The 54971-nt window shown below is 63.7% G+C and carries 57 protein-coding genes and 1 tRNA gene (2 of these 58 only partly in view); 29 read left to right on the top strand and 29 right to left on the bottom strand.

Features of this window, described 5'->3' with window-relative positions:
* The 3 genes in view from FJ979_RS24480 to FJ979_RS24470 are tightly spaced (at most 27 nt apart) and all read right to left on the bottom strand, a layout consistent with a single transcriptional unit that may run on beyond the window.
* A protein-coding gene (locus FJ979_RS24480) for a carbon-nitrogen hydrolase family protein (protein WP_140558162.1) crosses the window boundary here: on the bottom strand, nt 1–345 show its start. It extends 516 nt beyond the left edge of the window; 345 of the gene's 861 nt are visible here — the first part of the coding sequence; its start codon is at nt 343–345; the stop codon falls past the left edge of the window.
* Nucleotides 346–355: 10 nt separating this feature from the next.
* Nucleotides 356–625 carry a glutaredoxin 3 gene (gene grxC, locus FJ979_RS24475; RefSeq protein ID WP_140500918.1) on the bottom strand — a complete coding sequence of 90 codons (270 nt, stop codon included), beginning with the start codon at nt 623–625 and terminating at the stop codon, nt 356–358.
* A 27-nt stretch (nt 626–652) separates the two neighbouring features.
* Nucleotides 653–1453, bottom strand: coding sequence for a ComF family protein (locus FJ979_RS24470; RefSeq protein WP_140500963.1), 801 nt, complete (start codon nt 1451–1453; stop codon nt 653–655).
* Nucleotides 1454–1519: 66 nt separating this feature from the next.
* On the opposite strand from FJ979_RS24470, the gene FJ979_RS24465 reads away from it, so the two are divergent.
* Nucleotides 1520–2392 carry a methyltransferase domain-containing protein gene (locus FJ979_RS24465; RefSeq protein ID WP_140584063.1) on the top strand — a complete coding sequence of 291 codons (873 nt, stop codon included), beginning with the start codon at nt 1520–1522 and terminating at the stop codon, nt 2390–2392.
* Between the two features lie 27 nt (nt 2393–2419).
* On the opposite strand, the gene FJ979_RS24460 is transcribed toward FJ979_RS24465, so the two are convergent.
* From FJ979_RS24460 to argJ, 5 genes are all read right to left on the bottom strand, one after another.
* The gene (locus tag FJ979_RS24460; protein ID WP_140500916.1) at nt 2420–2599 is read right to left on the bottom strand and encodes a Flp family type IVb pilin; all 180 of its coding nucleotides are present in this window, start codon (nt 2597–2599) and stop codon (nt 2420–2422) included.
* A 109-nt stretch (nt 2600–2708) separates the two neighbouring features.
* The gene (locus FJ979_RS24455) at nt 2709–3023 is read right to left on the bottom strand and encodes a hypothetical protein (RefSeq protein ID WP_140584062.1); all 315 of its coding nucleotides are present in this window, start codon (nt 3021–3023) and stop codon (nt 2709–2711) included.
* Between the two features lie 145 nt (nt 3024–3168).
* A complete protein-coding gene (locus FJ979_RS24450; protein WP_140525450.1) occupies nt 3169–3591 on the bottom strand; it encodes a (deoxy)nucleoside triphosphate pyrophosphohydrolase in 423 nt (140 codons plus the stop codon).
* Between the two features lie 8 nt (nt 3592–3599).
* Complete coding sequence (locus tag FJ979_RS24445; protein ID WP_140500961.1) at nt 3600–4352, bottom strand: GNAT family N-acetyltransferase; 753 nt, start codon at nt 4350–4352, stop codon at nt 3600–3602.
* A 29-nt stretch (nt 4353–4381) separates the two neighbouring features.
* A complete protein-coding gene (argJ, locus tag FJ979_RS24440) occupies nt 4382–5623 on the bottom strand; it encodes a bifunctional glutamate N-acetyltransferase/amino-acid acetyltransferase ArgJ (protein ID WP_140584060.1) in 1242 nt (413 codons plus the stop codon).
* A 341-nt stretch (nt 5624–5964) separates the two neighbouring features.
* Here argJ and FJ979_RS24435 point away from each other — a divergent pair, with 341 nt between their 5' ends.
* Nucleotides 5965–6564 carry a TetR/AcrR family transcriptional regulator gene (locus FJ979_RS24435; RefSeq protein ID WP_140584059.1) on the top strand — a complete coding sequence of 200 codons (600 nt, stop codon included), beginning with the start codon at nt 5965–5967 and terminating at the stop codon, nt 6562–6564.
* A 63-nt stretch (nt 6565–6627) separates the two neighbouring features.
* Here FJ979_RS24435 and FJ979_RS24430 read toward each other — a convergent pair whose 3' ends face one another.
* Nucleotides 6628–7554: a peptidylprolyl isomerase gene (locus FJ979_RS24430; RefSeq protein ID WP_140558156.1), complete on the bottom strand. Its 927-nt coding sequence runs from the start codon at nt 7552–7554 to the stop codon at nt 6628–6630.
* Between the two features lie 260 nt (nt 7555–7814).
* Here FJ979_RS24430 and secA point away from each other — a divergent pair, with 260 nt between their 5' ends.
* Nucleotides 7815–10547: a preprotein translocase subunit SecA gene (gene secA / locus FJ979_RS24425; protein ID WP_140584058.1), complete on the top strand. Its 2733-nt coding sequence runs from the start codon at nt 7815–7817 to the stop codon at nt 10545–10547.
* 58 nt (nt 10548–10605) lie between these two features.
* Here secA and FJ979_RS24420 read toward each other — a convergent pair whose 3' ends face one another.
* Nucleotides 10606–13191: an AAA family ATPase gene (locus FJ979_RS24420; protein ID WP_140584141.1), complete on the bottom strand. Its 2586-nt coding sequence runs from the start codon at nt 13189–13191 to the stop codon at nt 10606–10608.
* 215 nt (nt 13192–13406) lie between these two features.
* Here FJ979_RS24420 and FJ979_RS24415 point away from each other — a divergent pair, with 215 nt between their 5' ends.
* The 5 genes from FJ979_RS24415 to FJ979_RS24390 all read left to right on the top strand — a co-directional run bounded on the left by FJ979_RS24415 (nt 13407) and on the right by FJ979_RS24390 (nt 17717).
* A complete protein-coding gene (locus tag FJ979_RS24415; RefSeq protein ID WP_140500909.1) occupies nt 13407–13679 on the top strand; it encodes a DUF4242 domain-containing protein in 273 nt (90 codons plus the stop codon).
* 418 nt (nt 13680–14097) lie between these two features.
* Nucleotides 14098–14595 carry a hypothetical protein gene (locus FJ979_RS24405; RefSeq protein ID WP_140584055.1) on the top strand — a complete coding sequence of 166 codons (498 nt, stop codon included), beginning with the start codon at nt 14098–14100 and terminating at the stop codon, nt 14593–14595.
* 58 nt (nt 14596–14653) lie between these two features.
* On the top strand, nt 14654–14860 hold the full coding sequence (locus FJ979_RS24400) for a DUF1127 domain-containing protein (protein WP_140525446.1): 207 nt from the start codon (nt 14654–14656) through the stop codon (nt 14858–14860).
* Nucleotides 14861–15036: 176 nt separating this feature from the next.
* A complete protein-coding gene (locus FJ979_RS24395) occupies nt 15037–16437 on the top strand; it encodes a lipopolysaccharide biosynthesis protein (protein WP_140513849.1) in 1401 nt (466 codons plus the stop codon).
* On the top strand, nt 16437–17717 hold the full coding sequence (locus FJ979_RS24390) for a GNAT family N-acetyltransferase (protein ID WP_140525444.1): 1281 nt from the start codon (nt 16437–16439) through the stop codon (nt 17715–17717). The genes FJ979_RS24395 and FJ979_RS24390 overlap by 1 nt, the downstream gene beginning before the upstream one ends.
* A gap of 577 nt (nt 17718–18294) precedes the next feature.
* Here FJ979_RS24390 and FJ979_RS24385 read toward each other — a convergent pair.
* The gene (locus FJ979_RS24385; RefSeq protein ID WP_140500900.1) at nt 18295–18528 is read right to left on the bottom strand and encodes a polymerase; all 234 of its coding nucleotides are present in this window, start codon (nt 18526–18528) and stop codon (nt 18295–18297) included.
* Between the two features lie 335 nt (nt 18529–18863).
* Here FJ979_RS24385 and FJ979_RS24380 point away from each other — a divergent pair, with 335 nt between their 5' ends.
* Nucleotides 18864–19067, top strand: coding sequence for a hypothetical protein (locus tag FJ979_RS24380; protein WP_140500899.1), 204 nt, complete (start codon nt 18864–18866; stop codon nt 19065–19067).
* Between the two features lie 185 nt (nt 19068–19252).
* Here the strand turns inward: FJ979_RS24380 and FJ979_RS24375 are convergent, their stop codons facing one another.
* Both FJ979_RS24375 and FJ979_RS24370 read right to left on the bottom strand, forming a co-directional pair.
* On the bottom strand, nt 19253–19462 hold the full coding sequence (locus FJ979_RS24375; RefSeq protein ID WP_140500898.1) for a hypothetical protein: 210 nt from the start codon (nt 19460–19462) through the stop codon (nt 19253–19255).
* A gap of 283 nt (nt 19463–19745) precedes the next feature.
* Nucleotides 19746–19830 (bottom strand) — tRNA-Leu (locus tag FJ979_RS24370).
* Nucleotides 19831–20157: 327 nt separating this feature from the next.
* On the opposite strand from FJ979_RS24370, the gene FJ979_RS24365 reads away from it, so the two are divergent.
* Both FJ979_RS24365 and FJ979_RS24360 read left to right on the top strand, forming a co-directional pair.
* Complete coding sequence (locus tag FJ979_RS24365) at nt 20158–20745, top strand: YqaA family protein (protein ID WP_140500881.1); 588 nt, start codon at nt 20158–20160, stop codon at nt 20743–20745.
* An 84-nt stretch (nt 20746–20829) separates the two neighbouring features.
* A complete protein-coding gene (locus FJ979_RS24360) occupies nt 20830–21348 on the top strand; it encodes a disulfide bond formation protein B (protein ID WP_140513858.1) in 519 nt (172 codons plus the stop codon).
* A 159-nt stretch (nt 21349–21507) separates the two neighbouring features.
* On the opposite strand, the gene FJ979_RS24355 is transcribed toward FJ979_RS24360, so the two are convergent.
* Both FJ979_RS24355 and FJ979_RS24350 read right to left on the bottom strand, forming a co-directional pair.
* Complete coding sequence (locus FJ979_RS24355) at nt 21508–22065, bottom strand: HNH endonuclease (RefSeq protein ID WP_023677956.1); 558 nt, start codon at nt 22063–22065, stop codon at nt 21508–21510.
* A gap of 130 nt (nt 22066–22195) precedes the next feature.
* The gene (locus FJ979_RS24350) at nt 22196–22837 is read right to left on the bottom strand and encodes a DNA-3-methyladenine glycosylase (RefSeq protein WP_140500879.1); all 642 of its coding nucleotides are present in this window, start codon (nt 22835–22837) and stop codon (nt 22196–22198) included.
* 74 nt (nt 22838–22911) lie between these two features.
* On the opposite strand from FJ979_RS24350, the gene gluQRS reads away from it, so the two are divergent.
* Entirely contained in the window at nt 22912–23781 is an 870-nt protein-coding gene (gluQRS, locus tag FJ979_RS24345) for a tRNA glutamyl-Q(34) synthetase GluQRS (RefSeq protein WP_140584053.1), read from the top strand.
* Nucleotides 23782–23931: 150 nt separating this feature from the next.
* Nucleotides 23932–24828, top strand: coding sequence for a DMT family transporter (locus FJ979_RS24340; protein ID WP_140584052.1), 897 nt, complete (start codon nt 23932–23934; stop codon nt 24826–24828).
* Nucleotides 24829–24917: 89 nt separating this feature from the next.
* Here the strand turns inward: FJ979_RS24340 and FJ979_RS24335 are convergent, their stop codons facing one another.
* The gene (locus FJ979_RS24335; RefSeq protein ID WP_140500876.1) at nt 24918–25769 is read right to left on the bottom strand and encodes a YihY/virulence factor BrkB family protein; all 852 of its coding nucleotides are present in this window, start codon (nt 25767–25769) and stop codon (nt 24918–24920) included.
* 58 nt (nt 25770–25827) lie between these two features.
* Between FJ979_RS24335 and FJ979_RS24330 the strand changes: the two genes are divergently transcribed.
* The 7 genes from FJ979_RS24330 to FJ979_RS24300 all read left to right on the top strand — a co-directional run bounded on the left by FJ979_RS24330 (nt 25828) and on the right by FJ979_RS24300 (nt 31238).
* The gene (locus FJ979_RS24330) at nt 25828–26694 is read left to right on the top strand and encodes an SDR family oxidoreductase (protein WP_140584051.1); all 867 of its coding nucleotides are present in this window, start codon (nt 25828–25830) and stop codon (nt 26692–26694) included.
* A 25-nt stretch (nt 26695–26719) separates the two neighbouring features.
* Nucleotides 26720–26911 carry a twin transmembrane helix small protein gene (locus tag FJ979_RS24325; protein ID WP_140500874.1) on the top strand — a complete coding sequence of 64 codons (192 nt, stop codon included), beginning with the start codon at nt 26720–26722 and terminating at the stop codon, nt 26909–26911.
* 25 nt (nt 26912–26936) lie between these two features.
* Entirely contained in the window at nt 26937–27518 is a 582-nt protein-coding gene (locus tag FJ979_RS24320; protein ID WP_140500873.1) for a cob(I)yrinic acid a,c-diamide adenosyltransferase, read from the top strand.
* A gap of 31 nt (nt 27519–27549) precedes the next feature.
* Nucleotides 27550–28350, top strand: coding sequence for a rhomboid family intramembrane serine protease (locus FJ979_RS24315; protein ID WP_140584050.1), 801 nt, complete (start codon nt 27550–27552; stop codon nt 28348–28350).
* A 190-nt stretch (nt 28351–28540) separates the two neighbouring features.
* A complete protein-coding gene (locus tag FJ979_RS24310) occupies nt 28541–29290 on the top strand; it encodes an electron transfer flavoprotein subunit beta/FixA family protein (RefSeq protein WP_140525441.1) in 750 nt (249 codons plus the stop codon).
* Between the two features lie 20 nt (nt 29291–29310).
* Entirely contained in the window at nt 29311–30240 is a 930-nt protein-coding gene (locus FJ979_RS24305) for an electron transfer flavoprotein subunit alpha/FixB family protein (RefSeq protein WP_140584049.1), read from the top strand.
* A gap of 119 nt (nt 30241–30359) precedes the next feature.
* Nucleotides 30360–31238 carry a 3-hydroxybutyryl-CoA dehydrogenase gene (locus FJ979_RS24300; RefSeq protein ID WP_140500869.1) on the top strand — a complete coding sequence of 293 codons (879 nt, stop codon included), beginning with the start codon at nt 30360–30362 and terminating at the stop codon, nt 31236–31238.
* A 34-nt stretch (nt 31239–31272) separates the two neighbouring features.
* Here FJ979_RS24300 and FJ979_RS24295 read toward each other — a convergent pair whose 3' ends face one another.
* The 4 genes from FJ979_RS24295 to FJ979_RS33385 form a co-directional block, all read right to left on the bottom strand.
* On the bottom strand, nt 31273–33168 hold the full coding sequence (locus tag FJ979_RS24295; protein WP_224684666.1) for a PAS domain S-box protein: 1896 nt from the start codon (nt 33166–33168) through the stop codon (nt 31273–31275).
* Between the two features lie 238 nt (nt 33169–33406).
* Nucleotides 33407–34045: an NrsF family protein gene (locus tag FJ979_RS24290; RefSeq protein ID WP_140500813.1), complete on the bottom strand. Its 639-nt coding sequence runs from the start codon at nt 34043–34045 to the stop codon at nt 33407–33409.
* Between the two features lies 1 nt (nt 34046).
* Complete coding sequence (locus tag FJ979_RS24285; RefSeq protein WP_140500812.1) at nt 34047–34598, bottom strand: sigma-70 family RNA polymerase sigma factor; 552 nt, start codon at nt 34596–34598, stop codon at nt 34047–34049.
* A 164-nt stretch (nt 34599–34762) separates the two neighbouring features.
* Nucleotides 34763–34897, bottom strand: a complete 135-nt coding sequence (locus FJ979_RS33385) for a hypothetical protein (protein WP_263490082.1) — start codon at nt 34895–34897, stop codon at nt 34763–34765.
* Here FJ979_RS33385 and FJ979_RS24280 point away from each other — a divergent pair.
* The 3 genes from FJ979_RS24280 (at nt 34896) to FJ979_RS24270 (ending at nt 38731) form a co-directional block, all read left to right on the top strand.
* On the top strand, nt 34896–35903 hold the full coding sequence (locus FJ979_RS24280; protein ID WP_140584047.1) for an iron ABC transporter substrate-binding protein: 1008 nt from the start codon (nt 34896–34898) through the stop codon (nt 35901–35903). The two genes, FJ979_RS33385 and FJ979_RS24280, sit on opposite strands and share 2 nt — an antisense overlap.
* A gap of 168 nt (nt 35904–36071) precedes the next feature.
* Nucleotides 36072–37652, top strand: a complete 1581-nt coding sequence (locus FJ979_RS24275; protein WP_181165391.1) for an iron ABC transporter permease — start codon at nt 36072–36074, stop codon at nt 37650–37652.
* Nucleotides 37649–38731: an ABC transporter ATP-binding protein gene (locus tag FJ979_RS24270; protein ID WP_140584045.1), complete on the top strand. Its 1083-nt coding sequence runs from the start codon at nt 37649–37651 to the stop codon at nt 38729–38731. Before FJ979_RS24275 ends, FJ979_RS24270 begins: the two co-directional genes overlap by 4 nt.
* Nucleotides 38732–38776: 45 nt before the next feature.
* On the opposite strand, the gene FJ979_RS24265 is transcribed toward FJ979_RS24270, so the two are convergent.
* The 7 genes from FJ979_RS24265 to FJ979_RS24230 all read right to left on the bottom strand — a co-directional run bounded on the left by FJ979_RS24265 (nt 38777) and on the right by FJ979_RS24230 (nt 46437).
* A complete protein-coding gene (locus FJ979_RS24265; RefSeq protein ID WP_140500808.1) occupies nt 38777–39826 on the bottom strand; it encodes a sn-glycerol-3-phosphate import ATP-binding protein UgpC in 1050 nt (349 codons plus the stop codon).
* A gap of 7 nt (nt 39827–39833) precedes the next feature.
* On the bottom strand, nt 39834–40682 hold the full coding sequence (ugpE, locus tag FJ979_RS24260) for a sn-glycerol-3-phosphate ABC transporter permease UgpE (RefSeq protein ID WP_140500807.1): 849 nt from the start codon (nt 40680–40682) through the stop codon (nt 39834–39836).
* A gap of 8 nt (nt 40683–40690) precedes the next feature.
* The gene (gene ugpA / locus FJ979_RS24255; protein WP_140513871.1) at nt 40691–41575 is read right to left on the bottom strand and encodes a sn-glycerol-3-phosphate ABC transporter permease UgpA; all 885 of its coding nucleotides are present in this window, start codon (nt 41573–41575) and stop codon (nt 40691–40693) included.
* Between the two features lie 239 nt (nt 41576–41814).
* A complete protein-coding gene (gene ugpB, locus FJ979_RS24245) occupies nt 41815–43119 on the bottom strand; it encodes a sn-glycerol-3-phosphate ABC transporter substrate-binding protein UgpB (protein ID WP_140500805.1) in 1305 nt (434 codons plus the stop codon).
* A 396-nt stretch (nt 43120–43515) separates the two neighbouring features.
* Complete coding sequence (locus tag FJ979_RS24240; protein ID WP_140525435.1) at nt 43516–44640, bottom strand: ATP-binding protein; 1125 nt, start codon at nt 44638–44640, stop codon at nt 43516–43518.
* Nucleotides 44637–46130, bottom strand: a complete 1494-nt coding sequence (gene kaiC, locus FJ979_RS24235) for a circadian clock protein KaiC (protein WP_140500803.1) — start codon at nt 46128–46130, stop codon at nt 44637–44639. The genes FJ979_RS24240 and kaiC overlap by 4 nt, the downstream gene beginning before the upstream one ends.
* Complete coding sequence (locus tag FJ979_RS24230; RefSeq protein ID WP_140500802.1) at nt 46114–46437, bottom strand: circadian clock KaiB family protein; 324 nt, start codon at nt 46435–46437, stop codon at nt 46114–46116. The genes kaiC and FJ979_RS24230 overlap by 17 nt, the downstream gene beginning before the upstream one ends.
* Nucleotides 46438–46698: 261 nt before the next feature.
* Here FJ979_RS24230 and FJ979_RS24225 point away from each other — a divergent pair, with 261 nt between their 5' ends.
* The gene (locus FJ979_RS24225) at nt 46699–47457 is read left to right on the top strand and encodes a Crp/Fnr family transcriptional regulator (protein WP_140513873.1); all 759 of its coding nucleotides are present in this window, start codon (nt 46699–46701) and stop codon (nt 47455–47457) included.
* 191 nt (nt 47458–47648) lie between these two features.
* Here the strand turns inward: FJ979_RS24225 and FJ979_RS24220 are convergent, their stop codons facing one another.
* The gene (locus FJ979_RS24220) at nt 47649–48329 is read right to left on the bottom strand and encodes a TlpA disulfide reductase family protein (protein ID WP_140584044.1); all 681 of its coding nucleotides are present in this window, start codon (nt 48327–48329) and stop codon (nt 47649–47651) included.
* Nucleotides 48330–48365: 36 nt separating this feature from the next.
* Here FJ979_RS24220 and argH point away from each other — a divergent pair, with 36 nt between their 5' ends.
* The 3 genes from argH (at nt 48366) to lysA (ending at nt 51450) form a co-directional block, all read left to right on the top strand.
* Entirely contained in the window at nt 48366–49766 is a 1401-nt protein-coding gene (gene argH, locus FJ979_RS24215) for an argininosuccinate lyase (protein WP_140513875.1), read from the top strand.
* A 140-nt stretch (nt 49767–49906) separates the two neighbouring features.
* On the top strand, nt 49907–50113 hold the full coding sequence (locus FJ979_RS24210; protein WP_140500798.1) for a lipoprotein: 207 nt from the start codon (nt 49907–49909) through the stop codon (nt 50111–50113).
* A 68-nt stretch (nt 50114–50181) separates the two neighbouring features.
* Nucleotides 50182–51450 carry a diaminopimelate decarboxylase gene (gene lysA, locus FJ979_RS24205; protein ID WP_140513876.1) on the top strand — a complete coding sequence of 423 codons (1269 nt, stop codon included), beginning with the start codon at nt 50182–50184 and terminating at the stop codon, nt 51448–51450.
* Nucleotides 51451–51472: 22 nt separating this feature from the next.
* Here lysA and FJ979_RS24200 read toward each other — a convergent pair whose 3' ends face one another.
* Nucleotides 51473–51775: a metalloregulator ArsR/SmtB family transcription factor gene (locus tag FJ979_RS24200; protein ID WP_140513877.1), complete on the bottom strand. Its 303-nt coding sequence runs from the start codon at nt 51773–51775 to the stop codon at nt 51473–51475.
* A 50-nt stretch (nt 51776–51825) separates the two neighbouring features.
* Here FJ979_RS24200 and FJ979_RS24195 point away from each other — a divergent pair, with 50 nt between their 5' ends.
* Complete coding sequence (locus FJ979_RS24195) at nt 51826–52767, top strand: threonine/serine dehydratase (RefSeq protein WP_140584042.1); 942 nt, start codon at nt 51826–51828, stop codon at nt 52765–52767.
* Nucleotides 52768–52885: 118 nt separating this feature from the next.
* Nucleotides 52886–54971, top strand: the 5' portion of a protein-coding gene (locus FJ979_RS24190) for a TIGR02302 family protein (RefSeq protein ID WP_140584041.1). The gene runs 509 nt beyond the window's last position; 2086 of the gene's 2595 nt are visible here — the first part of the coding sequence; it begins with the start codon at nt 52886–52888; its stop codon lies beyond the right edge, outside the window.

The raw sequence follows: 54971 nt of genomic DNA, 5'->3' as shown, positions 1-54971 counted from the left end.
ATGGATCTTGTCATAGGAGGCGAGCGTGGCGCCGTCCGGACCGAACAGCAGCGCCCGGTTGGCGAGCTTGCCGTCGGCGCGCAGGATGGCGGTCGAGCCGATATGCAGGTGGACGCCAAGTTCGCGGGCCAGTCGGCGGGCGGTCCCGACGATGATGTCCTTGTCCTCTGAGGTGAAAGACGCGGCCTTCTTGTCACGCACCAGCGCTCCGGTCATTTCCGGTGTCTGGATGTAGCTCGCCCCCTGGCCGGCTGCCTCGCGCACCAGCCGCTCGAGCTCGATTGCGTTGCGCTCCGGCCTCTCCCCCGAACGCATCTGGATCGCGGCCGCCTTGAAAACACCCATCGTCATATCCTCAATTCGTCGAGCCATTGGCGAGCAACTTGTCCAGTCGGCCTTGCGCCTCCAGCTCGTGGAGGTCGTCGCAGCCGCCGACATGCGTGTCGCCGACGAAAATCTGCGGAAAGGTTGTGCGGCCATGGGCGCGCGAAATCATCTCCTGGCGCAGTTCCGGTGAAAACGACGCGTCATGCTCCGTATAGGCGATGCCCTTGCGCTCGAGCAGCCGCTTGGCGGCCGTGCAGTAGCCGCACATCATGCGTGTATAGATGGTGACGTCGACCATGACGAATTTCCACTGTTTGTTGCCGACTTATATAGTCGTGGACTCGTCGGCCCGAAAGTCCCCCGGCAGCACGCGTGCGAAGGTCAGCACGTCGACGGCGCCGGCCCCTGCTTTTTTCAGCGCCTTGCTGGCGGCGCGAACCGTGGCGCCCGTGGTGTAGACGTCGTCGATCAAAAGCACGCGGCGGCCGGCGATCTCGATTTCCGCTTCAGCAGGCACGCGAAAGGCGGCCCGCACATTCTCCTCGCGGTCCTTGCGCTCCAGCCCGACCTGCTGGCGCGTGAGCTTGACACGCCGCATGGCCGAGGGTGCGAAAGACAGGCCGCTGAGCTCGCAGACCGCCCTCGCCAATTCCGCCGACTGGTTGAACCGCCGCCTGAAGAAGCGGCGCCAGTGCAGCGGCACCGGCACCACCACATCCGCCTCGGCAATGAGGTCAGCGCCCGCGCGCAGCATCCAGCGCGCCATCCACGGCGCCAGGTCGGTGCGATCCTGGTACTTCAGCCCCTGCACCATCTGGCGGGCGACGCCGGAATAGGCGACGGCCGCCCGCGCCCGCTCGAAGGGCGGCGGATCGGCGATCGCCTCGGCGGACAGAAAGCCCTCGCCCATATGGTGGGTGAACGGCGTGCCCATCACCGGGCACCAGGGCCGCTCCAGGAGGCGCAACTTCGGCCAGCAGGCGCCGCACAGAACGCCGGGCTGCGAGACATGCCTGCGGCAGCCGGCGCAGACAGGCGGGAACAGGATGCGCGCCGGCCAGTTCGCCGCCGACCGTGCAAGGTTCCTGATGTCCAGAGGCTTGATCTTGGGCATGGGATCGGCCACGTGGTGGGTGCTGTGCGCCACTATATCAACTCCATCGGGGAATGGACAAACAAAGGATCTGCCCGTTTGCTGCCGATAATGGACACCTCACTGTGGCTGGCGCACAAGCGGCGCGCGCTCGATCATCCGGTCGGCGGCGCGGACTTCCTGATGCGGCGCAGTGCCGACGATCTTGCCGACCGGCTGGGTGCCGTGGAGCGCAGGTTTAGCAAGGCAGCGGTGCTGTTTTGCCAGACGTCGGCCGCAGCCGACATCCTCGCCGCGAGCGGCAAGGTGGCGGACATCGTCCGTGTCGAGGCGGATGCGGCTTTCCTGGGCGATTCCGCCGGCATGGTCGCGCCGCTGGAAACCGTGCCCTTCGAGCCGCAAAGCCTCGACCTGGCGGTGTCGCTTCTTTCGTTGCAGGCCATGAACGACATTCCCGGCATGCTGGTGCAGATCCGCCGTGCGCTGCGTCCGGACGGGCTTTTCCTCGGCGCCTTCGCCGGCGCCGGCACGCTCGGCGAATTGCGTGAAAGCCTGCTGGCGGCCGAGACCGAGCTTCACGGCGGCGCCAGCCCGCGCGTCATTCCGTTCACCGACGTTCGCGACGCGGGAGCGCTGCTGCAGCGCGCCGGCCTCGCTCTGCCGGTCGCCGATGTCGAGACGGTGACGGTGCGCTATGACAGTCTTTTCAACCTGATGGCCGATTTGCGCGCCATGGGCGAAACCAGCGCGCTTGCCGATCGCAGCCGGCGGCCGGGCACACGCCAGCTGTTCGCCCGCGCCGCGCAAATCTACGCCGAGCGGTTTTCGGATCCCGACGGCCGCATCCGCGCAAGCTTTTCGATGGTCTGGATGTCCGGCTGGGCGCCCGATGCATCGCAGCAAAAGCCGCTCGAGCCGGGTTCGGCCAAGATCTCGCTGAAGACTGTGTTGGAGCAGCCCAAGGGGCAATGACAGTGTCCGCGGACGCGGACAGCCAGATCAGGGTGCGAAAGCGTTGGCAAGCCTGCTGCCATTGTCGCTGAACAGCCAGGTGATCGCGTTGAAGACCTGGCTGATGCCGCCGACGATCGTCAGCGACAGTACGGCGACGATCAAGCCGTATTCGACGGCCGTGGCGCCCTTTTCATCGTTCAGGAAACGCAGCAGCACTGTTTTCATCACGTCGATCCCTCTTGCCGGAACCATACCGCCGACCTGTTAAGAAAGGTTAACGGCACAGGCTTAATAGGCGATGAAACCGCCGCCTCTGAAAATGTCTTGGACCCGATCAGCAGTCGCCGCTGGTCCGGCCGTCGGATCGGATGATGCAGACCGAATCGGGCTGCGGCTGAAGCACGCTGCGGCGCACCGTATAGGTATCGCGACGAGTGATCGAACCAGTGGCAGTCATGTCGAGACCGCTGGCAAAATTCCGAGCCGATTGCGAGCGCGTCTGGCTGTCGAGGAAGGGCGTTGCGATCAGGGCCAGCGCCACCGCGGCCGACCCGAACAGCAGCGTGACGCGCAGCACGCCCATGCCCGCATCCGCGGCGCGAAAACTGCGGTCGGGCCGGATCGAATCCCAATCCCTGTCTAGGCTCATGCTGTCGCTCCCCAGAAAATCGCCGGCACGGCCGCGACGAGGCAGCCTTGCATCAATTTTTCATGATGAGATAAATCTTCCATTAATGCTGGCTTATGCGCCCCGCAGCTCCGCTCAGCCACAGGCCGCTAGCGGTTCTGTTCGCCTACAGGAGGTCGATCAGGAACGGGATCAGCGGAGCGTCGGCCGGCGGCATCGGGTAGTCGCGCATCTGCCTGGGCCGCACCCATTTCAGCGCCTGCCCCTCCTTCGGCTGGGCGATGCCGCGAAAGCGGCGGCAGATGAAAAGCGGCATCAAAAGATGGAAATCGTCGTAGCTATGGCTGGCGAAGGTGAGCGGTGCCAGGCACGGGATGTCGGTCTCGATCCCGATCTCCTCATAGAGTTCGCGGATAAGGCATTGCTCCGGCGTCTCGCCGGGCTCGACCTTGCCGCCGGGAAACTCCCAGAGCCCGGCAAGCTGCTTGCCCTCGGGCCGCTGCGCCAGGAGCACGCGCCCGTCGGCGTCGACCAGGGCGCAGGCAGCGACCAGGAGCAGGCGCTTGCCGGCGATCGTCACATCATTCATGCCCGATTTCACCCATGAACAGGCGGCCGGCGGTAGTGGTAGCGATAGACCTCGTCGAAGCCGAGCGAATGATAGAGCGCCAGCGCCGGCACATTGCCGGCCTCGACCTGCAGCCAGGCTTCCCGCGCGCCGCGCAGCCGCGCCCATTTCAGCGCCGACAGGATCAGGTTGCGGCCGTGGCCCTTGTTGCGTGCCGACTTGTCGGTGGCGACCTCGAACAGGCCGGCGAGATCGCCGTCATGGACGCAGATCAGCGTGGCCAGTGGTTCCGCTCCAGCCTCGAGCGCGAACAGCCCGGCCTCGGGCTGGATGGCGCCGATGATCTCCGACAGGCCTGGCCGCAGCGACGCGTCCGAGCCGCTGACCTTGAGCGATGCGCCGATGAAGCGGCTGATGTCCTTCAACGGGATCTGGTCCATGGCGGCATCGAGCTGGGCATCGGCCAGCGGCAGCCGCATCACCAGCGATTCGTCGAACCGGCTCCAACCCTCGCGGTCGAGATGGCTGGCGAGATCCGGACCCGATAGCGGCGACATGCGGAAGGTCAGCGGCCTGCCATAGGCATCGAAACGACGGCTGGCGCGACCGATGCGGTCGGCGATGTGCTGGGTGTCGCCGGGGTCGAGCGGATTGACAGAATTCAGCCGCTTGGCCGGATGCCCGGCCGTCAGCCGCACCACCCAGGTGCCGTCATAATGGACTGCCGCCGCGGGCCAGGCGCGGAACCCGGCCGCCTCATAGCGGCGCACTGTCGCCAGCATGCTGGCCGGATGTTTGGAAACCAAGTCCGTCAGCTCCGGTAGTCGCCATTGATGGCGACGTATTCCTTGGTGAGGTCGCAGGTCCACACCGTCGCCTTGCCGCGGCCGATGCCGATATCGGCGCGGATGCGGATGTCGTCGCGCTTCATATACGCCGAGGTCGCTTCCTCCGAATAGGCCGGATCGCGCTCGCCCTCATGCGCCAGCCTGTTGTCGCCGAACCAGATCGACAGGCGGTCGCGGTCAGCCGGCTCGCCGGCCTTGCCGACGGCCATGACGACGCGGCCCCAATTGGCGTCCTCGCCGGCGACCGCCGTCTTGACCAGCGGCGAATTGGCGATCGAGAGCGCGATGCGCTTGGCCGAGCGCGCCGATTTCGCGCCGGTAACGGTGACTTCGACCTGCTTGCGGGCGCCCTCACCGTCGCGCACCACTTGCAGCGCCAGCGACTTCAGCACTTTGCCGAGCGCACGGCGGAACGCCCCCAGACGGGCATCCTTGGGATCGGTTACCTCCGGCGCGCCGCGTTTGGCGGCCTTTCCGGTGGCGAAGAGCAGCAGCGTGTCGCTGGTGGAGGTGTCGCTGTCGACGGTCACCGCGTTGAAGGTCTTGGCCGTGCCGCGCGACAGCAGATCCTGCAGCACGGGGGCAGCGATCGGCGCATCGGTGGCGACAAAGGACAGCATCGTGGCCATGTCGGGTGCGATCATGCCGGCGCCCTTGGAAATGCCGTTGATGGTGACATCGGTCTCGCCGAGCTTGACGGTCTGCGTCGCCACCTTCGGATAAGTGTCCGTGGTCATGATGGCCTTGGCCGCCTCGGTCCACAGGTCGGGCTTGCCGTTGCTGACCAGACCAGCCAGCAGATGGCTGAACTTGGTTGTGTCAAGCGGCTCGCCGATGACACCGGTCGAGGCCAGGAACACCTCGCCTGGCGTGCAGCCGGCAGCCTTGGCTGCCGCTTCGCCCGTCAGCGCGGTGGAGTCCCGGCCCTTCTTGCCGGTGAAGGCGTTGGCGTTGCCGGAATTGACGACGAGCACCCGGGCCTTGCCCGCGGCAAGGTTCTGCCGGCAGAAATCGACTGGCGCCGAGGGGCATTTCGACTTTGTGAACACGCCGGCGACCGCCGTGCCGGGCTCGAAGACCATAGCCAGAAGATCGGTGCGGTTCTTGTATTTTATCCCCGCTTCGGCGGTGGCGATGCGCACCCCCTCGATCTCAGGCATCTTGGGGTATTTCTTCGGCGCGAGCGGCGAAATCGTCGTGGACATGGAACCTCGGACGGGAAAAAACGGCGGAGAAACGCCGGTTTGCCCGATACGGCGCGCCCGCGCAAGGCGTTTTGGTGGCCGCGTGAGAACCGGAATTGGCCCTGACCGGTTCGCAGCCGGCTCCGTTGCAGTTCGTTGGCGCCGCCCTGCCCAGGTTGCGATCGTTGCGACTCGGTGCGGGCGCGCGGCCGGAGCTGGTCAGCACCGATGGCGGCCTGCGCATCGTGCGGGGGGACATGGCAGGCAAAATGTCTCCTGCCTCAGCCGTCAAGAACGGGCCGTTTCGTTTCATCGCCGGATCACTTATATTGCCGGCCTAAACCGACGGCGAGGGCGACAGGATGGCCGAAGTGGCGGATACGGCGCGTAAATCCATCGGTGCGCGGCGCAATCCCGACAGCGCGGAAGCCATTCTCGATGCCGCCGAGGCGGTGTTGGTCGAGGCCGGCTATGCCGGCTTCTCGATCGAGGCCGTGGCGCGGCGGGCGCGTGCCGGAAAGCCGACCATCTATCGCTGGTGGCCGAGCAAGGCCTCGCTGCTGCTGGAGGTCTACCAGCGCCAGAAACGCGTCGATGTTCCCGATACGGGAAGACTGGAAGAGGATCTCGTCGGCTTCCTCAAGAACCTGTTCGCGCACTGGCGCGAGACGTCGTCGGGCAGCGTGTTCAGGTCGCTGATCGCCGAGGCGCAGTCGGACGAAACGGCGGCCACGGCCCTTGCCGGCTATACCGGCGGGCGCCGGGCCCACACCGGCCAGATCATCGAGCGCGCCAAGGCAAGGGGCGAGGTCGCGGCCGATGTCGATCCGGCTGTGGCCGCCGACCTGGTGGCTTCTTATGCGTGGCGGCAGCTCCTGACCAACCGGCTCGACGAAGACGAGGCGACGATACGCAAGGTGGTCCGCTATCTCCTGCGAGGCATAGAGGGGCCCGACGGCTGAACTGACGCAACAAGGGCGCGGCGCCCTTTGGCCACCGCGCCCCTTTTTCGAAACCGTTCTGGTTTACTTGGCGCTTTCCAGCGTATCGACGGCCTTCTTCAAATTGGCGTCGGGAATTTCGACCTTGGCATCGGCGCGCAGCGACTTGACCAGCGCGAAATACTTGTCGCGGATGACCGCCTGCTTGGCCTGGTCCTTGACGTCGTCGAAGGCCGGCGGCTGCTTGGTGCGCTTGTCCTCGAGCTTGATCACATGCCAGCCGAACTGCGACTGCACCGGCTGCTCGGTGTATTTGCCGACCTCGAGCGCGAAAGCGGCCTTGTCGAATTCCGGCACCATCTGGCCAGGTCCGAACCAGCCGAGATCGCCGCCACTGGTCTTGCCGCTCGGATCCGAGGTGTGCTCGTTGGCGAGCTTCTGGAAATCGGCGCCGCCGTCGAGTTGCTTGATAATCGCCTCGGCCTCTTCCTTCGTCTTCACGAGGATGTGACGGGCATGCACCTCGTTGACCGGCGGCGTGTTGGCGATCTCCTGGTCGTAGCGGGCGCGGATCTCGGCGTCGGTGACCTTGTCAACGACGCCCTTCTCGACCATCTCGCCATGCAGCGCGCGCTGCTGCAGGAAGGCCATGCGGCGCTGGAAATCGGGATCCTTGTCGAGACCGGTCGAGACGGCCTGGGCGGCCATGACGCGGATCTCGATTGCGGCCGAAAGCGCCGCGGCGCGGCGTTGCTCGGCCGGGAGTTGCGCGAACTGCTGCGACAGCTCGCCTTCGGCAAGCACGAGATCTGCTTCGGTGAGGGGTTGGCCGTTGACGGTGGCAACCACTGTATTCGGATCGACCGGTGCCGCCGGTGCGGCCGGTGCCGCTGGTGGTGCCGGCTGGGCTGGTGCGGTTTCCTGCGCCATCAGCGGCGACAGGCAAAGAGCCGACAGGCCGACGGCCAGGCCGAGGCTGGCGAGCGACGCACGGCGGAACAACAAGGACATTAAGATGACTCCGATGAGGATGTGAAGGACGGGAGGCTTCCAGATCAGCCAGATTGTGGCCGAATTTGGCGCGACCGGCAGGGCCAGCGCGGCGTTGACATCAGTTGAGCCCCCTCTTATCTGTCCAACGACTTTGCGTCCAGAACCGTTTTCCGGGCGCTTTTTGCGTTGCCCGTATACAGGCGGCGCATTCACGTGGATTTTGATGGGGCCGGCCGGCGCTCGTCTCAGTTTGAGAATTCTATCGAAAGGACCATTGGATGGTCAGTCTCGGCGGTCTCGCCCGTAAGGTTTTCGGCTCCTCCAACGACCGCAGGGTCAAGTCGACCCGGCCCCGTGTCGAGGCGATCAATGCCATGGAAAACGAGATGCGGGCGCTCTCCGATGCAGAGCTCGCCGGCCGCACGGAAAAGTTCCGCCAGGACATCGCCAACGGCGCCAGCCTCGATGACCTGCTGATCCCGGCCTTCGCCACCGCCCGCGAGGCGGCGCGCCGCGTGCTCGGCATGCGCCCCTTCGACGTCCAGCTGATCGGCGGCATGGTGCTGCACAATGGCGGCATCGCCGAGATGCGCACCGGTGAGGGCAAGACGCTGGTCGCGACCTTGCCCGTTTATCTCAATGCACTGGCCGGCAATGGCGTCCACGTCGTCACCGTCAACGACTATCTCGCCACCCGCGACTCCGAATGGATGGGCCGCGTCTATAAGTTCCTCGGCCTCTCGGTCGGCGTCATCGTCCATGGCCTGTCCGACGAGGAGCGCCGCGTCGCCTACGCCGCCGACGTCACCTATGCCACCAACAACGAACTCGGCTTCGACTATCTGCGCGACAACATGAAGTACGAGCGCGCCCAGATGGTACAGCGTGGTCACAACTACGCGATCGTCGACGAAGTCGATTCCATCCTGGTCGATGAAGCGCGCACGCCGCTGATCATTTCCGGTCCGCTCGAGGACCGTTCGGAAATGTACAACACCATCGACACTTTCATCATCCAGCTGCAGCCGCAGGATTATGAGATCGACGAGAAGCAGAAGACCTCCATCTTCACCGAGGAAGGCACCGAGAAGCTCGAGAACCTGCTGCGCGACGCCGGCCTGCTCAAGGGCGAGTCGCTTTATGACGTCGAGAACGTCGCCATCGTCCATCACGTCAACAATGCGCTGAAGGCGCACCGCCTGTTCCAGCGCGACAAGGACTATATCGTGCGCAACGGCGAGATCGTCATCATCGACGAGTTCACCGGCCGCATGATGCCCGGCCGCCGCTACTCGGAAGGCCTGCACCAGGCGCTTGAAGCCAAGGAGCATGTGGCAATCCAGCCGGAGAACCAGACGCTCGCCTCCGTTACCTTCCAGAACTATTTCCGCCTCTACAAGAAGCTTTCCGGCATGACCGGCACCGCGCTGACCGAGGCCGAGGAATTCGGCAACATCTACGGCCTCGAAGTCACCGAGATCCCGACCAACCTGCCGGTCATCCGCAAGGATGAGGACGACGAGGTCTACCGGACGGTCGAGGAGAAATACAAGGCGATCGTCAAGGAGATCCGCGAAGCCAGCGCCAAGGGCCAGCCGACGCTGGTCGGCACCACCTCGATCGAGAAGTCCGAGCAACTGGCCGAGCGGCTGCGCAAGGAAGGTTTTAAGGATTTCGAGGTGCTGAACGCCCGCCATCACGAGCGCGAGGCGGCGATCGTCGCCCAGGCGGGCAAGCCCGGCGCCATCACCATCGCCACCAACATGGCCGGCCGCGGCACCGACATCAAGCTCGGCGGCAATGCCGAGATGCGCATCGCCGAGGAACTGGGCGACATGCCCGAAGGGCCCGAGCGCGAGGCGCGGGAAAAGGAAATCTATGCCGACGTCGAGCGCCTGAAGGAAAAGGCGCTGGCTGCCGGCGGCCTCTACGTGCTCGCCACCGAACGCCACGAGTCACGCCGCATCGACAACCAGCTTCGTGGCCGCTCCGGCCGCCAGGGCGACCCCGGCCGCTCGAAATTCTTCCTGTCGCTGCAGGACGATCTGATGCGCATCTTCGGCTCCGAGCGCATGGACGGCATGTTGCAGAAGCTCGGCCTCAAGGAAGACGAGGCCATCATCCATCCCTGGATCAACAAGGCGCTGGAAAAGGCGCAGAAGAAGGTCGAGGCGCGCAACTTCGACATCCGCAAGAATCTTCTGAAATATGACGACGTTTCCAACGACCAGCGCAAGGTCGTGTTCGAACAGCGCATCGAGCTGATGGACGGCGAAGGCCTGTCGGAGACCATTGCCGAGATGCGCGAAGGCGTTATCGACGAGATCGTCGCCAAGGCCATTCCCGAGAACGCCTATGCCGAGCAGTGGGATGTCGCCGGGTTGAAGGCCGAGGTCGCCGAGTTCCTCAATCTCGACCTGCCGATTGAGGAATGGGTCAAGGAAGAAGGCATCGCCGAGGACGACATTCGCGAGCGCATCACGCAAGCCGCCGACGCCGCCGCCAAGGAGCGCGCCGAGCGCTTCGGGCCCGAGGTGATGACCTATGTCGAGCGCTCCGTGGTGCTGCAGACGCTCGACCATCTGTGGCGCGAGCACATCGTCAATCTCGACCATCTGCGTTCGGTTGTCGGCTTCCGCGGCTACGCCCAGCGCGATCCTTTGCAGGAATACAAGAGCGAGGCGTTCGAGCTGTTCCAGGCGATGCTGGGCAATCTGCGCCAGGCCGTCACCGCGCAGCTGATGCGCGTCGAACTGGTCCGCCAGGCTGCCGAGGCCCCGCCGCCGGAAGCCCCCGACATGTTCGGCACGCATATTGACGGTACCACCGGCGAGAACGATTTCGAAGGCGGCGAAACCGCCCTTCTGGTGCGCCAGGAAAGCAACGCCATCGTCGCCCCCGAAGACCGCGACCCCAACAACCCCGCCACCTGGGGCAAGGTCGGCCGCAACGAAGCGTGCCCCTGCGGCTCCGGCAAGAAATACAAGCACTGCCACGGCGCTTTCGCGTAAGGAAAACCTGCAGGGCTCACATTCCCGGATTTCTGATCCGGGCGCGATTCCTACGTGCTCAGATCAGCCCGGAATCGCGCGCGGCGGCGGTCGCCTCGCCACGCGAAATGGCGTCCAGCTTGCCCAGCACCGCCGAGACATGATGATCGACGGTCTTCGGTGAGATGGTCAGGTGCTCGGCTATTCTCTTGTTGGAAAAACCGCGTTCGATCAGTTGCAGGACCTGCATCTGGCGCAGCGTCAGGCCAGCTTGATTGGCGCGCGTGCTCTGCCGCGGTCCCCTTGCAATGTTATTGACGCCATTCTGCCGCATGACGGCGCGGACGTGCTGGGCGACCGGCCGGGCACCGAGCCCCTCGAATATATCCAGGGCCAGGCGCAGGGCCGGCTCGTCGCCGTGCAGCAGGGCGAGCGCCTGCTCGAACGGAGCACCCAGCCGGGCCCACAGCGTCGCGGCACCGTGCCAATCGCCGGCGAGCAGCAGGCGATAGGGCTCCGCCATACCGGTCGTATCGCCAGGGTCGCTTTCAGGCGACAAGAGCAGCCGCCAGACGGCCAGTTCGGCGAACATCGCCCTCGTCGGCGACAGGCTTTCTGCCAGCTCGATCAGGCGAAGCGCCTCACTGGCGTCGCCTTGCCCAAGCCATGCCAGTTCGGCCATCGACGCCGTGTAAGGCACCAGCCGCTGCAGCTCCATTCCCCTGTCCAGGAACCGCTTCATTTCCTCCAGCACCGGCCCAGCCGGATCGCCTCGCCTTATGCGCAGTTTCGCCAGCGCGACCAGGGATGGGTAACGCACCAGGGCTGTCGTTGCAGCATCGTCGATGACGTCGAGAGCCATGGCCGCCGCATCGTCCCAAAGGCCGCGTCGCAAAAGCAGCTGCGCCTGCACGCCCCGCATATAGTCGCGCCAGGTCGCGAGGTCGTTCTCAACGCAATAGGCAATGCCGCGGTCGAGAAAGGATTGCGCGCGCACAAGATCGAGCTGGTTCATTTCGGCGCAGGCGCAATTGGTGAAGCCGCGTGCCGCGTGCTCCTGGAAATTCTGCACGAGCGCGATTTCAAGGCTGCGGGCGAGGTGAAACCGGCCTTTGGCCAGGTCAAGCCACTGCTCGGCCGAGCCAAGATTGTTGAGCGCGTGGCAGATTATCTCCGGCTTGTTCAACCGTTCGGCCAGAGCGACTGCCTTGCCGCCAAGCAGCAACGTCTCATCGAGCTTCTCGGCCAGCATCGCCAGCTGCGAGAGATTGGAATAGGCCATGGCAAGCTCCGGACTGGCAGGCGCCTGTTCCAGCAGTTCCACTGCCTGGGCCCCGAACAGGTCCGCCTGTTCGCGGTCACCCACCAGGTAGGCGAAGCGCGACAGGCATCTGAGGCTGTCGCCCTCCCTGAGCGTGTCGCCCAGCGCCTGCTGTAGCCGGCGCGCCTGGCTCTGCGCCTCGATGGCCGCATCGATGCGGCCGATCAGATGGCATTCAAACGCATATCCTTCGTAAAGCCTCGCCCGGTCGCTCATCGGCAGGCTGTCGGCATGCCGCAAGGCGACCTCGTAGTAGCCGGCGGCATCGCGATGCGCGCCGACGCGGGAAGCCTCGCGCGCTGCGAGCGGGGCAAGCTCGCGCACCGCCTCAAGATTCTGGGCCTCCACCGCATGGTGCACAAGCCTTGCGGTAGCCACCTCGGCGTTTTCCTGCAGTGCGGAAAGCGCGCGTTGGTTGAATTCGCGCCGACGGCTCGAGGTCAGCGCCATCTCGATGGCGCGACGGGCGATCTCGTGCCGGAAGGCGTAGCCATCGCCGAGATCGTCGAGCAAGCCATTCGAGACACATTCCGCCAGCTGGCCGGCGCTGGCGACGCCACAGAGGCCGCGCAGCGCCCAGGCATCGGCGCGGCGTGGAAACACAGACACCGCGTCGAGCATCGAGCGCGCTCCCTGCGACAGGCGCTCGGCACGCGCCAGCACGGCGTCGCGGACGCTGGCCGGCGGGATCATCTCGCTTTCGGCAGCCAGCAATTCGGTGACGAAGAAGGCGTTGCCCGCGGTGGCGCGATAGATTGCGCTGCCGTCGCGGTTGGCTGCTTCGGCAAGCGACAACACCGCCGCCTCGCTGAGCAGTGGCACTTCGATGCGCTGGACGTTGCCGGCTGGAATTTCGCCGAGCACCCGGCGCGCACGCATCTGCCCTTCGCTGCGGTCGGTGCGTGCCGTGAACAGCACCAGCATATGCGTGTTGGTGATGCGCCGGCCCAGGAAACGGACGAAATCCAGGGTCGCGTCGTCGGCCCAGTGCATATCCTCGATGACCAGCAAACCCGGCCGAGACCTCGCCTCGAAAACCTCGAGAGCGTCTGAAAACAGGGGCAGCCGCTGACCCTGGCGGTCGTCGATTGCCCGGGGCAGTGCCCACTGCGCGTCCCGGGCCAGATCATAGAGCGGTCCAAGCGGATCGGGAATCGACAGGTCCTCGCAAGCGCTGCGGAATATGGAAACGTGCTGCCCGGCACGGGTTACGAACGCCTCGACGAGTGCCGTCTTGCCGGCGCCGGCCTCGCCCAGCAATGCCGCCACGCGGCCGCGACCGCGCGCGGCCTCCGCGAGCAGTTCCTCCAACTGATCGAGTTGTGCCTGCCGTTCCAGAAGCATCGTCACTGGCCCATAAGTATCGTCGTCCCTCGACCCTTCTCCAAAATACCCCCGCTTCGGTATCCGCAGTGTGGCTCCCAGACCAAACGTCGAAAACATAGGGAATCGTCCCGCGCAATATGGGGAAAGGCTCCGATGTGCGCTTTCGACGATCGTGATTTTTCTCCAACCGCGCTCATTTCGAGCGTGAATCAGTCACAAAAGGAAGCCACTCCATGCCTCGCTATCTGATCGAACGGACATTCCCCGACGGGCTCAACGTGCCGACGAACGACGTCGGCGCGACGGCGCTCGGCGGCATCATCATGCGCAACGCCGAGAAGGGGGTCACCTGGCTGCACTCCTTCGTGTCGCCCGACAGGAACAAGAGTTTCTGCATCTACGACGCCCCCTCGCCGGAAGCGATCCGCAGCACGGCGCAGAAGAATTCGCTACCGGTGGACAAGATCACGGAGGTGAGGGTCCTGGACCCTTACTTTTATCGCTGACCCTATGGACCAAGGATGGAACAATGAGCGTGAGATCGTCCTGGGCAGCGATGGGTGTCGGCTTACCGTGCTGTTTCCTCCCGAAACGGCAGCCGCCGTCGTGGCGTTCGACCATGCACCCTCCCGGCGTGGTCTCGCATCGCGGATTGTGTCCGCGCTGCTCGCGCCGTTGCGAAGCCGGCGCAGGCGCCTGCCACCGCAAGACGATTATTTAAGGCGGGACGTCGGCCTGCCGGAGCACGAGATGCGGCGGGACTACTGGGAATACTGGGGGTGGCATCAATGAGACCGCCGCCCGGCTAGAGAGGAACGGATCGGACCCGTCCCGCAACTGACGATCCAACGCGCAGGCATGGCAGCAGGGCCTTACAGGCCGGTCCTGCCGCCTGCGCGTCACCAACAACCAATGGAGAATAAAATGAACGTCAATTTCTGGCGCCTTGCCGCGCTGTCCATCATGGCGATCGCCGCCACTGCCGCATCTGCGGAGAGTGGCAATCGGCTGGCCGCCGAGGTGCGGGCGGCCAACGGCCGCTTCGTGAATGTCGCGGCGGCCACCGCCGAGGGCTATGCGCCGATTCCCTGCGCCAGCGGCATCACCGGCGGCGCCATGGGCATTCACTACGTCAATGGCGCCTATCTCAAGGACGATGCCGTCGACCTCGCCAAGCCGGAGGCCGTGATGTACGAGCCGATGGCCGATGGCAAGCTGAAGCTGGTGGCCGTCGAATATATCACCGCGAAGGGTCCTGCGTCGCTCGAAGGCCAGCTGTTCAACTTCGACAGCGCTCCCAACCGCTACGGCCTCGGCCCCTTCTACGAACTTCATGTCTGGGCCTGGAAGCAGAACCCGACCGGCGCCTTCGCCGACATGAACCCGAATGTCTCATGCGACGCCATGAAAAAGGCCGACTGACGGCACCGGCCTGCCGGAACAGTGCCGGCAGGCCTTTTACGCGTCGCGAGGAGAAACCATGCCCGAGATAGCTATCTTCCTGGCAAGGCTGCGCGCCCCACCATGGCGGCTGATGGCCATCCTCGCTTGGCTGGCGCGCGGACGGCGCCTCCGACATGAGCGGCGTCACCTGGAGGCGATGCCCGATTTCATGCTGAAGGACATCGGCATCAGCCGTTCCGAGATCGACTATGTCGCAACTCACGGCGAAGCGCGCCGCTCTTAGGCTTGGCTGGGAGTTGGAACGACAGAGCGCCTGTCTCCTGCTTGCGGCATGGAACCCACACCGGTCGTCCTCGCTGGCCTCTCTGCCATTGTGTATGCCTCTTCCACCCACCCTTTCTTAAGGTGTCTCCGCTACACCAAAGCCTGAAAAGAAGCGGAAAACGGAGAACAATCGGGGTGCGCTTTTCCGCGGCCACGACAGCCGGGCGGTTCTTGCCGCAGCGTTTGGCGCTGCGCGTGGAGCCGTTGCTTGGCCGCGTCGACGCCGTGCTGTTCACCGCCGACGAGCGCGGCGAGGCCGGCCGCATGTCGGTCATTGCCTTTTCCATCCGCATCGTCAGCGCCGTCATCGCCTTCGTCAGCCAGGTGTTGATGGCACGCTGGATGGGCTCGTTCGAATACGGCATCTTCGTCCTTGTCTGGGTGACCATGGTCATCGTCGGCAATCTCGCCTGCCTCGGCTTCCACACCTCGGTTATCCGCTTCATTCCCGAATACCGCGAGCGCGGCCTCATCGACGAGTTGCGCGGTATCGTCGTGGCCAGCCGCCTGTTCGTCCTGATCGCTTCGACGGTCATCGCCGGGCTCGGCGCGCTCGGCGTGTGGCTCGCTTCGTCATGGACTGAAAACTACTATGTCCTGCCGTTCATCCTCGGCGTCATCTGCCTGCCGATGATAGCGCTGTCGGATCTGCTGCAAGGCCAGGCCAGGGCGAACAGCTGGGCGCTGTTCGCCCTGGCGCCGACCTATCTGATACGGCCCGTGCTGATCCTGCTGTTCATGGCGCTGATGCTTTTCGCCGGCTACGCGCCCGACGCGAAGACCGCGATCTTCGCCTCGATCGCCGCCACTTACGTCACCACGCTCGCCCAGCTTATCGGCGTCACCCGGCGCATGGAAAAGCAGATTCCGGCCGGGCCGATGAAGGTGCATTTCGCACAATGGTTCATTGTCTCGCTGCCGATCTTCCTGGTCGAAAGCTTCTTTTTCCTGCTCACCAATGCCGACGTGCTGATGGTCGGCGCCTATATGGACCCCAACGACGTCGCCGTCTATTTCGCCACGGTCAAGACACTGGCGCTGGTGCATTTCGTCTACTTCGCCGTCAAGGCAGGCGTCGCTCAGCGCTATGCCCAGTTCACCCATGGCGAGCCGGAAAAGCTCGCCGCCTTCGCCCGCGAGACGGTGTCGTGGACCTTCTGGCCATCGCTCGCCATGGCGCTGCTGGTGCTGGCGCTTGGCAAACCGATGCTGATGCTGTTCGGTCCCGAATTCACATCGGGTTATCCGCTTCTGTTCCTGCTCGTCTTCGGCGTCGTGGCGCGCGCCGCCGTGGGCCCGTGCGAAAGCCTGCTCACCATGAGCGGCAACCAGAATGTCTGCGCCGCCGTCTATGCCATGACGCTGGCCTTCAACATTGGCCTGAACGTGGTGCTGATCCCGCTCTTCGGCCTGTGGGGCGCCGCAATGGCCACCGCCTTCGCCATGATCTTCGAGGCCGGCGCGCTGTCCTTCACGGTCTGGCGCAAGCTCGGCATCGTCATGGCGATCTTCGTGCCAGCCAAAGGAGCCGCGTGATGGCCGCCATCCCCTTGCTCGAGGAAACCAGCGGCGGCCCCGCCGGCGCCATGGTGTCCGGCCTTGCCGGACTGGGGCGTGACACCGACCCGGCCCATATCGAGATCCTCGCCAACAACCGGCCCGAGCGGAAACTGGCCATCTATCCGGCGTCGGCCGGGTTCGACCTCGTCGAGGAGCTGGATTATCTGTGCGCCCGCACCATCGAGCCCAACGTCTTCTTCAACCCGCGTTTCCTCGCGCCCGCAATGCCCCGGCTGGAAGACCGCGAGGTGCGTCTGGCCGTCATCCGTGACGGCGATGAATACCGCAACCGGCTACGCCTTCTGGTGCCGTTCTCGGTGGAGCGGCCGGTGGTGCCGCTCGGGGTTCCGGTCATGCGCACATGGTCGAGCCCGTTCGGCCCGCTCGGCACCCCGCTGGTCGACCGCGACGATCCGGTCGGTGTCCTCGAGGATTTCTTCTCGATGCTGTCGCGCCCGCATCTGAAGCTGCCGAAAGTGTTCGTCCTGCCCGACATCAGGCTCGACGGCGCGGTGGCGAGCCTGGTTGCCACTGTGGCCGAAACGCGTGGCCTGATGTTGGTCACCACCGGTCACGCCCAGCGTCCGCTGCTCGAGAGCGAACGCGACGCCGAGGACTATCTGAAGGCTTCGCTGCGCGCGCACCATTACCGCGAGTTCCGCCGCCTCAAGCGGCGGCTGGGCGACCTCGGCAAGCTTGAACATGTCGTGGCGCGCGGCCCCGACGAGATCCGTCACGCCATCGAGAGCTTCCTGACGCTGGAGGCGGCCGGCTGGAAGGGCCGCGAGCGCACGGCCATGGCGATCGACCGCTACCGCGCCGCCTTCGCCCGCGAGGCCGTGCACAGGCTGGCCGAGCAGGACCTGTGCCGCATCCATTCGCTGACGCTCGACGGCCGCACCATTGCGTGCCTGATCGTCTTCGTCGAAGCCGGCGTTGCCTACACCTGGAAGACGGCCTACGACGAAACTCTGGCCGGCTATTCGCCAGGCACGCTGCTGATGATCGAGGTGACCAGGCAGCATCTCGACGACCCCAACATCATGATGACCGATTCCTGTGCCGTGCCCGACCATCCAGTGATGAGCAGGCTGTGGACCGAGCGCAAGCCGATGGGCACGCTGGTGATCGGCCTGACGCCGGACGCCGACCGTCTCGCCCGCCAGGCGGCCTCGCAACTGCATCTCTACCGGGAGACCCGCAACATGGCCCGCCTGCTGCGCAACCGGATGAAGAGCCTGCTCAAGAGACGATAGACGCGCTCGCATCTTCTGGATCGCGTGGATGCTTGCTTCAAGCCTGAGCATTTGGTTGCTTCATGGGATAAACAGTCACTGTATTGATAGCGTTTATTCGCCAGCGCCTGCTTGAGCAACAGTCACAATCTTTCAACAAAGCGCGACAAAGGTGATGCGATTTTGGGTATAATTCATGTCGCTTGCCGGCGGCGCATCCGTTTTTCTTCAGCGCTTTTCCTCGTGGCGGACATCAGAATTAGCTAATTCATTCGAACATATAAAGGACATTCACGGAACTTAAGTGGTAACATAAGACCTTTGGGACCAGACCCTGGGACTTTGGTCCGCCTTCACGAAATCCGGCAGCGAGCATGAGGCTAATCTTCATTGCTCTTCAGGAACTTGAAACGGCCGACCAGATCTAACTTGAGCCACTCGTCCTCATTCTTCCCCGTCGCTTTCGGCGGTGGCGCGCGGATTGCGAGGAACAGGCGCTGAACGCGAGAAATCCACCTGCCGGAACCAGCGGGGGAGCCGCCAATGGGAAAGCTGCGGGCGCCAGAATCCTGGACGCGAAAAAGCCCGCCACGGAGCCCTACGGGGACGGTCTTGGGCGAGCGAGCGCCATGTCGAAAGTGTCCGGCAGATGAGGATGCGCGCCGGTCCGTCTCACCGAAGCCGTGGTCATCGCGTCGACCGGGAGAATAATCGACATGCGAGCATAGTGGTCCGGCCACAGCGGCTTTCCAAACAGGAAGAACACGATCGCGAGAAAACAAATCAGCAGCAGGACGGCGAAGGTGTTCGCGATGATCTCGCCAAGCTGCATGTCTTTCTCCCCGAAGTCGGACACCCGCCGCTCGCAGCAACGGCGGGCGTCCAGGGACCGTCGATGAAGGGACTTTACTCGACGGCTTCCACGCCAATGAGGAACGGCGGCTTATGTTCAGGGTTTAGGACCAATGCGTCGATGCTTCGGACTTCAGTCCCAATTGCGGGTCCGAGGAGAAGGAGACAGTCTGCCTTTCGCACCGGCTAAGCCCTCCACCAAGGTACCTGACAGCCGGGAGCACAGCCCGGCCTGCTCGCCAAGTGCCGAACCTACCGCCAAAAGCAGGCCGGGCTCCTTCTGTCGATAGTCAAGATCGTCGCCCAACGGGGAAAATGACCAGCTACAAGGTGGAGGAAATCCTGGGCGAGAGAATTATCGGCACGCACGAGGTGGCGGCTTCAAGTCCCGCAGGGGCTGCCAGACGGGCAACCGGTCATCCGATGCAACCCCGCATTCCAGGTGCGCTGTTCGTTCGGGTCACCAGATCGGAGGACGGCACGGTCGCCGAATTCAGCTTCGCGGGATTTCCTTGTTGAACCCGGATGTCGTCGGATGGGACGGCACGAGTGGCGTTTCTTGCGACTATGGCCGGTGTCTACGCCGACCCATTGGCGCGGTTCGGCGTTGATGAAACCGCCGGCTCACCCTAACCGTTTGTTTTCACGTGGATTCCGAAGCTCGTCGATGAAACCGTTTTGACCCGACTTGCACCAGAATTGCGCTAGCGTCCCAGCGGCTGTCTGGATGCCGAAACCAATTCGTCTTCGTCCCTGATCCCGGCCATGTAATTCGCGATTATGCGGGATGAAATCGCTTCGCGTTGCTGGGCCGATCGGGCGTCGAGCTTCAGCCTGTCGAACACGCGGCCAAGCAGGGCCACTTCGGAGGAATCGAAGACGCCAGCCTCCTGAGCTTTCTGACGAATCGGCATGAGTTCCTCCCTTTCAGATAAATAAGCAACAACTGATGCAAGGGGCAATCTCAAGGCCTGATATATCCACACCGAGGAACGGTCAGGCGGCCAACATAGGTCCTGAAGCGTGAAAGCGGCTACCGCATTGGACAGGCCGTCCTGCACCCTGCCGAGCCGCTCCCGGATGTCGCTCTTGCGATATCGGCTTTAAGCGGCGCACGACAAACTCGAGCACCATATCCGCAGTGCCGAAACGCCGATCGGGAAATTAGCGGCAGACGCATCGAAGCGGCGACTGAAATGGTGCCCCTAGCCGGGATCGAACCAGCACTCCTTGCGGAACTCGATTTTGAGTCGAGCGCGTCTACCAATTCCGCCATAGGGGCTCAGGCCGGGCGGCCTGGATGGCGCGGACTATACGGTTGGAGGCCTGTTCGTCAACTGGCCTGTTGCCGATAGCCTGCGGAGCCGCGACCAAACCGCCCCTTTCGGTTTCCTGCGGGCACTGCCATTGTGCGGCGCGGAAAATCTTTCTAGACAGGCGTCGTGTCGAAGCGCCTGGCGTCCGGAAGAAGGAACGCGGCGCGCTTCGGGTCTTGGTTTCACGCATGCACCTGTTTCATCCATGCCCCTGGTTTTCTGCCTGCCCTTATGCCGGCCACGCCGTGCATGTGGGCGCCGTGCGGTAGGCATTTACGACATTAGGAGAGCCGATGCTTCGCGGACTGTACGACTGGACCTTGTCGCTGGCGGCGCGCAAATCCGCCGAATGGTGGCTGGCCTTCATCGCCTTCGTCGAGAGTTCCGTGTTCCTGGTGCCGGCCGACGTGCTCTATCTGCCGATGGCACTGTCGCGGCCTGATCGCGCCTATCGCTATGCGCTGATCGCCACCGTCGCCTCCGTGCTGGGCGGCATCGCCGGCTGGTTCATCGGCCACTACGCCTACGACGCGCTGGCGCGGCCCATCCTCGAATTCTACGGCAAGTATGACGAGTTCGAGGCGCTGCGCGTCTCTTCGGGCATCGGCTTCATCATCTTGATGCTGATCACCTCGGGCGCCGCCCATCTGCCGCCGATCAAGGTGGTGACGATCCTTTCGGGGGTCATCGGCGTCAATCTTTTGCTGTTCATCGCGCTGGCAATCGTGGCGCGCGGCGGGCGCTTCCTGCTCCTGGCCTGGCTGCTGCGCCGCTATGGCGAGCCGATCCGCGAGTTCATCGAAAAGCGCCTCGGCCTGATCGCGGGTGCGGCGGCAGCCGCCCTGATTTTGCTCTATATCCTGGTCAAATACGCCTTCTGATTCATGTCGCCCAAACCGCGCGGCGGCGTGGCGACATGGACCACAAGACCGGGCGAGCGGCGAACACAACGGACGAAAGACCCCATGACTGCGACCATGACTGCCAACACCGGACGCCAGCGGACCATGACGGCCCTGTTCCTTGCCGTAGCCATGGCCGCCACTGTCGGCTCCGCGCTCGCCTTCCAGTACATTGGCGGCTACATCCCTTGCCATCTCTGCCTGGAACAGCGCACGCCCTACTATATCGGCGTGCCGCTGATGCTGCTGGCGCTGCTTGCATCGGCGCTGCACGCGCCGGCATGGGTGGTGCGCGGCTTGCTGGCCATCGGCGGCCTGCTGATGCTCTATGGGCTGTATCTCGGCATCTATCACGCCGGCGTGGAGTGGGCTTGGTGGCAGGGCCCGGCCGATTGCACCGCGGGCGGAGGCCCGGTCGACACCGGCGGCAAAGGCGTGCTCGACGCGCTCGACAAATTCGTGCCCCCCTCCTGCGACAAGGCCGCGCTTCGCATCCTCGGCCTGTCGCTCGCCGGCTGGAACGCCATCGCCAGCCTTGTCCTCGCGGCCGTCGCCTTCCGCAGCGCTCTTTCGCGCGACTGAGTAGCGCGAAAGCGCCGACGCGAGATCGTTCAAGAATTCGGCAGGCTGAGTCGCATGGAGTGATTGTCGAGAACCGAAGCGGAGCGGACATTGGTCCGTGAGCATCGGAAGCGCAGACAATCGCTTCAGACGGCCAGCGTCCCGAATTGTCGGACGCTCTCAGGGTTCGAGTTCGACATCCCAGTACAGATAATCCATCCAGCTTTCATGCAGATGGTTGGGCGGGAACAGACGGCCATTATTGTGCAGGTCGTGCACCGTCGGCTGGTAGGGCTTCTGCAACGGCCACATCTTGGCATGCGCCGGCATCATGCCGCCTTTCCTGAGATTGCAGGGGGAACAGGCGGCGACGACATTCTCCCACGTCGTAGCACCCCCGCGGTGGCGGGGGATGACGTGATCGAAGGTCAGATCGTCGGGCGTGCCGCAATATTGGCACTGGAAGCGGTCACGCAGGAAGACATTGAAGCGTGTGAAGGCGGGATGCCGCGACGGCTTCACATAGGCCTTCAGGCTGACGACGCTCGGCAGCTTCATCGAGAAGGTCGGCGAGGACACCGCGTGCTCGTATTCGGCGACGATGTTCACCCGTTCGAGGAACACCGCCTTGATGGCGTCCTGCCACGACCAGAGCGACAGGGGGTAATAGCTGAGCGGACGGTAATCCGCATTCAGCACCAGCGCTGGAAGCCCATCCGGAGATACGGCAACCGTCACGTCGTTGGCCTCCTTGGTTCTCTAACCTGAATGGCGCGGATACTGTAAGCCCGACATGACAGGGATGTGAAGCGGATTGTCACGCGTCCGAAGGCACAAAAAAACGAGATTTTGATGCTTTTTCGCGCTTTCAGGCCGGGGGTGCGGCATCCCTGCCCTTCAATTCGCGATAATAGGACCAGAAAAGCCGCGATGCGACACCTCTCCATGGGCTCCATGATTCGGCGAGTTGGATCAGTGTTTTCTCCTGCGGACGCGGGTCGATGCCGAGCGCATGGCCGACGGCGGTCTGGAGCGCGACATCGCGCGCCGGGAAGATGTCGGGATGGCCTGCGGCGAACAGCAGATACACCTGCGCCGTCCACGGACCGATACCGGGCACCGCCGTCATGGTCGTGATTGCCTCGCCGGCGTCAAGCGAACACAAATGATGAAGATCGAGGCCGTCCGCCACCGCCTGGGCGGCGGCGAGGAGGCCGCGTTGCTTGGGTCGCGACAGGCCCGCCTCGCGAAACATGTCCTCGCCGGCGGCAAGGATCGCCAGCGGCGTCAGCGGGTCGACCAGTTTCGTCAGCCGGCCGAAGATCGCATCGGCGCTGGCGCGCGACACCTGCTGCGAGACGATGATCGAGGCAAGGCTCAAGAATCCCGGTTGGGAAAGCCGTAGCGGCACCTCGCCCGCCATGCCGCGGATCTTTTCCAGCCTTGGGTCGATCGCGCAAAGCGCGTCGAGCCCCCGGGCGATGTCGTCCAATGTGGCGATACGTTGCATGCTTTCTTGTTCCTGAACCGGCCGCACGGTAGCAATTGGCAAAACCGCCGCACAACCCGATTGCCGCTCAAGAGATGACACTCCTGACATTCCGTTTCGCGCCCAGTCCCAATGGCGAACTGCATCTCGGCCATGCCTTTTCGGCGCTGCTCAACCAGAAACTGGCGCGAGCGGTCGGCGGCCGCCTGCTGCTGCGCATCGAGGATATCGACACCACGCGCTGCTCGCCGGAATTCGAGGCGGGCATCTTTGCCGACCTGAAATGGCTCGGTCTTGCCTGGGAACAGCCTGTACGACGGCAATCCGAGCACTTCGCCTGTTATGAGACGGTGCTTGACCGGCTGATGCGGGAGGACCTCGTCTATCCCGCCTTCATGAGCAGAAGCGAGATCCGGGCTTTCATCACCGAGAGCGAAAAGCGCGACTGGCCGCGCGATCCCGACGGCGTGCCGGTCTATCCCGCCGTCGACAAGGCTCTGCCGGCGAAGGAACGCCGGCGCCGCATTGCCGAGGGCGCTCCCTTCGCCTGGCGGCTGGATGTCGATGCGGCGATGGCACGCGTCGGCAAGGATTTGTCATGGAACGAATTTTCAGACGAATCGCTTTCCGCGACGCGCGTCGTCGAGGCCCGCCCGCGCGATTGGGGCGACGTGATCGTGGCGCGCCGCGAAATCCCGACCAGCTATCATCTCGCCGTCGTCGTCGACGATGCGCTGCAGGGCGTCAGCCATGTCGTGCGCGGCCAGGATCTTTATTCCGCCACCGGGGTACAGCGGCTGCTTCAGGAACTGCTTGGCCTGCCGCAGCCAGCCTATTTCCATCACCGGCTGATCCTGGGACCCGACGGGCGCAAGCTGTCGAAAAGCCTGAAGGACACCGGCCTTGCCGTCTTGCGCGAAGCGGGCGTGTCGGCTCACGATGTCAGGCGGATGGTCGGTCTCTGACGCAGGCGAAGGCCGAAGAGACAGCTTGCAGAAAAGGCGGCCGGTTGAATTCCGGTGATGCATGGATCAATCGTTTCGTTTTGCGCGCCGGCTTGAACCGGACTAGAGCTTCGCCACGGCTCAATTCTCATCAAGCGCGGTCCCCGGAAAATGCACAGCGTCAAGCGGCTCATCCCCGCCACTTTCGTCGTCCTGTGGGCGACCGGCTTCATCGGCGCCCGCTATGCCATGCCGTGGGCCGAACCGTTTACGTTCCTGGCTGCGCGCTTCGTCCTGGCGGCGGCGTTGTTCGCCGGCCTGGTGGTCGTACTTGGCTCCAAGAGAGCCTCCCGCGAAGAGGCATTGCACGCCACCGGGGCCGGCATTCTGATGCATGGCGTCTATCTCGGCGCGGTCTTCTGGGCTATCCACAGGGGCATGCCCGCCGGGCTGTCGGCGCTGATTGTCGGCCTGCAGCCGCTGATCACGGCGGTGCTCGCCGGCAAGTTTCTCGGCGAGGCGATCCTGCCGCGCCATTGGGCCGGCCTCGCGGTCGGCCTGGCCGGAGTCGTCATCGTGCTCTGGCCAAAGCTCGGCGCGCTCGGCGGCGGCGTGACGTCAGCCACGTTGACGGCTTCGCTCGTCTCGGTGCTCGGCATGAGCGCCGGCACGATATGGCAGAAGCGTTTTGCTTCCGGCGGCGACCTCGTCGCCGCGACCATGTGGCAATATGTCGGCGGCGCTTCGGTGATGATCCTGGCTTCACTGGCCTTCGAGACCCACACGGTCGTCATCAACGGCGAATTGATCTTCGCCATGGCCTGGCTGGTGCTGGTGCTGTCGATCGGCGCCATCTTCCTTCTGATGGTGATGATCCGCGACGGCGAGATGTCGAAGGTCGCTTCGCTGTTCTATCTGGTGCCGGCGGTGACGGCCGTCATCGCCTGGGCCTTGTTCGACGAGCAGCTCAACGCGCTTCAGATTGCCGGCATGGCGATCACGACCTTCGGTGTCGGTCTGGCAACGGTGCGGCAGACCAAGGGAAGAATTGTAGAAATGAGGAATTGAGGAATTGAGGAAAATGGTGCCATCTGGCGCTGGGGGCTTCTTCTTCAATTCTCCAATTCTCCAATTCTCCAGTTCCTCAATTCAGCCGGTCATCCCACCCGCGCGCGTGCCTCGAGATAGCGGCTGATTGCTGCGTTGAGTTCGCCGCCGAGAATGAAGATCGCGGACACGATGTAGAGAAAGACCACCGCGATCATGATCGAGGCAAGCCCGGCATAGGTCGTCACATAGGACGAGAAATGGTCGAGATAGGTGGCGAAAATGGTCGAGCCGATCAGCCATGCGGCGAGCGTGAAGACGATGCCGGGGATCAGCGAGACGAAACGGCGCTTGCCGGCCGGCAGCCAGTAATGCACTGAAAACAGACCGCCGACGATGACGGTCGAGGCGATGACGTAGCGCCACAGCGTGATGGTGCCCGTATAGGGTTTTATCCACTCGAAATGCGCCTCGGCCAGCCGCGCCAGCAATGGCGCGAAGACCAGGAGCACGCTGATCGCCAGGAAGCCTGCCGTGGCGATCAGCACGAAGAAGATGCTCTGCACGCGGCGATAGATGATGCCGCGCGTCTCTGTGACGCGATAGGCCCGGTTGAGCGAGGTGCGCAGCGCCTCGATGCCGTTCGAGGCGAAATAGGCGGCCAGCAGCACGCCGTAGGTGAGCAGATCCGATCGTCGCACGGTGAGCACGTTCAGCACCTCTCGCGCGATCGGTTTGGCGATTTGTTCCGGCCAGGTGTCGAAGACCAGGTGCACGGCCGTGTCGGCGAAGGCTTGCGCGCCGAGGAAGCTCGCCAGCGTGGTGGCGAAGATCAGGAACGGAAACAGCGCCATCAGCGAGGTGATTGCCAGATGGCTGGCCATCGCCCAGCCGTCATCGGTGTTGAAATGACCGATCGCGTCGTAGAGCACGCGGCGCAGGGCGACGATATTCCGCAACAAGAACCGCGCTCCCCTTCGATTGTCTCGACGCCGCGAATATGGGAAGGGAATGCGGCAAATGGCAACCCTTGGTCATAAGACGAATCCGTCGGCACGCGCGTTGCGCGTCATCATCGTCACCGGCGCGTCGTCCGGCATAGGCGCTTATTGCGCGCGAGCGCTCAAGGCGGAAGGCTGGCGGGTGTTCGCCACGGCGCGCAAGCCCGAAGACATCGCGGCCCTGGAAAAGGAGGGCATCGAGGCGTTCTATCTGGACTATCGCGAACCTGCCTCCATCGAGGCGGCTGCGGCTTCAGTGCTGGAGCGGACCGGCGGCAGGATCGATGCTCTGTTCAACAATGGCGCCTATGCGCAAGCGGGCGCGGTCGAGGATCTGCCGGTGGCCGCCTTGCGCGAGCAGTTCGAGGCCAATTTCTTCGGCTGGCACGACCTGACCCGCCGGCTCGTGCCGGTGATGCGCCGCCAGGGCGGTGGCCGGATCGTTCATTGCTCGTCGATCCTTGGCCTGGTGCCGGTACGTTTTCGCGGCGCCTATTCGGCATCCAAACACGCTTTGGAGGCGCTGATGCTCTGTCAACGCCAGGAATTGGCCGGCAGCGGCGTGCATGTCTCGCTGATCGAGCCGGGGCCGGTGAAATCGAAGATCGCCAGCAATGGCCTCGCCTGGTTTCTCAGGAATATCGACCATGAGAATTCCGTGCACCGCGCGGACTATGAGGCGCAGTTGGAACGGATGCGCACCGGCGGCAGCCAATCGGCGCTGAAGCCCGGGCCGGAAGTGGTCCACAAGGCGCTTCGCCATGCACTTCTGTCGCGGCGCCCGCGCCCGCACTATGTGGTAACAGTGCCGGCCAAGGTCGGCGCCACGCTCAAACGCATCCTGCCGGCATCGATGCTTTACCGCCTGCTCGCCAAACGCGCCTGAACAAGAAAAGGACTGGAAACGCAAAATGGCATCCGTCTTCAACATCCTTGCCATCCTGGTCATGGTCGCCGTGGTGATCGTGCTGGTCCGGGGCCTGATCAACATGATGCGCGGCGGTTCCGGCATGACCTCCAACAAGCTGATGCAGACGCGCGTCGTGCTGCAGGCCGTGGCGCTGGCGCTGATCCTGCTGGCCGTGTATTTCACCCGCAAATGAGGACACCGGCCGTTCGGGAGGCGACGTGGTCAAGCTCAACAAGATCTACACCCGCACCGGCGACAACGGCACCACCGGGCTCGGCACGGGTGAGCGGCGGCTGAAGTCCGATCTCAGGGTGGACGCCTACGGCACTGTCGACGAAGCCAACGCCTGCATTGGCATGGCTCGTGTTCACACCGCCCCAAGCCACCCGGCGATTGACGCCATGCTTGCCCGCATCCAGAACGATCTCTTCGACCTCGGCGCCGATCTGGCTGTGCCCGACGACGGCAAGCCGCTCGGCTACGAACCGCTGCGCATCATTGCCGCGCAGACCGAGCGCGTCGAACACGACATCGATCTCCTCAACAACGACCTCCAGCCGCTCAAATCCTTCGTGCTGAACGGCGGCACGCCGGCCGCCGCTGCGCTCCATCTCGCCCGCACGGTGGCGCGGCGGGCCGAGCGGCTGATGGTGGCGCTCGCACAGCATCCTGGTGAGCACGTCAACCGCGACGGGCTGAAATACATCAACCGCGTCTCCGATTTCCTGTTCGTCGCCGCCAGGGCGGTCAATGACAATGGAAATGCCGACGTGTTATGGGTTCCTGGCAAGAACCGCTGAACTATGCCAAGGCGGGAGAGGCCAGGCACCTATGTTCATCCCGCTCTACGACACCAACAGGCTGCGGCACATCAGGCTGCAATATGTGACGATCGCCCTGATCCTGGCCAACGCGCTGGTCTATTGCGCCACCGCGCTCGGGGGCGAGAATTTCACCAATGCCGCCGTGCTCGGCCTCGGCTTCATCCCCTCCGTGGTGCATGACACGGCAGAGCTCGACCCGCGCTTTATCGTCATTCCCGAAAGCCTGAGCTATCTCACCTACTCATTCCTGCATGCCGACATTTTCCATCTTGGCGGCAACATGCTGTTCCTGTGGGTGTTCGGCGACAATGTCGAGGACGCGCTCGGCCATATCCGCTATCTCATCTTCTACCTCCTGTGCGCCATCGCCGGAGCCGCCTTCCAGGGCCTCATCGCGTGGGACTCGCAGGTGCCGCTGATCGGCGCCTCCGGCGCCATCGCCGGCGTGGTCGTCGCCTACCTGATCCTCTATCCCAGGGTGAAGGTCTGGGTGCTGGCCTTTGCCCGCATTCCGCTGCGCATCCCGGCCTTCATCCCGCTCCTCCTGTGGGTGCTGTTCCAGATCGTCATGTTCGCCGCCGGTGGCGAGGACCAGATTTCCTGGGCCTGCCACATAGGCGGCATCATCGCCGGCGCCGTGCTGGTGCTCGTGCTGCGCCGCCGCGGCGTGCCGCTTTTTGCGGGCGCGGACGAAGAGGCCGCACCCGCCGACCAGCCCGCCATCGCCGTAGATCCGGCCGTAAACGAGCCGATTGCCGCGCAGCCCGTGCCACGCTGGGGTCGGGGAAGTGCCCCCGGCCCCGACTGAACCGATTGAGTGAATTGTCCGACGCCGTGGCATATTGACGTGCGGGTTCGCCGCAACTACGGAAGCGTTTCCGCCCGCCTTTGGCGGTTGAAGAGCAGAATTTCCATCCGGAATGTCGGCTTTCGACAACTCTGACAGGGTTCACGCTGGTATAGCGCGCCCCAACTATCTCAAGAGAGGTGACAGGAAAATGAAGATCCTTGTGCCCGTGAAGCGGGTTGTGGATGCGAACGTGAAGGTTCGCGTCAAGGCTGACGGTTCGGCGGTGGAATTGGCCAACGTCAAGATGGCAATGAACCCATTCGACGAGATCGCGGTGGAAGAGGCGATCCGGCTCAAGGAAGCCGGCAAGGCCGAAGAGATCATCGTCGTGTCGATCGGCCCGCAGCAGGCGCAGGAGACGCTTCGCACCGCGCTCGCGATGGGCGCCGACCGCGCCATCCTGGTCAAGACCGACGAGCAGACAGAGCCACTGGGCGTCGCCAAGGTGCTGAAGGGCGTGGTCGAGGCCGAGCAGCCCGGCCTTGTCATCCTCGGCAAGCAGGCGATCGACGATGATTCCAACCAGACCGGCCAGATGCTCGCAGCCCTTCTCGGCTGGGCGCAGGGCACGTTTGCTTCCAAGGTGGTGCTGGAGGGCGACAAGGCCAGGGTGACGCGCGAGGTCGACGGCGGCTTGCAGACGGTTGAGCTGAAGATGCCGGCGATCGTCACTGCCGACCTTCGCCTCAACCAGCCGCGCTATGCATCGCTGCCCAACATCATGAAGGCCAAGAAGAAGCCGCTCGACGAGAAGAGCCCGGCCGACTACGGCGCCGACGTCAAGCCGCGGCTGAAGGTCATCAAGACCGAAGAGCCGGGCGGCCGCAAGGCGGGTGTCAAGGTCAAGAGCGTCGCCGAGCTCATCGACAAGCTGAAGAACGAAGCCGGCGTGCTCTGAGATCGGAAGGAACAGATAAAATGACCATTCTCCTCATCGCCGAACACGACAACGCTACCCTTTCCGACCAGACCGCCAAGGCGCTGTCGGCCGCGCTGCAGATCGGCTCGGACGTGCATGTGCTGGTGGCCGGCAAGGGCGCCAAGGGCGCAGCCGACGCCGCCGCCAAGTTGAAGGGCGTGAGCAAGGTGCTGCTCGCCGAAGCCGACGAGCTTGCCGAGCGTCTCGCCGAGCCGACCGCGGCGCTCGTCGTGTCGCTGGCGGGCTCCTATGATGCCATCGTCGCGCCGGCAACCTCGTCGGGCAAGAACGTCGCGCCGCGCGTGGCCGCTTTGCTCGACGTGGCGCAGGTCTCCGAGATCATCGAAGTGATCTCGCCGGATACCTTCAAGCGGCCGATCTATGCCGGCAATGCCATCCAGACGGTACAGTCGACCGATGCCAAGAAGGTCATTACCGTGCGCACCGCCTCCTTCCAGGCGGCGCCCGAGGGCGGTTCGGCCGCTGTCGAAACCGTCAGCGCTGCGGCCAATCCGGGCCTCTCCTCCTTTGTCGAGAACAAGCTGTCGGAGACCGACCGTCCGGAACTGACCTCGGCCAAGATCATCATCTCGGGCGGCCGCGCGCTCGGCTCCTCGGAGAAGTTCCAGGAGGTCATCCTGCCGGTCGCCGACAAACTCGGCGCTGCCGTCGGCGCATCCCGCGCCGCCGTCGATGCCGGTTATGCGCCGAATGATTGGCAGGTCGGCCAGACCGGCAAGGTCGTCGCCCCCGACCTCTACATCGCCGTCGGCATCTCCGGCGCCATCCAGCACCTCGCCGGCATGAAGGATTCGAAGGTCATCGTCGCCATCAACAAGGACGAGGAAGCGCCGATCTTCCAGGTTGCCGACTATGGCCTCGTCGGCGATCTGTTCGTTGTCCTGCCGGAGTTGCAGAAGGCGCTTTGACGCCCTGCCGCAAAGCGTATTAAATTGTGAGGGGTGGGGTAGACGAAGTCGCCCCACCCTTTTAGTTTGCACCGCACAAAAAGCAGGCCGCAAAGGTCTTTTTCGACGGGATCGGTGTAATGAGCAAGATCGAAACGATCGGCATCATCGGCGCGGGCCAGATGGGCGGCGGCATCGCCCATGTCTCCGCGCTTTCGGGCTACAAGGTGCTGATCTACGATATATCGCCCGACCGTATCGAGAAGGGCATCGCCACTGTCAGCGGCAACATGGCCCGCCAGGTGGGGTCCGGCAAGCTCGACGAGAAGCTCCGCAACCAGGCGATGGCGCGCATCGCGGCGGCGCCATCCATGGCCGATCTCGCCGGTGCCGACCTGGTCATCGAGGCAGCGACCGAGGACGAGACGGTCAAGCGCAAGATCTACGCCCAGCTTTGTCCGCAGCTCAATCCCGAGGCCATACTGGCGACCAATACCTCGTCGATCTCGATCACGCGGCTAGCCGCGCAGACCGACCGCCCCGAGCGCTTCATCGGCATCCATTTCATGAACCCGGTTCCCCTGATGAAGCTGGTCGAACTGGTGCGCGGCATCGCCACCGAGGACCAGACCTTCGAGGCGGCAAAGACCTATGTGAAGCAGCTCGACAAGACGATCACGGTCTCGGAGGATTTTCCGGCCTTCATCGTCAACCGCATCCTTTTGCCGATGATCAACGAGGCGATCTACACGCTCTATGAGGGCGTCGGCACGGTCGATGCCATCGACACCGCCATGCGGCTCGGCGCCAATCATCCGATGGGGCCGCTGCAGCTGGCCGATTTCATCGGCCTGGACACCTGCCTGTCGATCATGCAGGTGCTGCATGACGGCCTGTCGGATTCGAAGTACCGCCCCTGCCCGTTGCTGGTCAAATATGTCGAGGCCGGCTGGCTCGGCCGCAAGACCGGCCGCGGCTTCTACGATTATCGCGGCGAGCATCCGGTTCCGACACGCTGACCCGCCAGGCTGATCACGGCCTGGCCGCGCGGGTTTACGACGCGGCGGCCAGGGGCTTGGGCGTCTCGATTTCGACCCTGTCGTCCTTCGCATCGGTCTCCGGCGCCATGGACACGCATCCGCGACCGGCAGCCTTGGCCACGTAGCAGGCGGCGTCTGCCCTGGCGATGATCTCGTCGACCGCGCCGCAATCGGCGTTGATAGGAGCCAGTCCGATGCTGGCGCCGATCGAATGGGGACGGCCTTCCCAGGTGAAGTCGAGGCCCTGTATCGCATCGATGATGGATCGCGCCGCGATCCTGGCCCCGGCGGCCGAGCCCGACTTCAGAATGACCGCGAATTCGTCGCCGCCCAGACGCGCGACCATGTCCTGCGGACCAAGCACGCCACGCACGGCCTCGGCAACGCGCTTGAGCAATGCGTCTCCCGCCGCGTGGCCGCCTGTGTCGTTGACCAGTTTGAAATGATCCAGATCGATGAACATGAACTGATGTCCGATCCCCTCCTTGCGGGCCTGATCGACCAGTTCTTCCATGGCGCGGATGAAACTCGCGCGGTTGGCAAGGCCGGTCAGCGCATCATGCGCGGCGGCGTGGGCAAGCTGGCGCTGCAGCGCCCGCGCATCGGTGAAGTCCTGAAAGACGATGACCAGTCCGCAGAATTCGTTGCGTTCGTTCATGATCGGCGACACGACCTGCCGGATGCTGCAGCGCGTCTCGTCGCGCCGGATGAGGACGGCGCGGCTGTTCTGGTCATCGGCTCCCTGGCCGCCGATCGCAGGCCGCGCCACGCCGATCCTGTGGCCGGTCTCCTCGTCGACCGCCCAATAGACATGGCCGAGCGTCTTGCCGAGGGCATCATTGCAGGAGACACCGGTCAGCTTTTCGGCGACAGGATTCATGAAGGTGACGCGGTTGGCGGCATCGGTGCAGATGACGGCATCGCCGATCGACTGGAGCGTCACTTTGAGGCGCTCCTTTTCGTCGGCCAGCATGGCCGCCGACACGGCGAGGCGCTCCTCCGCCTGCTTGCGCCGGGTGATGTCGGTCAGGCTGCCTATCGCCCTGATCAGCCGCCCCTCTTCGTCGCGCTCGATCGCCTTGCCGCGGTCGAGGAACCAGAGCCAGCGGCCATCCTTGTGGCGCATCCTGAATTCGGCCTCGAAGAACGGCGTGCGGCCTTCGAGATGGGCGCGGTCCGCCTCGGCCACGGCTTCGCGATCGTCGGGATGTATCATCGCCAGCCAGTGATCGGGGTCACCGTCGAGTTCCCCGTCGGCATAACCCAGCATCTTGACCCAGGTCGAGGAATAGTTAGTGCCGCCCCTGCGCTTGTCGAAGTCCCAGACGCCCTGGCCGGCGCCGGCCAATGCAAAGTTCCAGCGCGTTTCGGCCTCGGCGATCCGCGCCTCGGCCTGTTTGCGCGCATCGATGTCCTCTATCTGCGAGACGAGATACAGCGGCCGGCCGCTATTCCCGTCGCGAATGACGGAGCCGGCCAGCCGGGCCCAGACGGGCGTGCCGTCCTTCTTGAGATAGCGCTTCTCGAAATGAAAGGAATCGATCTTGCCGGCCTTCAGGTCTTCCATCGTCTCCCGCCCGATCTCCATATCGTCGGCATGCGTGAGCTGGAAGAAGGTCAACGCCTCGATCTCGTCGCGGCGGTAGTCGAGCATGGCAGCGAAAGCCGGGTTGGCCTCGAGAATGCGCCCGTCGAGGCCGACGATGGCGACGCCGATGGAGGAATCCTCCATGGCACGGCGGAAGCGCTGCTCGCTCTCGGCGATCTGGCGGCGGTCCTTGCGGATGACGCGCGCGAACATGCAGGCCAGGAGAAGTGCGCCGGCTGCCACACCGACCGACGCCTGCACACATAATTCGAGCGTCTCGGCGCCGGGATCCAGCCGCGACAGCAGGATCGATGCCGTCATCGCCGCTGTCCCGCCCACGAGCAGAGCCAACCCCGCATGTCTGTGCGGCGCCGGCCCGATGATCCTTCGCATTGCCACGATTTGTACCACCCCGTGGGCAATCGCATTTCCCGTGAAAATCCTGACGGATCGATTTTAAGGAAAGGTTGCGTCGGGTATCGGCGATACCGCCGGCCGGCAAACATTTGCCGGCATGATTAAGGATCGGTGTGCGCGGGATGCAGGAGCGGGCGGCGCGCTACCAGCGCACGAAAAACCGGCCGCCGAGCGCGCCGAGCAGCGCCAGCGCAGCGATCGCGATCGTATACCAGGTGGCGACGAAAAGCGGCGAATCATCAAAGCAATGCGCGGCATAGAAGGTCGCCGCCAGCCCGCCGGCGAGCAGGCCCGCGGCCGTGCCGGCCAGCACCGGCCGTGTCGGCGCGCCATAGCGCAGCATCCACAGGAAGATGGCAAGCGGGCCGATGCCGATCAGCGGGATGAGCCCCATGCAGACCATCATGTTGGAACCGACGAGACGCCTGCCCCAGTCGGCCTCGGGCACGGCGTAAAGCTCCAGCACCACGGCCACTGCCACGAGCACGGGCGCAGCCGCCATCCAGGCCGCCGCCTTGCCTGTCGATGCTCCCGGTGTCGACAATGCCCTGACGAAGGCGAAGGCGCTGGCGGCGAGCACGATGGTGAACAGGAACTTCGAAAGAAAGCGCATCGTATGTGCGGCAGCCATGAAGTCGGGGCGCGGACCGATCGTCATCATGAAAACCGCGCCCGCGATCACGGCGGCCACGCCGGCAGCCAGCCACCAGGCCGAGCGCAGCGGCATCGCCTTGCTGCGGGCGTCGGCATCAAGCGCCTTGATGAGATCCTCGGTCCTCATGTCATTCCCGCCCAAACCGCCCCTGCCCGAACCGCTTGGCAATGGCTGCAAGTCCGCGATGCAAGGAAACCCGCACCGCTGTTTCGCTGATGCCGAACTTGGCTGCCGTGTCGCCGATCGAGCGCCCCTCCACCGACACGGACGACACCACGGAGCGCTGTGCCGGCGGCAGGCCGTCGAGCGCCCGGCTGATGTCGCGTTCGCTGACGGTTTCCGTTTCCGGCTCGGCGAAGGTTTCGGCGATATCGTCGACATCGATCTCGATGCGCCGTCCGCGCCGCCGGAACGCGTCGATCAACTTGAAGCGCGCGATGGCATAGACCCAGGGCAGCACAGGTGCGTCCTGGCGCCAGGTGTGCCGTTTCACATGAATGGCCAGCAAGGTTTCCTGCACGACATCCTCGGGATCGACCCCGCCTTTGACGATCTTGCGCCTGGCAAAACCGCGAACCAGAGCGGCCGTCCGGTGCAGAAAGTCGGCATAGGCCCTTTCATCTCCCGCGATCGCGGCTCGCATCAGCCGGGAAAGCTCGGCCTCGTCCTTGCCGCTCACAAGAGTTCACTCCCCGATCTTCGCGCCTCGGCGCTGATTTGTTACGTGGCCGGCGAAATAATGTCCAAGGCAAACTACCGGCAAGTCACGAAAGATTGCGGGCGAACGCGAACTTGGGCTCGTCGACGGCGACTGTGTCCTGGACCGTCGGTCGCGCGCGGCCATCACGCGGAATTGTCCGCCTGGCATGGGTCTATGCCGCCAGCGGCCGATTGAAGCAGGCCAAAAATGTTGACTACACCTGTCATGTATCGATAGGTGCTGCGTGCCAGTTCAACGAGATCGAGGACGACGCCCATGAAATACGCTCTTTCCACCCTTGCCGGCGCCGCGGTGGTGGCGGTCAGCCTGATGGCTGGCCAGGCGATGGCTGAGGATACAGGCATCATCGTCTACAATGCCCAGCACGAGAGCCTCGCCAAGGAATGGGCCGACGGCTTCACCAAGGAAACCGGCATCAAGGTCACGTTGCGCAATGGCGGCGACAGCGATTTCTCCAACCAGATCGTCGCGGAGGGCACCGCCTCGCCCGCCGACGTGTTCCTGACCGAGAATTCGCCGGCCATGGTGCTGGTCGAGAGTGCCGGCCTGTTCGCGCCGGTCGACGCCGACACACTGGCGCAGGTTCCGCAGGATTATCAGGCAGCGAGCGGCAAATGGGTCGGCGTTGCCGCCCGCAGCACCGTCTTTGCCTACAATACCACCAAGCTCAAGGCCGACCAGTTGCCCAAGTCGCTGCTCGACCTTGCCGATCCGAGCTGGAAAGGCCGCTGGGCCGCCTCGCCGTCGGGCGCCGATTTCCAGGCTATCGTCAGCGCGCTGCTGCAGCTCAAGGGCGAAGCCGCGACAGCGGACTGGCTGAAGGCGATGAAGCAGAATTTCACCGCCTATAAGGGCAACAGCACCGTGATGAAGGCGGTCAACGCCGGCGAGATCGAAGGCGGCGTGATCTATCACTACTACTACTTCGGCGATCAGGCCAAGACCGGCGAGAACAGCAAGAACGTTGCGCTGCATTATTTCAAAAACCAGGATCCGGGCGCCTTCGTCTCGACCTCCGGCGGTGGCGTGCTGGCTTCGAGCAAGCATCCCAAGGAAGCCCAGGCTTTCCTGAAGTGGGTGACCGGCAAGGGCGGCCAGGACGTGCTGAAGAACGGAACGTCCTTCGAATACGCGGTCGGCAAGGGCGCAGAGTCCAATCCGAAGCTGGTGCCGCTGGCCGACCTGCAGGCGCCGAAGATCGATGCCGCGACGCTGAACTCCAAGAAGGCCACCGACCTGATGACGGCGGCCGGCTTGCTTTAGTTGCCGTTCGTCCTAATAAGGACACCGGCCGTGCTCCCGCGGGAATTCCGCGGGAGCGTTTTGTTTTTTCGAGATGGCATTCGTCGATGACGACACGCTGTATTCCCGACCATGATCGTGGTCTTTCGATTGCCGCCGCCGGGCGGCAAGGGCGCGAAGTCTGAGCCGATGCAGTTCGCGGCCGACATCGCAAGCCCGGGCCTGCCGCCGAGGACGCGCCGCAGGGCGCGCCGGCGCGCTGCGTCATGGATCGTTGCCGCCGCTATCTTCGTTTCGCTGCTGGCCCTGCTGCCGCTTGCCTTCATCGTCTGGGTTGCCGTGCAGACCGGTTGGGAAACCGTCTCGGCGCTGGTTTTCCGGCCGCGTGTCGGCGAGCTTCTGGCCAACACCGTCCTGCTTGTCGCGCTCGCCGTGCCGATCGCCATCATCCTGTCGGTGGCGCTGGCCTGGCTGACCGAACGCAGCGACCTGCCCGGCGCCCGGCTGTGGGCCTGGCTATGCGTGGCGCCGCTCGCCATTCCCGCCTTCGTGCACAGCTATGCCTGGATCACCATGGTGCCCGGGCTGCATGGCTTGTGGGCCGGCGTGCTTGTCTCTGTCATAGCGTATTTCCCGTTCCTTTATCTGCCGGTATCGGCGGCCCTGCGCCGGCTCGATCCGGCGCTCGAAGACGCCGCGGCCGCACTCGGCCTTGGTCCCTGGCGTGTGTTCTGGCGCGTCGTGCTGCCGCAGCTCAGGCTTGCCATCTGTGGCGGCGCATTGCTGGTCGGCCTGCACCTGTTGGCCGAATACGGCCTTTACGTCTTCATCCGCTTCGACACCTTCACCACGGCGATCGTCGACCAGTTCCAATCGACCTTCAACGGGCCGGCCGCGAATATGCTGGCCGGCGTGCTGGTGAGCTGCTGCTTCGTGCTGCTCGGGCTGGAGGTGCTGGTGCGCGGGGAAGAGCGCTATGCCCGCGTCGGTTCGGGCGCCGCGCGCCACCAACAGCGCGCGCCGCTCGGCCGGGCGACCGTGCCTTGCCTGCTGCTGCTTGCCGCCACCACGCTTCTGGCGCTCGGCGTACCGTTCGTCACCATCGGACGCTGGCTTGCCGCCGGCGGCGCCGAGGTCTGGCGGCTCGACGAGATCGGCCTGGCGCTCGGCCAGACGTTGTTCCTGGCGCTCGCCGGCGCGCTGCTCGCCACCGTCGCCGCCATGCCGATGGCCTGGATCTCGATCCGCGCGCCGGGGCCTCTGCAGCGCTTGCTGGAGGGCTGCAACTACATCGTCGGATCGCTGCCCGGGGTCGTGATCGCACTGGCGCTGGTCACCATCACCGTGCGCATCGCCCTGCCGCTCTATCAGACCCTGTTCACCATCCTGGTTGCCTATGCCTTGATGTTCCTGCCCCGCGCCCTGATCAGCCTGCGGGCGTCGATCGCGCAGGCGCCGGTCGAGCTCGAGCGCGCCGCGTCCAGCCTCGGGCGGTCGCCGCTCCATGCATTGTGGTCGACGACGATCCGCCTGTCGGCGCCGGGTGCCGCCGCCGGCATGGCGCTGGTGGCGCTCGGCATCATGAACGAGCTGACCGCGACCCAGATGCTGGCGCCGAACGGCACCCGCACGCTCGCGATGGCATTCTGGTCCTACAGCGGCGAGATCGACTACGCTTCGGCAGCACCTTACGCCTTCATCATGGTGGCGATGTCGCTGCCCCTGACCTGGCTGCTCTATGTCCAGTCAAAACGGATGGCAGGACGATGAGCTTTTTCGAACTCAGGGGCTTGCACAAGCATTACGGCCCGGTCGCGGCGCTTGCCGGCATCGATCTCGACGTCGCCGGCGGCAGCCGCACGGCCATCGTCGGGCCGTCCGGCTGCGGCAAGACCACCTTGCTGCGGCTGATCGCCGGTTTCGAGGCGCCCGACCAGGGCAGCATTGTGCTTGACGGAAAGATGCTGGCCGACAGCGGCGGCGCCGTTCCGGCGCACCGCCGCGGTATCGGCCTGGTTGCACAGGACGGCGCCCTGTTTCCGCACCTGACGATTGGCGACAATATCGGTTTCGGGATGGACCGCCGGCTGGACAAGCGATCCGAGCGCATCGTCGAGCTCGCCTATATAGTGGGGCTGGACAAGGCGATCCTGAAGCGCCGCCCGCACGAACTCTCCGGCGGTCAGCAGCAACGCGTGGCGCTCGCCCGCGCCATGGCGATGAAGCCGCGGCTGATGCTGCTCGACGAACCGTTCTCGGCGCTCGACACCGGCCTGCGCGCCTCCATGCGCAAGGCCGTGGCGGAACTGCTCGAAGCCGCCGGCATCACCACCATCCTGGTGACGCACGATCAGGCCGAGGCGTTGTCCTTCGCCAGCCAGGTCGCGGTGATGCGCGAGGGCCGGTTCTCGCAGGTCGGCACGCCGCGCGAACTTTATCTCAAGCCGAAGGACAGGATGATTGCCGAGTTCCTTGGCGACGCCATCATCCTGCCGGCGAAGATAGCGGGCGGTTTCGCCACGTCGCCGCTTGGCCGCATCGCCGTCGATACGTCGGACAGCCGCGATGTCGCCCGCATCATGTTGCGGCCGGAGCAGATCGGACTGAAGCGGACATCGCGCGAGGGCATGTCGGGCACGCCGGACATGCTTTTTGGCGAGGTAACGGAATCCGAATTCGCCGGCTCGACCTGCACGGTCGCGGTGCGGTTGCTCAACAGCCCCGACCCGCCGGACGCCGCCGCCATCGGCAGCACGCCGCTGATCCTGCGCAAGTCCGGCATGGACGCGCCGGCGGTCGGTGAGATCGTCCGGCTCACCGTGTCGGGACAGGCGCATGTATTCGCCTGACCGGCCGACGGTTCGCGGCTCGCTGATCAGCATGCAAGATTGGCGTCAGTCGACCCTCTTTGCAGCCTGATCGAACCAGTGAAGTTTCTCGGCCTTGGCCACGACGCGCAACTGGTCGCCGGGCTTGGCTGTTGCGCGCGCGGCCACACGCACGACGATGCGGTCGCCTCCTGCCGCACAGTGAAGAAAGCTGTCCGCTCCCACCGGCTCGACCGCCTCCACCATTGTCGGCAGCACGAGCGCGCCGGACGGTGCCTCGGCCGCGAAAGTGACATCGGCATCCTCGGGGCGGAAGCCAAGCGTGACGGCATTCGCAGGCGCAAAGTCGCTCGTCTTGCTGCCGGTCAGCGCCGGACCCGAAAGGGACAGAAGATTCATCGGCGGTGCGCCGATGAAAGAGGCGACGAACGTCGAGGCCGGCTTTTCGTAAATGTCGAGTGGCGCGCCCGCCTGCTCGACCAATCCGCCATTCATGACGACAAGGATGTCGGCCAACGTCATCGCTTCCAACTGGTCATGGGTGACGTAGACCGAGGTGACACCGAGCGAGCGCTGCAAGTTCTTGATTTCGACCCGCATCTGGCCGCGCAGCTTGGCATCGAGATTGGAGAGTGGCTCGTCGAACAGGAAGACTTTCGGATTGCGCACGATGGCGCGGCCCATGGCGACGCGCTGGCGTTGACCGCCTGAAAGCTCGCGCGGGCGCCGGTCAAGCAGCGCTGAAAGCTCCAGCACCTTGGCGGTCGAACGAACCCTGCTGTCGATCTCGTCCTTGGGCGTACCGCGATTGCGTAGCCCGTAAGCCATGTTGTCGTAGACTTTCATATGCGGATAGAGCGCATAGTTTTGGAACACCATGGCGATGTCGCGCTCGGTCGGGCCGATCGTGTTGACGATCTTGCCGTCGATAGCGACCGTGCCGGAAGAAATGGTCTCCAGCCCGGCGATCATCCTCAAAAGCGTGGACTTGCCGCAGCCGGACGGCCCGACCAGCACACAGAGTTCTTTGTCGGGAATGGCAATGGAGACGCCCTTCACGGCTTCGACGCCGCCGGCATATACTTTCTTCACGTCCCTCAGATCGACCGTCGCCATCGGCTTCTCACTTTTCGGTGTCGACCAGTCCGCGCACGAACCAGCGCTGCATCAGCACCACAACCAGGATTGGCGGCAAGATTGCCAGGATCGCCGTGACCATGACCAAATGCCATTGGGTGTCGGCATCGGCGAAGGAGACCATCTTCTTCAGTGCGATGACGATGGTGTTCATATCGTTGCTGTTGGTGACCAGCAGCGGCCACAGATACTGCGTCCAGCCGTAGATGAAAAGAATGACGAACAGCGCCGCGATATTGGTGCGCGACAATGGCAACAGGATATCGAAAAAGAACCGCCATGGACCGGCGCCGTCGACGCGCGCCGCCTCAACCAACTCGCCCGGGATGGTCATGAAGAACTGGCGGAACAACAACGTTGCGGTGGCCGAGGCGATCAGCGGGATGATCAGTCCGGCATAAGTGTCGATCATACCGAGGTCGACCATTACCTTGTAGGTCGGCAGGATGCGCACCTCGACGGGAAGCATCAGGGTGATGAAGATCAGCCAGAAGAAAGTCATGCGCAGCGGAAAACGGAAGAAGACGATCGCATAGGCCGACAGGATCGAGATGAATATCTTTCCGACCGCAACGCCGAGCGCCATGATCGTGGAGTTGAGGAGCAGCCTGCCGACGCCGAGCCCGCCGATGCGGCCGACGCCGCCGAACAGCGCCTCGCCGTAATTGTTCCAGAACTCGCTGCCCGGCCGGAAAGGCAGTGGCGGCCTAAGGATGGTTTGCAGCGTCTGCGTCGAGGCAACGAAAGTGTAGTAGATCGGAAAGGCCACGATCAGTATGCCGAGGATGAGCACGGCATGTGCAAGGAAAATGCGAAACGGGGACTGACCGATCATCGCGCTCCTCAGCCGTAATGAACCTTGCGTTCCACGTAGCGGAACTGGATGGCGGTGAGCGCGATGACGATGACCATCAGGATGACCGACTGCGCCGCCGAATCGCCGAGGATCAGATTGACGAAGCCGTCATTGTAGACCTTATAGACCAGTGTCTCGGTGGCCTTGCCCGGCCCGCCGCCGGTGACGGCGTGAACGATGCCGAACGTGTCGAACAGGGCATAGACGGTGTTGACGACCAAAAGGAAAAACGTCGTCGGCGCCAAAAGCGGGAAGACGATGGTCCAGAAGCGCTTGGTTTCGCCGGCGCCGTCGATCGCCGCCGCCTCGATCAGCGTTTTCGGCACCGCCTGCAGCCCGGCGACGAAGAACAGGAAATTATAGCTGATCTGCTTCCAGGCGGCCGCCGCCACCAGAAGGATCATGGCGTCGGTGCCGTTGAGCAGCGGATCCCAGGCGACACCCAAACGTCTCAGCAGATAAGACAGCGAGCCGATCGATGGATTGAACAGGAACAGCCACAGCATGCCTGCAATCGCCGGCGCCACCGCGTAGGGCCAGATCATCAGCGTGCGGTAGAGGCCTTTGCCGCGCACCACCTTTTCCGCCATCACGGCAAGGAGCAGCGCCACGCCCATGGCAACGATCACGGTCGCGAGCGAAAACACCACTGTGACCTTGATCGAGTTGAGATAGGCCGGGTCGGCAAGCACCTTGCGGAAATTGGCAAACCAGACGAACCTGCTCCTCAGCCCGAACGGGTCCTGCCTCAGCATCGACTGGTAGAGCGCCTGCCCGGCCGGCCAGTAGAAGAACACCAGCGTGATGGCAAGTTGCGGCGCCACCAGGAGGTATGGCAAGACTTTGTTGGGAAAGACGACGCGCGGGGTCAATGCGCCGCTCCGGCGTGGAAAGCCGAGCGGCACTCTACGGCGCTCACCGCTGCCCTGCCGGGCATCTCCCCTTCTTGGAGGAAGATTGGCAGTTCCTGCGGCAGCTGCCATTCTCCAGCTTTGACAATCGCCGAAAACGGTCGCGACAGCCAGTCTCCCCCCTTCAGGGGGAGATGCCCGGCAGGGCAGAGGGGGGCCTCGTAGAGCAAGGACTATAACTCGATAGGTTCGGACGCGCCCTAATTCCCCAGCGCTTCCTTGATTGCCGCGTTGCCACGCGTGACCGCATTGTCGAGCGCCTGCTGGGCGGTTTCCTGGCCGGCAAGCATCTTTTCGAACTCCTCGTTCTGGATGTCGCGCACCTGCGGCAAGTTCGGCAACCGCACGCCCTTCGAATTGTCGGTCGGCGCCTTGCCCGTCATCTGCAGGATCGGCGTCTCGCGACCGGGATTCTTGTCGTAGAAGCCGGACTTTTTCGTCGCCTCATAGGCGGCGAGCGTCACCGGCAGGTATCCCGATTTCTGGTGCAGATATTCCTGCACATCGGTCTTGGACAGATAGGCGAAGAAAGCCGCGACGCCTTTGTACTCCTCGTCGGACTTGCCGCCGAAGACCCAAAGGCTGGCACCGCCCGGCGTCGTGTTCTGCGGCGCGCCCTTGGCGTCGCTGTCATAGGGCAACTGGCCAATGCCGTAGTTCATGCCCGACTTGACGATGTCGCCTAGGCCGCCCGAGGATTCGGTGAAGATGCCGCATTCGCCGGCGAGGAATATCTGCTTGGCTTCGGAGGTGCGCCCGCCATATTTGAAGGTGCCGTCCTTGGCCAGATCGGCGAGCGCCTGGAAATGTTTGACGAAGATCGGCGAGTTGATCTTGAGTTCGACATCACCGCCGGCCAGGCCATTCTGCTGCGTGGCCCACGGCACATCGTTCCACGCCGCGAAGTTTTCCAGGTGTATCCAGGTCAGCCAGGTCGAGGTGTAGCCGCAAGCGGCGGCGCCGCTCGCCTTGATCTTTTTGGCATCCTCCCACACCTCGTTCCAGGTCTTGGGTGGGTTGTTCACATCGAGCCCCGCCTTCTGGAAGATGTCCTTGTTGTAGTAGAGGATCGGCGAGGAGGAGTTGTAGGGGAAGGACAGCATGGTGCCGTCCGGCGTCGAATAATAACCGACGATGCCTGGCAGATACTGGCTCTTGTCAAAGTTCATCCCGGCGCCGGTCAGCACCTCGGCCACTGGCTTGATCGCGTCCCGGGCCGCCATCATCACGCCGGTGCCGACATCGAACACCTGGATGATGTCAGGCGACTGGCCGGCGCGATAGGCGGCGATGCCGGCATTCAGCGTTTCGGGATAGGTGCCCTTGAAAACCGGAACAATCTGGTAGTCGCCCTGGCTGGCGTTGAAATCCTTGGAAATCTTGTCGACGACCTCTGCGTTGGCGCCGGTCATGGCGTGCCACCAGCTGATCTGCGTAACGGCGAAGGCGGAGGTTGTGGAAAGCAGGGTCACGGCGACACCGGCCGCGAAGCCAAAGAACTTCATGTTTCGTCTCCCGTTCTCATTGCTTGTCATTGGCGAAAGGGGCACTCCCGCAATGGCACTATGTGTCGTTCGCGCGCAGCGGACAACGGTTTTGTTGCGGACAGGCGCACTTCATATCCGGCTAAAGTAGCGTTCACTTCCGGATGAAAGTGACCCGGAAAAGGATTGCATAGCGGCTTGCTGCTTGAATTGATGTACCAGGGACCTGTCTCGAGACGGTCAGCGACCTCACCGACGGACGGCGTCTAACAGCACATGACAACACTGACATGACAACGCTGAAAAAGGCGTCGGTTTAATGCTCGGTCGATGCGTGGAAATTCCCGTCCCGCGCTCAGCCTGACGGATTTGACATCGGCCAATCAGTCTGCTGGCCGGGAATGGGTCTGCCGCCGCTCAGTTCTGCTGCCGCTCGGTTCCAGAAGCGCGCGGCAAGTAGAGATGCAGGCTTGTTCCCTGACCGATTTCGCTATCGATTCGGACATGCCCACCGGATTGCTTGATGAAGCCGTAAACTTGGCTTAGCCCGAGTCCCGTACCCTGCCCTTCCGATTTTGTTGTGAAGAATGGTTCGAAAACGCGCGCCAGGGTGTCCTTGCTCATTCCACAGCCGGTATCGCGTACAGTCACGCGAACAAATGAAGCCGCCGCTGAACGCAAATCCTCCAGATCATTTGGAAAATTGCTGGTCTCAATCGTGAGAGTGCCATTGCCTTTCATTGCATCTCTGGCGTTCACGGCAAGGTTAAGAACGGCGATGTCGAGCTGGTTGGCATCGATAAGGATAGGGTCCAAGGCTGGATCCAGATTGCATTGTACCCGGATGCCGCTCCCCAACGTCCGTTCCAGCAGCGTCGTCAGCCCCTTGATACGTTCATTGAGATCAATCTGTTCCGGGACCAGGGATTGGCGTCGCGAAAAGGCAAGCAGTTGCTGTGTTAGCGCTCCTCCATTTTCGATCCGCCTGAACATCTCCTCGACCAGCAGAGCGACTTTCTCATCCGCAGGATCTTTAGCGATCTGTTTCTCCAGAAGCCGAAGGCCAGACCCGAAAACGGCGAGTAGGTTGTTGAAGTCATGGACAATGCCAGCTGCGAGGCGTCCAATGGCCTCGAGCTTTTGTGACTGGCGCGCGTTTTCTTCTCTTGATCGCTGGGCCGAGACATCGCGCAGGCTGGCAAGCAATGCGGGCCTGCTGTCCCAGGTAACCTCGACCGTACGCATTTCCACTTCTGCCGGCTTGCGGCCGGAACGGTGAACGGTGATCTCGGCGATCTCTCCGGAGACGACCGGACGGCCGAGCGGAACGTGGAGGAGTTCGTCAAGCGGCTGTCCAAAAATTACGGCTGCCGCAGGATTGGCATAGAGCACTGTTCCGTCCAAATCGACCACCAGCATCCCGTCGGCGGTATTTTCGATCAACTGGCGAAAGCTGAGCTGGCTAATGCCAGCCGGAGATGTATCTCCGGGCGATTCCAGCATTTCGGCGGCGTTTTGCGCCGTATTCAAGGCGCTCTTCATGTCGACGTGTTGTCCACGGCGGAGTCGCCGAACACATCAGGCGCGCTGTCAAAGGGCTTTCCAAGATGCATACCGCCACTGTCGATGGTGAAGCGCCGTATCTGTTTGTCGTGTTCGCTGCCGCGCATTTTCAGCACCATCATGCCGCGATGCATGAATTCTTCCTGCTGAATGTAGCGCAACAGAATGATCGAATCGGTGAGTGTGGAAATATGCTGCTCGCTAGCGCTCTGGCCTCCGACAAGCGATTTGTTGGTAGCGGTGCAAAGGCCGGCAATTTCGCGCTTCTTTATGAAGGAGGTGACGCTGATCAAGAACTCACGAAACCCGGTTTCTGGCGCGATGCGCTCCAATGCCGACAAGCTGTCGATTGCCATGCGATCGGGTTTGAACTCCGCCACCAGTTCGCGGATCATCAGAAGGTGATCCGGCAAACTCTGCGCTTCCGGATAAAGGCAGACTACCTTCAGGCGACCATCCGCCTCCATCGCTTCGAAATCGACGCCCCAGCTACGCGCGTTGCGGAAAAGCTGGCCGCGGCTCTCCTCATAGCCGACGAGCAAGGCGCGTTCGCCCGCAGCCACTCCGCCCGCCAGAAAGTTGGTGACAAGTAGAGTCTTTCCGGTGCCTGTGGCTCCACTGACAAGGGTTACGCTGTCGCGAAAGAACCCGCCGCTGCACATTTTGTCGAGTTCGGAATTACCACTGGTGACCCGTTTCGTGCTTGATTGCTGCTCCAGGCGCAACGATGACAGAGGCACAGCTACGATGCCCTGTTCGGCGACCAGCGTTATGGGCACTTCGCCCTCAACGTGACGGCTGCCGCGCATTTTCAGGACTTCTATGGTCCGCCGACGGCGCTCGCGATCAAGGGCATTGCGAAGGATCACGACATTGTCTGCGACGAACTCCTCTATTCGGTGACGGGAGATTTCACCATATTCACTGTTGCGTTCCGCGGTCATAAGGACCGTCAGCCCTTCTTTCTTCAGCGCGGTCGCAATACGTAGAAGTTCGCGGCGCACTGCCGTCTGCTCGGCTACGAAATGATCGAAAAGTTGGGTAACCGAATCGAGCACGATGCGCTTTGCCCCGGCGCTTCGGCTCGCGTGCAGAATGCGGGTCAGAAGACCGGCGAGGTCGAAATCGCCCACAACCACCTGGTCCTGATCGCGCGGGCTCGCATCGACGAAAACAAGCTTGTCCGCCGCTCGCCAGCCGCGGATGTCCCAGCCGAAGCTCGCCATGTTCACCTCGATCTCGGTTGGCGACTCCTCGAAGGTGACGAAGACACCGGCCTCATTGAGACCGGTGATGCCATGCGCCAGGAACTGCGTGGCGAATACGGTCTTGCCGCTACCGGGCGTGCCGCCCACGATGGTGGTGCGTCCGCGCGGCAAGCCACCCATCACCAAGTCGTCAAAAGCTTCGATCCCTGTATTGACGCGTTCAAGAACCGGGTCGATAGAGATCTCATCCGTCGCGGTCATGAATATCATCCTTCTTGCGAAAACCGAAATAGTCCAGAACCTGAGCGATATTGCTGATGTCGCCCACCAGACGGCGCGGGGGATCGGCGGATTCGTCGGAGAGCGTCGGCGTTGCTAGTATCCCTGCTCGCTCCGCCTCATGAGGATGTTCCAGGATATCGAAGATCTGGATTTCAATGGATGCGCTCATCTCCTCGATTATCTTCAGGCGGCTTTCCAGTGCCCGACGAGCACCGGGCGTGTCTCCGGCGATGTAGAGCCGGAGAAGGGGATGGGCCCCTGAAGCGGGCGGTTGTTCCGGGTTCATATCTCACGCTGGTTGCACGGGTTCAGTATCGACGTGCTCTACGCGACACGCCAGCAATTCAACCGCAGGGCTTTGTTGTCCGCCTTGGGCGATCTTCTAGCATTTCGCCTGGAGCCGACGCGCCACAGCTCGCGCTCGATGGGGTCTGGATCAGCACCCCTGTCACTTCTTAGACATTCGCGCTTTGCGCGTCTGCGCACTAGTGGACATTTCTCCGGTTATTGGGATATGGGCCGCAAGCGATCGTTCGGAGGAGTGTAAATGGAAGCCCGCGCCCACATAGACTCCGGCATGATCGGCAACAATCTTCTGCGGGCACTCACCGCGGCAGATTGGGCAATCCTCGAGCCTTGGCTGGATGAGTGGTCGGCCCCCACCGGAACACTGCTTTATGAACCTGGTGACACGGTTCGCCATGCATACTTCCCGAGAGGTCCCAGCCTGATTTCCTATCTCGTCGTGCTGAGCGACGGGCGTGCGATCGAGACGGCTCTGGTCGGACGAGAAGGGGCAATTGGCGGAGTTGTCAGCCAAGGCAGGCTCCCAGCTTACGCTCGCGCTGAAGTACAATTGGGAGGTTCGTTCTTCCGCATCGACCTGCTTAACCTTGAAGAGGCGAAGTCCAGGTCGTCGACGCTACGGAATCTGTTCGCGCGGTACGCGGACTGCCTGATGGCGCAGATGTTCCAGTCCGTCGCCTGCAATGCCGCGCATTCGATCGAGCAACGGACAGCGAAATGGCTGCTGGCCGCCATTGATCGGACGGGCACTCCCGATCTGGCGCTGACACAAGAACAGCTCGCCGTAATGCTCGGAGTCGGCCGGAGCTATTTGAGCCGCGTCATACGCGATCTGAAAGAACACGGTCTCATTGAGACCCATCGTGCCCGGATCGTCGTTCGCAAGGTCGACGGCCTGCGGTGGCTTGCTTGCGAGTGCAATGCGGCGGTCAGTCATCACTTCGACGAAGTATTGAAGGGCGTCTATCCCCTGCCGACCAACGGCTCGTCTGGCCGATAGCACAAACGGCTCGCCATATATGTCCTTAAGGTGAGTCCCTGGACGCCGAGGCTTGGACTACTATCTCGGCAAGCCGGCGCCGATCCAGGCATTCGACGAATTGACCGGGTCGGCTCAGGCCGCCGCGGATGGGCTGGGCGGAACCGTTGCGTGGTCAAGCCGCGCTTGCGCCCAGCCTTGTCCCAGCCTCTTCAAGACCCGAGCGCGGCCTCGACAAGCCGCTTGGCGTCCGGCCCCGACCACTCGGCCGGGCCGTTCATATGGGCGATCAGGCAGCCTTCGCCGTCGATCAGCATGGTGACGGGCAGGCCGAGCGCCAGGCCGCGCGTCTTGAGTTCGTTGAACAGCGCCATCGTCGAATCCCTGTAATAGCCGAGCGCCTCGACGCTGGTGTCCTTGAGGAACTTCTTCGGCTTCACGTCATCGCCGGCATCGACGTTGACGGCGACGACCTGGAACGCATCGCTGCCTTTCTCCTTCTGCAAGGCGTCCAGCGCCGGCATTTCGGCGCGGCATGGCGCGCACCATGTCGCCCACAGATTGAGCAGCACCGTCTTGCCGGCATGGTCGGCGATGGTCATCGGCTTGCCGTCCGGGCCGTTGAAGGCGAGGCTCTTCATCGATTGCGGCGGATCGGCTGGCAAGAGCGCCGCGACCTCGCCGGTGGCGGCTGCGGCGATCTTCTTGGCGCGTTCGCTCTTGGCGGCGCAGGCGACATCGTCCTTGCTGTCTCCGACGGCGACTTGCGACGCGGCGTTGTTGCCAGACTGGCTCTCGCTGACATATACCGCGACCGCGCCGGCCAGCGCTCCCGCCACCAGGGCGGCGAGGATCAGGCGCGGGGCCGGGAAAAATCTGTTTCCGTCTGCCATGTTCTCAAAACTGCTCCGAGCACGGGTTTTATAGCCATGAGCGACAAGAAGACCAGCAACCAGATGTGGGGCGGACGATTTGCCTCGGGTCCGGCCGCGATCATGGAAGCAATCAACGCGTCGATCTCGTTCGACCGCAAACTCTATGCGCAGGACATCAGAGGTTCGATCGCCCATAGCGCGATGCTGGCGCAAACGGGCATTATTTCGGCGGCCGATCAAGAGAAAATCGCTCACGGCCTGAACACGATCCTGAAAGAGATCGAGGCGGGCACATTTGAATTCTCGACCAGGCTGGAAGACATCCACATGAACGTCGAGGCCCGCCTCGCCGAGCTGATCGGTCCGGCCGCCGGCCGGCTGCACACGGCCCGCTCTCGCAACGACCAGGTTGCAGTGGACCTCCGGCTCTGGGTCAAGGACGAGTGCTTTCGCGTCGCCGAGGCCTTGAAGGGTCTCATCAGTGCGTTGCTGGAGCGGGCCGAGCAGCACGCCGCGACGGTGATGCCGGGCTTCACCCATATGCAGGCGGCGCAGCCGGTGACATTCGGCCACCACTGCATGGCCTATGTCGAGATGTTTTCGCGCGACCTGTCGCGGGTGCGCGACGCCATCGAACGCATGGACGAGAGCCCGCTCGGTGCAGCAGCCCTTGCCGGCACCAGCTTTCCGATCGACCGCCACCAGACCGCCAGTGCGCTCGGCTTCCGCGAGCCCATGCGCAATTCGCTGGACAGCGTCTCGGACCGCGATTTCGCGCTGGAATTCCTGGGACTGGCGGCCATATGCGCCACGCATCTGTCGCGGCTGGCGGAAGAAATCATCATCTGGTCAACGCCGCAATTCGGCTTCATCAGGCTGTCGGACAGCTTCTCCACCGGCTCCTCGATCATGCCGCAGAAGAAGAACCCCGACGCCGCCGAACTGGTGCGCGGCAAGACCGGGCGCGTCACCGGCCATCTGGTCGGCCTGCTGACGGTGATGAAGGGCATGCCTTTGACCTATGGCAAGGACATGCAGGAAGACAAGGAATCGGTGTTCGATGCCGCCGAGACGCTCGACCTGATGCTGGCGGCGATGACCGGCATGGTCTCCGATATGACGGTGAACGCGGCGGCGATGAAGAAGGCTGCCGGCTCCGGCCACGCAACCGCGACCGACCTTGCCGACTGGCTGGTGCGCACGCTCGGCCTGCCGTTCCGGGAAGCGCATCATGTCACGGGACGGGCGGTGGCGCTGGCCGAAGAGAAGAAGCTGAGCCTGGAGAAGCTTGCGCTGGAAGACTTGCAGTCGATCCACCCCGGCATCACGAAGGACATTTTTTCGGTGCTGGCCGTGCAGAACTCTGTGAAGAGCCGCACCTCCTTCGGCGGCACCGCACCGTCGGAAGTCAGGAAGCAGATCCGCTACTGGAAAAAGCGGCTGGCCAAGGCGTGATGCCGGACATTGCGGCCAGCCATATCCCGGATATTGCAACCGCCAATATCCAGGATATTGCAACGGCAATATCCAGGGTGCAATGCGCCGAGAACTCGGCTAAAAGCAGCGGCGGAAAAAAGTTTCGGACGGATGGATCGATGACCGGAAGCAGGATTTTGGTGACACTGACGCTGCTTGCGGCGGTTGCCGCCGTTACGGCTTGCGGCAGAAGGTCCGGTCTCGACACGCCTTACGAGGCGGCCGTGCAGGCGCGCAAGGACGCCGAGAAGGCACACCAACCCGTGCCGCCGGAACCGGAAAAACCGGTCGCGGACAAGAAGTTCATTCTCGACCCGCTGCTCTAGAGCCGGTCAGAGCGGTTTAGAGTGCTAAACCCGCTCCTACCCTGCTCCAATTTTTCGGAACCACTCTCGTGAACCATTTCGACTACCGCGACGGCGTGCTTCATGCCGAGGACGTGGCGATATCGGACATCGCCGCAACCGTCGGCACGCCATTCTACTGCTATTCGACGGCCACGCTGACCAGGCACTACCACGTCTTCGTCCAGGCATTTGCCGGGCTCGATGCACTGGTCTGCTACGCCATGAAGGCGAATTCCAATCAGGCGGTGCTCAAAACCCTGGCCAGGCTCGGCGCCGGAGCCGACGTGGTGTCGGAAGGCGAGTTGCGGCGCGCGCTGGCAGCCGGCATCCCGGCCAGCAAGATCCTGTTCTCCGGCGTCGGCAAGACCGCGCGTGAGATGGACTTTGCGCTGGCAGCCGGCATCCTGTGCTTCAACGTCGAATCCGAGCCCGAACTCGAACTGCTCTCGTCGCGCGCCGTTGCCCTGGGCAAGGTGGCGCCGGTCTCGCTGCGCATCAATCCGGATGTCGACGCCAGGACGCACAAGAAGATCTCGACAGGCAAAGCCGAGAACAAGTTCGGCATCCCATGGCAGAAGGCGCGTCAGGTCTATGCGCGCGCGGCTGAATTGCCGGGCATCAAGGTCACCGGCATCGACACCCATATCGGCAGCCAGATCACCGAGCTGCAACCCTTCGACGATGCCTTCGCGCTTTTGGTGGAACTGGTCGGCGCGCTGCGCGCCGACGGCCATGCCATCGAGCATGTCGATCTCGGCGGCGGTCTCGGCATTCCCTACCGCGTCGACAACAACCCGCCACCGCTCCCCGACGCCTACGCGCAGATCGTCCGCAAGCACGTCACCAAGCTTGGCTTGAAGGTGATGTTCGAGCCGGGCCGGCTGATCGTTGGCAATGCCGGTATCCTCGTCTCGCAAGTGATCTTCGCCAAAGAAGGCGATGCCAAGAATTTCCTCGTCGTCGACGCCGCCATGAACGACCTGATCCGGCCGACGCTCTACGACGCTTTCCACGACATAAGACCGGTGGTGCTGCCGCCCGCCGACGCGCCGCGCATGACGGTCGATATCGTCGGCCCGGTCTGCGAGACCGGCGACTATCTCGGCCTCGACCGCGACCTGCCAAGGCTCAAGTCCGGCGACCTGGTCGCCATCGCCACCGCCGGCGCCTATGGCGCGGTACAGGCGGGCACCTACAACACCCGCCTACTGGTGCCGGAAGTGCTGGTCGACGGCGATCGTTTCCACGTCGTGCGCCCGCGCCAGACCTATGACGAACTGATCGGGCTGGATTCGATCCCCGACTGGCTTGCATAGAAGCCGCCGAAGGCGGTCCTAGCTATAGCCGGTTCTGGATGAGCGCTCTTGTCTCAGCGATCCTGTCCTCGTCGCGGCGATAGAATGTCCATTGCTTGATGCGCTTGGCCCGTAACAGCCCTGCCTGGGTGAGCACACGCATGTGCTCGCTGAGCGTCGCCTGGGTAATGCCGAGCTTTTCGGCGATCAGCAGCGCACAGACGCCGTCCTCGACCAGATCGCCATCCGCCTGGGCCGGGAAATGCGCGCGCGGATCCTTCAGCCAGTCGAGGATCCGCAGCCTTCGTTCGTTGGCGATCGCCTTGAACACATCAACCTCTTGCATTTAGCCATTTTGCCAAGTTACTAATTGCTGTCAATCCCAAGGAGATGGCCATGACCAACGGCAACACCATAACGCGCGAACGCATCGCGATGATGGAACCGCGCATCCGTCGCTATGTGCGCCACACGCCGGTGCTGCGCGTCGACATGGCCGACTTCGACCGGCCGCCGCTGGCGGTCGATCTCAAACTCGAATGCCTGCAGCATTCCGGTTCGTTCAAGGCGCGCGGCGCGTTCACCAATCTTCTCGAGCGGCAGGTCCCCGGGGCCGGTGTCGTCGCCGCCTCGGGCGGCAATCATGGAGCGGCGGTGGCGTATGCCGCCATGCGTCTCGGCCACAGGGCGACCATCTTCGTTCCGGAGGTGAGCCCGCCGGCCAAGCTGGAGCGCATTCGCAGCTACGGCGCCGAGCTGGTCGTCGGCGGCGCCCGCTATGCCGAGGCGCTGGCCGCCAGCGAACGTTTCGCCGAGCAAACCGGCGCCTTGCAGATCCACGCTTTCAACCAGGAGGAAACGCTTATCGGGCAAGGCACGCTCGGGCTGGAAATCGAGAACGACCTGCCTCAGATCGACACTTTGCTGGTCGCCGTCGGCGGCGGCGGCCTGATCGGCGGCATCGCCGCCTGGTTCGCCGGCCGTATCCGCATCGTCGCCGTCGAACCGGAGGGCGCGCCGACACTCTATCGCGCCCTCGAGGCCGGCCATCCGGTCGATGCGCCGGCCGAGGGCATCGCCGCCGATTCCCTGGCGCCCAAACGTGTCGGCGAGATGATGTTCCCGATCGCCGAGGCCTTCGTGGAACGCTCCATCCTGGTCAGCGACGACGACATCGTCGCCGCCCAGAAGGCGCTGTGGGACCGGGTGCGGATCATCTCGGAACCCGGTGGCGCCGCGGCGTTCGGCGCCATCCTGTCCGGCCGCTATGCGCCGGCACCCGGCGAACGGCTCGCCGTCCTGGTCTGCGGCGCGAACGCAAACCCGGCGAAATTCTGATCGCCGCGCCTTTCTCTCCTTCACGTTTTTCAGGAACTGCCTCGCCTTCGCCGCGTTTGCTGGGTATTCTTCGAGTCGTGAGGTTCGGGCCATCCCGCCCGCTCCCGTGGAAGGGCCGATGACGGAACGACCGATCTTCAGCAGCGATCGCGGTCTTGCCGGGCGCCTGGCGCTCAGCCGGCTGGCGACGCGGGTCTCGATGATGGTCGAACGGGGCTGGCCGCTCCTGCTGCCGCTTCTCGTCGTCGCCAGCCTGTTTCTCAGCATTTCCTGGCTAGGGCTTTTCCCGCGCCTGCCCGATGCGGCGCGCATCGGGTTGGTCGCCGCCTTCGGCGTTGCGACACTGGCCGCGCTCTATCCGCTACGCTTTTTCCGCATGCCGGGCGGCGCCGAGATCGACCGCCGCATCGAGGCGGCCAATCACTTGCTGCACCACCCCGTCCAGACCCAGACGGACCGGCCGAGCGGCCGCGAAAGCAGCTTCTCGCAGGCGCTGTGGCGCGAGCACCAGAAGCGCATGGCCGACAGGCTCGACAGCCTCGGCGCCGACGTGCCGCGCACGCGCGTGCCGGAACGCGATCCCTGGGGATTGCGCGCCGTGGCAGCGCTTCTGCTCGTCACCGCCTTCGCTTTTTCCTTCGGACCGACTGGTGGCCGGATAGCCGACGCGTTCAGCGCCCAGGACGCGCATGACGCCGTGCCGCCGCGCATCGATGCATGGGTGACGCCGCCCGTTTATACCGGCAAGCCGCCGATCTTCCTTACGGCAGACGCCAACCAGGCGGCGCCGGCTTTCCACGTTCCCGAAGGCAGTGATGTTTCGCTGCGCGTCACCGGCGGCACGGGCGAGGAGACGCTTGCCTATGCCGATAAGAATGGCAATGCCCGCGCCATCGATCCCGCCGACCCGCAGGCGGCCGCGGCCAAGCCGGCGGCAAGCCCGGCAGCGCAGTCCAAAGTGCGCCAGTTCATCGGCAAGCTGACGAGCGATGGCACGCTGACGCTGAAGTCGGGCGAGGGCGAACTCGGCCGTTGGGCCTTCGCGGTGATCCCGGACAAGCCGCCGCAGATCCGTTTCGTCGGCGAGCCGAAGCGCGCTGTCAACGGCGCTTTCGAGCTCAACTACCAGATCGACGACGATTATGGCGCCGCCAACGCCAAGGCCGTGTTCGCGCTCGCCGATCCGCAGGCGCCCGATGCGCGTCCGCTCTACGGTCCGCCTGACATGCCGCTGACGCTACCGCGCCGCGGCGGCAAGGCGAATGCCGCCAGGACCTCGAAGGACCTGACCGAACACGTCTGGGCCGGCGCCGAGATCAAGCTGACGCTGGTCGCCACCGACGATGCCCGGCATACGGCGAGCAGCGAAACCAAGACATTGGTGATGCCGGAGCGGCCGTTCTCCAATCCGCTGGCGCGTGCCGTTATCGAGCAGCGCCGCCTGCTGGCGCTCGACGCGAACGCCAAGCCGCGCGTGCTCGACCTGATGGATGCGATCACGCTGCGGCCCGAGGACACGTTCGACAACATGTCCCACTACCTCGCAATCATGAGCGCGCGCAGCCGGTTGAAGATGGCCGACAGCGACGACCAGTTGCGCAACGAGGTCTCCTATCTCTGGGAAATCGCGCTCGGCATCGAGGAGGGCAATCTCTCGGCTGCCGAGAAGCGGCTGCGCCAGGCGCAGCAGGCTTTGCAGGATGCTATCAAGAACGGCGCCAGCGACGCGGAGATCGAAAAGGCGATGAAGGAACTGCGCGAGGCGATGAACCAGTTCCTGCGGGAATTCGCCGAGCGCGCCAAGCAGAATCCCAACGCCCCGCAGATGCAGCAGAACGGCCAGGAACTACGCCAGAGCGACATCGACCGCATGATGGACCAGATCGAGAACCTGGCGAAGTCCGGCGATCGCGACAAGGCGCAGCAATTGCTGTCGCAGCTGCAGGACATGATGAACAACCTCCAGGCCGGCCGCCAGCAGCAGGGTGGCCAGCAGGACAGCCAGATGCGCCAGCAGATGGACAAGCTCGGCGACATCCTGCGGCGCCAGCAGGAGATGATGAACGACACCTTCCGCATGGACCAGATGCAACGCGGCGAGCGCCAGCGCGGCCAGAACCGCGATGAACAGCTCGGCGAAGGCGGCGGCGAGGATCAGGACAAGCCGGGCGCAGGCGAGAACCGCGATCCGCTCGCCGGGCAAA

This window comes from Mesorhizobium sp. B1-1-6, from assembly GCF_006443035.1.
Lineage (GTDB): Bacteria > Pseudomonadota > Alphaproteobacteria > Rhizobiales > Rhizobiaceae > Mesorhizobium.
This window is presented reverse-complemented; position numbering and strand designations above follow the sequence as displayed.

What these genes read in the sequence shown, in the direction of transcription:
- grxC (WP_140500918.1), bottom strand. Translation starts at nt 625, where the DNA reads ATGGTCGACGTCACCATCTATACACGCATGATGTGCGGCTACTGCACG.
- FJ979_RS24460 (WP_140500916.1), bottom strand. Translation starts at nt 2,599, where the DNA reads ATGAAAACAGTGCTGCTGCGTTTCCTGAACGATGAAAAGGGCGCCACG.
- FJ979_RS24455 (WP_140584062.1), bottom strand. Translation starts at nt 3,023, where the DNA reads ATGAGCCTAGACAGGGATTGGGATTCGATCCGGCCCGACCGCAGTTTT.
- FJ979_RS24450 (WP_140525450.1), bottom strand. Translation starts at nt 3,591, where the DNA reads ATGAATGATGTGACGATCGCCGGCAAGCGCCTGCTCCTGGTCGCTGCC.
- FJ979_RS24445 (WP_140500961.1), bottom strand. Translation starts at nt 4,352, where the DNA reads ATGCTGGCGACAGTGCGCCGCTATGAGGCGGCCGGGTTCCGCGCCTGG.
- argJ (WP_140584060.1), bottom strand. Translation starts at nt 5,623, where the DNA reads ATGTCCACGACGATTTCGCCGCTCGCGCCGAAGAAATACCCCAAGATG.
- FJ979_RS24435 (WP_140584059.1), top strand. Translation starts at nt 5,965, where the DNA reads ATGGCCGAAGTGGCGGATACGGCGCGTAAATCCATCGGTGCGCGGCGC.
- FJ979_RS24430 (WP_140558156.1), bottom strand. Translation starts at nt 7,554, where the DNA reads ATGTCCTTGTTGTTCCGCCGTGCGTCGCTCGCCAGCCTCGGCCTGGCC.
- secA (WP_140584058.1), top strand. Translation starts at nt 7,815, where the DNA reads ATGGTCAGTCTCGGCGGTCTCGCCCGTAAGGTTTTCGGCTCCTCCAAC.
- FJ979_RS24420 (WP_140584141.1), bottom strand. Translation starts at nt 13,191, where the DNA reads ATGCTTCTGGAACGGCAGGCACAACTCGATCAGTTGGAGGAACTGCTC.
- FJ979_RS24415 (WP_140500909.1), top strand. Translation starts at nt 13,407, where the DNA reads ATGCCTCGCTATCTGATCGAACGGACATTCCCCGACGGGCTCAACGTG.
- FJ979_RS24405 (WP_140584055.1), top strand. Translation starts at nt 14,098, where the DNA reads ATGAACGTCAATTTCTGGCGCCTTGCCGCGCTGTCCATCATGGCGATC.
- FJ979_RS24400 (WP_140525446.1), top strand. Translation starts at nt 14,654, where the DNA reads ATGCCCGAGATAGCTATCTTCCTGGCAAGGCTGCGCGCCCCACCATGG.
- FJ979_RS24390 (WP_140525444.1), top strand. Translation starts at nt 16,437, where the DNA reads ATGGCCGCCATCCCCTTGCTCGAGGAAACCAGCGGCGGCCCCGCCGGC.
- FJ979_RS24385 (WP_140500900.1), bottom strand. Translation starts at nt 18,528, where the DNA reads ATGCAGCTTGGCGAGATCATCGCGAACACCTTCGCCGTCCTGCTGCTG.
- FJ979_RS24380 (WP_140500899.1), top strand. Translation starts at nt 18,864, where the DNA reads ATGACCAGCTACAAGGTGGAGGAAATCCTGGGCGAGAGAATTATCGGC.
- FJ979_RS24375 (WP_140500898.1), bottom strand. Translation starts at nt 19,462, where the DNA reads ATGCCGATTCGTCAGAAAGCTCAGGAGGCTGGCGTCTTCGATTCCTCC.
- FJ979_RS24365 (WP_140500881.1), top strand. Translation starts at nt 20,158, where the DNA reads ATGCTTCGCGGACTGTACGACTGGACCTTGTCGCTGGCGGCGCGCAAA.
- FJ979_RS24360 (WP_140513858.1), top strand. Translation starts at nt 20,830, where the DNA reads ATGACTGCGACCATGACTGCCAACACCGGACGCCAGCGGACCATGACG.
- FJ979_RS24350 (WP_140500879.1), bottom strand. Translation starts at nt 22,837, where the DNA reads ATGCAACGTATCGCCACATTGGACGACATCGCCCGGGGGCTCGACGCG.
- gluQRS (WP_140584053.1), top strand. Translation starts at nt 22,912, where the DNA reads ATGACACTCCTGACATTCCGTTTCGCGCCCAGTCCCAATGGCGAACTG.
- FJ979_RS24340 (WP_140584052.1), top strand. Translation starts at nt 23,932, where the DNA reads ATGCACAGCGTCAAGCGGCTCATCCCCGCCACTTTCGTCGTCCTGTGG.
- FJ979_RS24330 (WP_140584051.1), top strand. Translation starts at nt 25,828, where the DNA reads ATGGCAACCCTTGGTCATAAGACGAATCCGTCGGCACGCGCGTTGCGC.
- FJ979_RS24325 (WP_140500874.1), top strand. Translation starts at nt 26,720, where the DNA reads ATGGCATCCGTCTTCAACATCCTTGCCATCCTGGTCATGGTCGCCGTG.
- FJ979_RS24315 (WP_140584050.1), top strand. Translation starts at nt 27,550, where the DNA reads ATGTTCATCCCGCTCTACGACACCAACAGGCTGCGGCACATCAGGCTG.
- FJ979_RS24310 (WP_140525441.1), top strand. Translation starts at nt 28,541, where the DNA reads ATGAAGATCCTTGTGCCCGTGAAGCGGGTTGTGGATGCGAACGTGAAG.
- FJ979_RS24305 (WP_140584049.1), top strand. Translation starts at nt 29,311, where the DNA reads ATGACCATTCTCCTCATCGCCGAACACGACAACGCTACCCTTTCCGAC.
- FJ979_RS24300 (WP_140500869.1), top strand. Translation starts at nt 30,360, where the DNA reads ATGAGCAAGATCGAAACGATCGGCATCATCGGCGCGGGCCAGATGGGC.
- FJ979_RS24295 (WP_224684666.1), bottom strand. Translation starts at nt 33,168, where the DNA reads ATGACGGCATCGATCCTGCTGTCGCGGCTGGATCCCGGCGCCGAGACG.
- FJ979_RS24290 (WP_140500813.1), bottom strand. Translation starts at nt 34,045, where the DNA reads ATGAGGACCGAGGATCTCATCAAGGCGCTTGATGCCGACGCCCGCAGC.
- FJ979_RS24280 (WP_140584047.1), top strand. Translation starts at nt 34,896, where the DNA reads ATGAAATACGCTCTTTCCACCCTTGCCGGCGCCGCGGTGGTGGCGGTC.
- FJ979_RS33385 (WP_263490082.1), bottom strand. Translation starts at nt 34,897, where the DNA reads ATGGGCGTCGTCCTCGATCTCGTTGAACTGGCACGCAGCACCTATCGA.
- FJ979_RS24275 (WP_181165391.1), top strand. Translation starts at nt 36,072, where the DNA reads ATGCAGTTCGCGGCCGACATCGCAAGCCCGGGCCTGCCGCCGAGGACG.
- FJ979_RS24270 (WP_140584045.1), top strand. Translation starts at nt 37,649, where the DNA reads ATGAGCTTTTTCGAACTCAGGGGCTTGCACAAGCATTACGGCCCGGTC.
- FJ979_RS24265 (WP_140500808.1), bottom strand. Translation starts at nt 39,826, where the DNA reads ATGGCGACGGTCGATCTGAGGGACGTGAAGAAAGTATATGCCGGCGGC.
- ugpE (WP_140500807.1), bottom strand. Translation starts at nt 40,682, where the DNA reads ATGATCGGTCAGTCCCCGTTTCGCATTTTCCTTGCACATGCCGTGCTC.
- ugpB (WP_140500805.1), bottom strand. Translation starts at nt 43,119, where the DNA reads ATGAAGTTCTTTGGCTTCGCGGCCGGTGTCGCCGTGACCCTGCTTTCC.
- FJ979_RS24240 (WP_140525435.1), bottom strand. Translation starts at nt 44,640, where the DNA reads ATGAAGAGCGCCTTGAATACGGCGCAAAACGCCGCCGAAATGCTGGAA.
- kaiC (WP_140500803.1), bottom strand. Translation starts at nt 46,130, where the DNA reads ATGACCGCGACGGATGAGATCTCTATCGACCCGGTTCTTGAACGCGTC.
- FJ979_RS24230 (WP_140500802.1), bottom strand. Translation starts at nt 46,437, where the DNA reads ATGAACCCGGAACAACCGCCCGCTTCAGGGGCCCATCCCCTTCTCCGG.
- FJ979_RS24225 (WP_140513873.1), top strand. Translation starts at nt 46,699, where the DNA reads ATGGAAGCCCGCGCCCACATAGACTCCGGCATGATCGGCAACAATCTT.
- FJ979_RS24220 (WP_140584044.1), bottom strand. Translation starts at nt 48,329, where the DNA reads ATGGCAGACGGAAACAGATTTTTCCCGGCCCCGCGCCTGATCCTCGCC.
- argH (WP_140513875.1), top strand. Translation starts at nt 48,366, where the DNA reads ATGAGCGACAAGAAGACCAGCAACCAGATGTGGGGCGGACGATTTGCC.
- FJ979_RS24210 (WP_140500798.1), top strand. Translation starts at nt 49,907, where the DNA reads ATGACCGGAAGCAGGATTTTGGTGACACTGACGCTGCTTGCGGCGGTT.
- FJ979_RS24200 (WP_140513877.1), bottom strand. Translation starts at nt 51,775, where the DNA reads ATGCAAGAGGTTGATGTGTTCAAGGCGATCGCCAACGAACGAAGGCTG.
- FJ979_RS24195 (WP_140584042.1), top strand. Translation starts at nt 51,826, where the DNA reads ATGACCAACGGCAACACCATAACGCGCGAACGCATCGCGATGATGGAA.